Source organism: Paenibacillus sp. USHLN196, assembly GCF_037144955.1.
In the GTDB taxonomy this organism is placed as follows: domain Bacteria; phylum Bacillota; class Bacilli; order Paenibacillales; family Paenibacillaceae; genus Paenibacillus; species Paenibacillus xylanexedens_C.
The window spans coordinates 346,030-403,700 of sequence record NZ_JBBCYH010000006.1; the positions used below are offsets into that span (position 1 = coordinate 346,030).

The 57,671-nt window shown below is 47.7% G+C and carries 51 protein-coding genes (1 of these 51 running past the window's edge); 19 read left to right on the forward strand and 32 right to left on the reverse strand.

Annotated elements, in window-relative coordinates; all coding sequences use genetic code 11:
- Positions 1 to 136 precede the first annotated feature (136 nt).
- The 3 genes from WFI24_RS17225 to WFI24_RS17235 form a co-directional block, all read right to left on the reverse strand.
- A complete protein-coding gene (locus WFI24_RS17225; protein ID WP_336762719.1) occupies positions 137 to 604 on the reverse strand; it encodes an NUDIX domain-containing protein in 468 nt (155 codons plus the stop codon).
- Positions 605 to 750: 146 nt separating this feature from the next.
- Entirely contained in the window at positions 751 to 1,962 is a 1,212-nt protein-coding gene (locus WFI24_RS17230; protein WP_336762720.1) for a nitric oxide synthase oxygenase, read from the reverse strand.
- A 127-nt stretch (positions 1,963 to 2,089) separates the two neighbouring features.
- Positions 2,090 to 2,569: a Dps family protein gene (locus tag WFI24_RS17235; RefSeq protein WP_336762722.1), complete on the reverse strand. Its 480-nt coding sequence runs from the start codon at positions 2,567 to 2,569 to the stop codon at positions 2,090 to 2,092.
- 359 nt (positions 2,570 to 2,928) lie between these two features.
- On the opposite strand from WFI24_RS17235, the gene WFI24_RS17240 reads away from it, so the two are divergent.
- Positions 2,929 to 3,279: a cupin gene (locus tag WFI24_RS17240; protein ID WP_336762724.1), complete on the forward strand. Its 351-nt coding sequence runs from the start codon at positions 2,929 to 2,931 to the stop codon at positions 3,277 to 3,279.
- Between the two features lie 69 nt (positions 3,280 to 3,348).
- Here the strand turns inward: WFI24_RS17240 and WFI24_RS17245 are convergent, their stop codons facing one another.
- The 8 genes from WFI24_RS17245 to WFI24_RS17280 form a co-directional block, all read right to left on the reverse strand.
- Positions 3,349 to 4,086 carry an HAD family hydrolase gene (locus tag WFI24_RS17245; protein WP_336762725.1) on the reverse strand — a complete coding sequence of 246 codons (738 nt, stop codon included), beginning with the start codon at positions 4,084 to 4,086 and terminating at the stop codon, positions 3,349 to 3,351.
- Between the two features lie 227 nt (positions 4,087 to 4,313).
- Complete coding sequence (locus WFI24_RS17250; protein ID WP_336762726.1) at positions 4,314 to 6,056, reverse strand: adenine deaminase; 1,743 nt, start codon at positions 6,054 to 6,056, stop codon at positions 4,314 to 4,316.
- A gap of 174 nt (positions 6,057 to 6,230) precedes the next feature.
- A complete protein-coding gene (locus tag WFI24_RS17255) occupies positions 6,231 to 7,289 on the reverse strand; it encodes an ABC transporter ATP-binding protein (RefSeq protein ID WP_145324683.1) in 1,059 nt (352 codons plus the stop codon).
- An 18-nt stretch (positions 7,290 to 7,307) separates the two neighbouring features.
- Positions 7,308 to 8,099 (reverse strand): ABC transporter permease, encoded by a 792-nt coding sequence (locus tag WFI24_RS17260; RefSeq protein ID WP_145324685.1) that lies wholly within the window; start codon positions 8,097 to 8,099, stop codon positions 7,308 to 7,310.
- Positions 8,100 to 8,105: 6 nt separating this feature from the next.
- On the reverse strand, positions 8,106 to 8,927 hold the full coding sequence (locus WFI24_RS17265) for an ABC transporter permease (protein ID WP_036612869.1): 822 nt from the start codon (positions 8,925 to 8,927) through the stop codon (positions 8,106 to 8,108).
- A gap of 279 nt (positions 8,928 to 9,206) precedes the next feature.
- A complete protein-coding gene (locus WFI24_RS17270; RefSeq protein WP_336762732.1) occupies positions 9,207 to 10,145 on the reverse strand; it encodes a nucleoside hydrolase in 939 nt (312 codons plus the stop codon).
- A gap of 308 nt (positions 10,146 to 10,453) precedes the next feature.
- Entirely contained in the window at positions 10,454 to 11,524 is a 1,071-nt protein-coding gene (locus WFI24_RS17275) for an ABC transporter substrate-binding protein (RefSeq protein ID WP_336762925.1), read from the reverse strand.
- A 464-nt stretch (positions 11,525 to 11,988) separates the two neighbouring features.
- Positions 11,989 to 12,333, reverse strand: coding sequence for a Na-translocating system protein MpsC family protein (locus WFI24_RS17280; protein ID WP_017691786.1), 345 nt, complete (start codon positions 12,331 to 12,333; stop codon positions 11,989 to 11,991).
- Between the two features lie 375 nt (positions 12,334 to 12,708).
- On the opposite strand from WFI24_RS17280, the gene WFI24_RS17285 reads away from it, so the two are divergent.
- The 3 genes from WFI24_RS17285 to WFI24_RS17295 all read left to right on the forward strand — a co-directional run bounded on the left by WFI24_RS17285 (position 12,709) and on the right by WFI24_RS17295 (position 16,756).
- Positions 12,709 to 13,632: a zinc ribbon domain-containing protein gene (locus WFI24_RS17285; RefSeq protein ID WP_336762735.1), complete on the forward strand. Its 924-nt coding sequence runs from the start codon at positions 12,709 to 12,711 to the stop codon at positions 13,630 to 13,632.
- A gap of 454 nt (positions 13,633 to 14,086) precedes the next feature.
- The gene (locus WFI24_RS17290; RefSeq protein WP_336762737.1) at positions 14,087 to 14,833 is read left to right on the forward strand and encodes a DUF3105 domain-containing protein; all 747 of its coding nucleotides are present in this window, start codon (positions 14,087 to 14,089) and stop codon (positions 14,831 to 14,833) included.
- A 204-nt stretch (positions 14,834 to 15,037) separates the two neighbouring features.
- A complete protein-coding gene (locus tag WFI24_RS17295) occupies positions 15,038 to 16,756 on the forward strand; it encodes a methyl-accepting chemotaxis protein (RefSeq protein WP_336762739.1) in 1,719 nt (572 codons plus the stop codon).
- Positions 16,757 to 16,978: 222 nt separating this feature from the next.
- Here the strand turns inward: WFI24_RS17295 and WFI24_RS17300 are convergent, their stop codons facing one another.
- Together WFI24_RS17300 and WFI24_RS17305 are read right to left on the reverse strand one after the other, a co-directional pair.
- Complete coding sequence (locus tag WFI24_RS17300) at positions 16,979 to 17,932, reverse strand: nucleoside hydrolase (RefSeq protein ID WP_017691781.1); 954 nt, start codon at positions 17,930 to 17,932, stop codon at positions 16,979 to 16,981.
- A 268-nt stretch (positions 17,933 to 18,200) separates the two neighbouring features.
- A complete protein-coding gene (locus WFI24_RS17305; RefSeq protein WP_336762741.1) occupies positions 18,201 to 20,432 on the reverse strand; it encodes an MMPL family transporter in 2,232 nt (743 codons plus the stop codon).
- Positions 20,433 to 20,610: 178 nt separating this feature from the next.
- Between WFI24_RS17305 and WFI24_RS17310 the strand changes: the two genes are divergently transcribed.
- Positions 20,611 to 21,243, forward strand: a complete 633-nt coding sequence (locus WFI24_RS17310) for a TetR/AcrR family transcriptional regulator (RefSeq protein ID WP_145324701.1) — start codon at positions 20,611 to 20,613, stop codon at positions 21,241 to 21,243.
- A 2-nt stretch (positions 21,244 to 21,245) separates the two neighbouring features.
- Here the strand turns inward: WFI24_RS17310 and pdxR are convergent, their stop codons facing one another.
- Entirely contained in the window at positions 21,246 to 22,709 is a 1,464-nt protein-coding gene (pdxR, locus tag WFI24_RS17315; protein WP_336762743.1) for a MocR-like pyridoxine biosynthesis transcription factor PdxR, read from the reverse strand.
- Positions 22,710 to 22,866: 157 nt separating this feature from the next.
- Here pdxR and WFI24_RS17320 point away from each other — a divergent pair, with 157 nt between their 5' ends.
- Positions 22,867 to 23,457, forward strand: coding sequence for a GNAT family N-acetyltransferase (locus tag WFI24_RS17320; protein WP_336762745.1), 591 nt, complete (start codon positions 22,867 to 22,869; stop codon positions 23,455 to 23,457).
- 40 nt (positions 23,458 to 23,497) lie between these two features.
- Here the strand turns inward: WFI24_RS17320 and WFI24_RS17325 are convergent, their stop codons facing one another.
- Positions 23,498 to 24,394: a diacylglycerol/lipid kinase family protein gene (locus WFI24_RS17325; RefSeq protein ID WP_336762746.1), complete on the reverse strand. Its 897-nt coding sequence runs from the start codon at positions 24,392 to 24,394 to the stop codon at positions 23,498 to 23,500.
- Positions 24,395 to 24,904: 510 nt separating this feature from the next.
- Here WFI24_RS17325 and WFI24_RS17330 point away from each other — a divergent pair.
- Positions 24,905 to 25,495, forward strand: a complete 591-nt coding sequence (locus WFI24_RS17330) for a hypothetical protein (RefSeq protein ID WP_336762747.1) — start codon at positions 24,905 to 24,907, stop codon at positions 25,493 to 25,495.
- 103 nt (positions 25,496 to 25,598) lie between these two features.
- On the opposite strand, the gene WFI24_RS17335 is transcribed toward WFI24_RS17330, so the two are convergent.
- From WFI24_RS17335 to uxaC, 4 genes are all read right to left on the reverse strand, one after another.
- On the reverse strand, positions 25,599 to 27,479 hold the full coding sequence (locus WFI24_RS17335) for an ABC transporter ATP-binding protein (RefSeq protein WP_336762749.1): 1,881 nt from the start codon (positions 27,477 to 27,479) through the stop codon (positions 25,599 to 25,601).
- A complete protein-coding gene (locus WFI24_RS17340; RefSeq protein ID WP_336762751.1) occupies positions 27,476 to 29,203 on the reverse strand; it encodes an ABC transporter ATP-binding protein in 1,728 nt (575 codons plus the stop codon). Before WFI24_RS17340 ends, WFI24_RS17335 begins: the two co-directional genes overlap by 4 nt.
- Complete coding sequence (locus tag WFI24_RS17345; RefSeq protein WP_145324714.1) at positions 29,200 to 29,742, reverse strand: MarR family winged helix-turn-helix transcriptional regulator; 543 nt, start codon at positions 29,740 to 29,742, stop codon at positions 29,200 to 29,202. Before WFI24_RS17345 ends, WFI24_RS17340 begins: the two co-directional genes overlap by 4 nt.
- Before the next feature lie 298 nt (positions 29,743 to 30,040).
- The gene (gene uxaC, locus WFI24_RS17350) at positions 30,041 to 31,483 is read right to left on the reverse strand and encodes a glucuronate isomerase (protein ID WP_336762754.1); all 1,443 of its coding nucleotides are present in this window, start codon (positions 31,481 to 31,483) and stop codon (positions 30,041 to 30,043) included.
- A 203-nt stretch (positions 31,484 to 31,686) separates the two neighbouring features.
- Between uxaC and WFI24_RS17355 the strand changes: the two genes are divergently transcribed.
- Positions 31,687 to 32,430: an MBL fold metallo-hydrolase gene (locus WFI24_RS17355; protein ID WP_336762755.1), complete on the forward strand. Its 744-nt coding sequence runs from the start codon at positions 31,687 to 31,689 to the stop codon at positions 32,428 to 32,430.
- A 64-nt stretch (positions 32,431 to 32,494) separates the two neighbouring features.
- On the forward strand, positions 32,495 to 32,773 hold the full coding sequence (locus WFI24_RS17360) for a hypothetical protein (RefSeq protein ID WP_336762757.1): 279 nt from the start codon (positions 32,495 to 32,497) through the stop codon (positions 32,771 to 32,773).
- 78 nt (positions 32,774 to 32,851) lie between these two features.
- On the opposite strand, the gene WFI24_RS17365 is transcribed toward WFI24_RS17360, so the two are convergent.
- From WFI24_RS17365 to WFI24_RS17375, 3 genes are all read right to left on the reverse strand, one after another.
- A complete protein-coding gene (locus tag WFI24_RS17365) occupies positions 32,852 to 33,484 on the reverse strand; it encodes a hypothetical protein (protein ID WP_336762759.1) in 633 nt (210 codons plus the stop codon).
- 521 nt (positions 33,485 to 34,005) lie between these two features.
- On the reverse strand, positions 34,006 to 35,487 hold the full coding sequence (locus tag WFI24_RS17370) for an alpha-amylase (RefSeq protein ID WP_336762760.1): 1,482 nt from the start codon (positions 35,485 to 35,487) through the stop codon (positions 34,006 to 34,008).
- A gap of 177 nt (positions 35,488 to 35,664) precedes the next feature.
- Positions 35,665 to 37,977 (reverse strand): ATP-dependent DNA helicase, encoded by a 2,313-nt coding sequence (locus WFI24_RS17375; RefSeq protein WP_336762761.1) that lies wholly within the window; start codon positions 37,975 to 37,977, stop codon positions 35,665 to 35,667.
- 327 nt (positions 37,978 to 38,304) lie between these two features.
- Here WFI24_RS17375 and WFI24_RS17380 point away from each other — a divergent pair, with 327 nt between their 5' ends.
- Together WFI24_RS17380 and WFI24_RS17385 are read left to right on the forward strand one after the other, a co-directional pair.
- Positions 38,305 to 38,802: an antibiotic biosynthesis monooxygenase family protein gene (locus tag WFI24_RS17380; RefSeq protein WP_336762762.1), complete on the forward strand. Its 498-nt coding sequence runs from the start codon at positions 38,305 to 38,307 to the stop codon at positions 38,800 to 38,802.
- 229 nt (positions 38,803 to 39,031) lie between these two features.
- Positions 39,032 to 40,960, forward strand: coding sequence for an LTA synthase family protein (locus WFI24_RS17385; protein ID WP_442956235.1), 1,929 nt, complete (start codon positions 39,032 to 39,034; stop codon positions 40,958 to 40,960).
- Positions 40,961 to 41,181: 221 nt separating this feature from the next.
- On the opposite strand, the gene WFI24_RS17390 is transcribed toward WFI24_RS17385, so the two are convergent.
- The 4 genes from WFI24_RS17390 to cidR form a co-directional block, all read right to left on the reverse strand.
- On the reverse strand, positions 41,182 to 41,853 hold the full coding sequence (locus WFI24_RS17390) for a GNAT family N-acetyltransferase (RefSeq protein WP_336762765.1): 672 nt from the start codon (positions 41,851 to 41,853) through the stop codon (positions 41,182 to 41,184).
- A 46-nt stretch (positions 41,854 to 41,899) separates the two neighbouring features.
- Entirely contained in the window at positions 41,900 to 42,574 is a 675-nt protein-coding gene (locus tag WFI24_RS17395; protein WP_336762767.1) for a GNAT family N-acetyltransferase, read from the reverse strand.
- A 295-nt stretch (positions 42,575 to 42,869) separates the two neighbouring features.
- Positions 42,870 to 43,727 carry a carbon-nitrogen hydrolase family protein gene (locus WFI24_RS17400; RefSeq protein ID WP_336762769.1) on the reverse strand — a complete coding sequence of 286 codons (858 nt, stop codon included), beginning with the start codon at positions 43,725 to 43,727 and terminating at the stop codon, positions 42,870 to 42,872.
- 110 nt (positions 43,728 to 43,837) lie between these two features.
- Positions 43,838 to 44,722: a cidABC operon transcriptional activator CidR gene (cidR, locus tag WFI24_RS17405; protein WP_186327884.1), complete on the reverse strand. Its 885-nt coding sequence runs from the start codon at positions 44,720 to 44,722 to the stop codon at positions 43,838 to 43,840.
- Positions 44,723 to 44,877: 155 nt separating this feature from the next.
- On the opposite strand from cidR, the gene WFI24_RS17410 reads away from it, so the two are divergent.
- From WFI24_RS17410 to WFI24_RS17430, 5 genes are all read left to right on the forward strand, one after another.
- Positions 44,878 to 45,249 (forward strand): CidA/LrgA family protein, encoded by a 372-nt coding sequence (locus WFI24_RS17410; protein WP_145324724.1) that lies wholly within the window; start codon positions 44,878 to 44,880, stop codon positions 45,247 to 45,249.
- Positions 45,246 to 45,926 carry an LrgB family protein gene (locus WFI24_RS17415; protein WP_336762773.1) on the forward strand — a complete coding sequence of 227 codons (681 nt, stop codon included), beginning with the start codon at positions 45,246 to 45,248 and terminating at the stop codon, positions 45,924 to 45,926. The genes WFI24_RS17410 and WFI24_RS17415 overlap by 4 nt, the downstream gene beginning before the upstream one ends.
- Positions 45,927 to 46,032: 106 nt before the next feature.
- Positions 46,033 to 46,551, forward strand: coding sequence for an AbrB/MazE/SpoVT family DNA-binding domain-containing protein (locus WFI24_RS17420; RefSeq protein ID WP_336762775.1), 519 nt, complete (start codon positions 46,033 to 46,035; stop codon positions 46,549 to 46,551).
- 126 nt (positions 46,552 to 46,677) lie between these two features.
- Positions 46,678 to 47,373: a Crp/Fnr family transcriptional regulator gene (locus tag WFI24_RS17425; RefSeq protein WP_336762776.1), complete on the forward strand. Its 696-nt coding sequence runs from the start codon at positions 46,678 to 46,680 to the stop codon at positions 47,371 to 47,373.
- 76 nt (positions 47,374 to 47,449) lie between these two features.
- Positions 47,450 to 48,289 (forward strand): DNA alkylation repair protein, encoded by an 840-nt coding sequence (locus WFI24_RS17430; RefSeq protein WP_336762777.1) that lies wholly within the window; start codon positions 47,450 to 47,452, stop codon positions 48,287 to 48,289.
- Positions 48,290 to 48,416: 127 nt separating this feature from the next.
- On the opposite strand, the gene WFI24_RS17435 is transcribed toward WFI24_RS17430, so the two are convergent.
- Positions 48,417 to 48,797, reverse strand: a complete 381-nt coding sequence (locus WFI24_RS17435; protein ID WP_336762779.1) for a DoxX family protein — start codon at positions 48,795 to 48,797, stop codon at positions 48,417 to 48,419.
- A 422-nt stretch (positions 48,798 to 49,219) separates the two neighbouring features.
- On the opposite strand from WFI24_RS17435, the gene WFI24_RS17440 reads away from it, so the two are divergent.
- Positions 49,220 to 49,519: a winged helix-turn-helix transcriptional regulator gene (locus WFI24_RS17440; RefSeq protein ID WP_026081419.1), complete on the forward strand. Its 300-nt coding sequence runs from the start codon at positions 49,220 to 49,222 to the stop codon at positions 49,517 to 49,519.
- A 95-nt stretch (positions 49,520 to 49,614) separates the two neighbouring features.
- On the opposite strand, the gene WFI24_RS17445 is transcribed toward WFI24_RS17440, so the two are convergent.
- The 5 genes from WFI24_RS17445 to WFI24_RS17465 all read right to left on the reverse strand — a co-directional run bounded on the left by WFI24_RS17445 (position 49,615) and on the right by WFI24_RS17465 (position 55,791).
- The gene (locus tag WFI24_RS17445) at positions 49,615 to 50,619 is read right to left on the reverse strand and encodes a Gfo/Idh/MocA family protein (RefSeq protein WP_336762780.1); all 1,005 of its coding nucleotides are present in this window, start codon (positions 50,617 to 50,619) and stop codon (positions 49,615 to 49,617) included.
- Between the two features lie 49 nt (positions 50,620 to 50,668).
- A complete protein-coding gene (locus WFI24_RS17450; protein ID WP_336762781.1) occupies positions 50,669 to 52,345 on the reverse strand; it encodes a glycerol-3-phosphate dehydrogenase/oxidase in 1,677 nt (558 codons plus the stop codon).
- A 400-nt stretch (positions 52,346 to 52,745) separates the two neighbouring features.
- A complete protein-coding gene (glpK, locus tag WFI24_RS17455) occupies positions 52,746 to 54,233 on the reverse strand; it encodes a glycerol kinase GlpK (protein ID WP_336762783.1) in 1,488 nt (495 codons plus the stop codon).
- Positions 54,234 to 54,261: 28 nt separating this feature from the next.
- Complete coding sequence (locus WFI24_RS17460; protein ID WP_145324730.1) at positions 54,262 to 54,831, reverse strand: glycerol-3-phosphate responsive antiterminator; 570 nt, start codon at positions 54,829 to 54,831, stop codon at positions 54,262 to 54,264.
- 192 nt (positions 54,832 to 55,023) lie between these two features.
- On the reverse strand, positions 55,024 to 55,791 hold the full coding sequence (locus WFI24_RS17465; RefSeq protein ID WP_336762784.1) for a GTP cyclohydrolase II: 768 nt from the start codon (positions 55,789 to 55,791) through the stop codon (positions 55,024 to 55,026).
- Positions 55,792 to 56,114: 323 nt separating this feature from the next.
- Between WFI24_RS17465 and WFI24_RS17470 the strand changes: the two genes are divergently transcribed.
- Entirely contained in the window at positions 56,115 to 57,389 is a 1,275-nt protein-coding gene (locus WFI24_RS17470; protein WP_442956233.1) for an ABC transporter substrate-binding protein, read from the forward strand.
- Positions 57,390 to 57,517: 128 nt separating this feature from the next.
- Positions 57,518 to 57,671: the beginning of a carbohydrate ABC transporter permease gene (locus tag WFI24_RS17475; protein ID WP_091013252.1), read on the forward strand. It continues 713 nt past the right edge of the window; 154 of the gene's 867 nt are visible here — the first part of the coding sequence; its start codon is at positions 57,518 to 57,520; its stop codon lies beyond the right edge, outside the window.

Consider the following 57,671-nt stretch of genomic DNA (forward strand, 5'->3'; position numbering starts at 1 on the left):
CAGGCAAGTTAATGCCGATATAACGCTATTAAGGTTCGTTAATTTAACAGTTCCATAATAATCCGCCCTATAAGACACGCTCAGTTCGTTAGCTATACAACTCGTGAGAGAAACCATTTCGGTGGCAACCTCTCGATTATGTTTTTCCCAATAATGCTGCGATATGTTCTGCATTTTCTTGAATTTTTCTTTTTAAGTAAGGGTCCGTCCTGTCAGGTAATTCTGTCGGTTTGTAAAACTTTGCTTCAAGAACTTCAACTCCATCTGGCTTCAGTTCTCCCTCATATTCCGTGCAAATATAACCAATGACGACATTGTAGTATTCATGCCCATTTTTTAATTTCGTATGTAACTCTTTTCCTGAGAAGACGCCGTACAGATGAAGTTTCTTGATCTCTATCCCAATCTCTTCTTTAATCTCTCTTATTGCAGACTCTTCCACCGATTCGCCGAGCTCCATGAATCCACCCGGTACTCCCCAAGTGTCATCCATATGTCGAACCAACAGAATCTCACCTGTCTTATTCAAGATCAATATACTCGGTCTCACCAAAATAACAGGAGTATTGCCAACCAACCCTCGCAACGTTTCAATGTAACCCATGGATTATTCCCTCCCTATGTGAAGTCATACCTTATTATAAGCGTGTTATATATTTCCATATAGAGAAAGAATATTCTTCTTTTCTTCCTATTTTGAAGCCCTTCGTTTGGAAAAAATAATCGCAAAAAATAACCCGCCTACACAACTCAGTGTGCAAACGGGCATTTCATTGGTGCCTCTCCGGCCTGAGGCTGGTGATTCTCCACTTGTGCATTCTGCTGCTCGCTGCTTCGCGGCTCTGCGGCAGATGCCACGTCATCTTTCAGGGTATACGCCTGATCCTGACGGAAAAAGTTCGGCCTCACGATCTCATTGCGATAGGAGCTGTGGAAAATATGCGTTGTCGCCGGGGACACTGGCGGAATCAGCCACACCCAATCTCCGGTCAGCTCACGTCCAGCTTTCTCTTCTCGCTGTTCAAACATAGCAAATTGGGCGGCCGCCGTGTGGTGATCCACAATGCTCACGCCTGCTTTTTTGAACGAATGCAGCACAGCCACATTCAGTTCAACCAACGCACGATCCTTCCACAATGTTGTTTCACTCGACGTATTGAGTCCTAACGCTTCCGCCACCGCAGGCAGTTTGTTATACCGGAACGTGTCCGCCAGATTACGAGCGCCAATCTCGGTACCCATATACCAACCATTGAACGGCGCTGCCGGGTAGGACACACCGCCAATCTCCAGTCGCATATCGGCGATCATCGGCACACCGTACCAGCGCATGCCCAGATCGGCAATCTCCGCCCGCTCCGGGTGCTCAATGGCTACTTCAACAATCTCTTCCTCGGGCACAGCGTACCACTCGGGTTCTTGTCCTTTTGCCTGAATAATGAGTGGCAAGACATCATAGGAGCCACCTTCTCCCTGCCAGCCAAGTGACATCGCCGCCTTCGTCAGTTCCACCGAAGCAGGATCCCCAACAATGCCTTGCTCTGTCTCATATCCCGCATAACGAATAAGCTGATGATTCCAGAGTCGTATCGGAGTTCCATTCGGTCCATCCGGTGGAAGGATGGTGATCATCGGAATGACTTTGCCTCCGTTAGAAGCTACATGGATATGATTCAGCACAGCTTCTGCTGCCGTTCCTGCTGTATCGGCATGGCGTGCGTCCACGATTCGCATTTTATCCCAGAACAGCCGCCCGATGCAGCGGTTGCTGTTTCGCCAGGCCATTTTGCAACCCTGCTCCAATTCATCTGTGGTGTGCACATAGGTTCCCGTTACTTCGATTTCTCCCATAACGGCAACAAGCCGGGCCTGCGCGTCTTCACGCGAATGGCCCAGCTCTTCATAACATGTATATATAAACCGTTCAGCTTCTTCCTGCAATTTTTCCAGGTCTGACCGCATTGTTCATTCCACCATTCTGTACATCTTGAATGCCATCATTATACGGCAAGCACACCGGATTTGTAAGCGAACGGACACTTTGTTCACGGACTCTACATATCGTTGTCAGGATGTAGGGTGACTTTGTTTATTTGCCTAGAAATGCGTTTAACATCCAGACCTCTTTATCCAGTGCAGCGGTGAATCCAATCAGCATATCTTCCGTTGCGTTATCTTCTGCTTCTCCTGCTTCGTGAATACCTTGATGAATCACTTTCACCATCGTACGCAGATCAGCAACCACCGACTCTACCATACGCTCAGCGGACAACTGGCCTTGCGCCTCTTCAATCGGAGACAGACGCAGTTGTTCAGCCATGGTTGCTACCGGACGTCCACCAATAGCAAGCAAACGTTCAGCAACCTCATCCATATTCGCTGTAGCCAAGTTATACAGTTCTTCGAATTTGGCGTGTAATGTGAAGAAGTGAGGTCCTTGAACATACCAGTGGAAGTGATGCAGTTTCGTGTACAGTACGGACCAACCTGCGATCTGACGGTTCAGAACCTCTTGAAGTGCTGTGGTGTTGTTAGCAAAAGTATTGTTTGTAGTTTGGATTGTGCTCATGGAATTTATCCCCTCTCGAATATAAAAATAGAATTTGAATTTTAATATGGATTGCTTTGATTCGTTTCTTTTAATTTAGACTTAATCTAAATCTTATTTTAATTATAACACCACATATGCTGTTTGGGAAGGTTCTGAACTACTCTTTTAAATGAAGATTTCATGAAGCACAGCTTCATAGAAGCATTGGTACAGGAAATTAGAAAAAGATGATTGTTAGCAAATTGTTCCCAACCCATTAGAGCTATGATAAACTCGCCTGATTGGGTTTCCATCAATTTTATGGAATAGGATGATACCCATCATAAGGATAGTTACCGATGTAGGAAGTTAAATTAGTCACTATTGCGGAGGTAAACATGAGGATATTTCAATTTAAACAAGAGTCAGGTAAGAAGATTATCAAATTCGATTCTAATTTCGTTATGTCACGTATCACGCAGACCCATAAAGAAGCTCATATAGGATGTATGCACTTGGATAAAGATGGAGTAATAGGTTATCACCAAGCTATGGTTCCTCAACTCCTTTTAATAGTAAGCGGAGAGGGCTGGGTTAGAGGTAAAGCAAATGAATACATCAAAGTGCATTGTGGTGAAGCGGTTCTCTGGGATAAACATGAATGGCACGAAACTAAAACAGCAACTGGACTAATGGCAATTGTAATTGAAAGCGAAGAGTTAGACACCTCATCATTGATGCCTTTATAGAAGGTATAATATAAAAAGCAGACCTGCACCACGCTGGTAGCAGGTCTGCTCCTTTAAACATAATTCTCCTTAAACTCGGACGAGCTCAAAAGTGAGAATAGAACTGATTTCCTCATAGCTCCGTGCTACAAAATGAGGTTGATGATCGGACTCCGGCAATGCCTCCCGATGGTTGAACCAGATAACTTTCCATCCTGCATCCACTGCACCTACCACATCATTACGCCACGAGTCTCCGATGTAATAGCTGGAACGGGCATCTGTCCCGGACTGCTTACTCACATATTCAAACAACCTGCGATCTGGTTTCGCATAACCAGTTGTACCGGAGATGAAGATCAGATGCTCGTCCACGAGACTAAGCACATCCAATGCTTCAAGCTTACGCCGCTGATGTTCCCCTTCTCCATTGGTGATTAGACCGACAGTATGACCTTCTGCCTGAAGCCTTCTGATTAGCTCATATGCTCCTTCAAAAGGTACAATCTCAAATTGTCTGCTCAAATACTGTGCTTGCAGCTCTTCAGCTTGTCCCTGTTGTAAAGATATTCCAAACTCCTCCATCGTCAGCTCAAATCTACGACGACGCATTCGCTCCACGGCATCCGGTTCTGGTACAGCCGACAGATCTTCTTGAGCAGACAGCCAGTCACTATAATAACGAAAACGATGATAGGTCTCAGCATAAGGGAAATCATCCGGCAGGCCGAGAACGTCCTGCAACGCGCCACGAAGCGGCTGCAGGTGATCGTATAAGGTATCATCTACATCGAAAAATATGGTTTTAGCATTATTTATTTCATTCATAATGGTGTCTATCCTCCTGCTTTTGCTTCCAAACATTCTCTTCTTACTATATATGTATTCATTTGTCCCGTCCAAAAGAGGATTTTTTGCAGCCCTCTCTAGGATAAACCATAGCCAGAGACCTCTGTCTGGCAAAGAATCATTAAACAGTCATTCTTATACATAAAAAAACCCCATCTCACAACTCATGGTCATGAAATGGGGTGACGCTCTTTTTTTAATAAAATCTATTCTACAATCAACGATACAACTTTACCTGCATTCACATCAATCAAGCCATGGTCCGTAATCTTCAACGCGGGACTTACCGCAAGAGAATGGGTGCTGATCGACATGATCGGGTTGTAATGCACGTACCCAAGAGACAACATTGCTGCTCTCAGCTCCTTCACTTGATGGGACACCACTGCAAGTGGTTCTTCCGTCAAAATGCCACCTACGGGAAGTTCCAGATGGGACAGCACCTTGCCATCTTCCACCACGCAGAATCCACCCTGGCTCGAAATCACTGTGTTAGCTGCCAGTATCATATCTTCACGATTACGTCCTACAACCAGCAGGTTGTGATTGTCGTGTGAGTATGTCGTTGCAATAGCGCCGCGTTTGATGGTGTCTCCACCGATCAGACCATGTGCACGATTGCCGTTCACTCCATAACGTTCAAAGGTCGCGATTTGAGCATATCCACTTTCTTCCCACTGCAATTCGCCATCTGAGGACTGAACGGATGCAATATGCTCTTCCACAAAAGTAGAACCATCCTTGACCATCATGACACGGCATTGGTACTCCCCTTCACTGGCGAGACCAACCCCTGATCCACTGACTTTCGGATCTGACAATTGAATTGCAAAATCTGCTACGCCCAGCTTCTCCAACTGTACGCTCTTATAGAAGTGAGGTGGGAACTGCCCGGTTATGCGCTCCTGCTTATACGGTTCGTAATCGTCATAAGCTTTGCGGCCGTTTTTGTACACCTGATCAATAGAGAGATCATCCAAGTTGGATACCAACACATAATCGGCCACTTTGCCTGGGGCAACGCTGCCACGATCAGTCATTTTCATCCGGGAAGCAGGGGTAGATGTTGCTGCATAGATCGCGTCTTCCGGACGCATGCCCATCTGAATTGCTTTGCGTACGATATGATCCAGATGACCACGCTCCACCAGTGAATCCGGCATCACATCATCCGTAACAAAGCAGAAATGCTGCGCCACATCATGTTGAATCAGGTACTCCATGACTTCCGGGGTCATTGATTTCTCCTGAATTTCAATAAACATACCTGCCGCAATCCGCGCCTGCAATCCCTCAATGCTCTGATGGGTATGGTCGGAATCGATGCCTGCGTAGATCAGTCGATGCAGATCGAGTCCAAGCAGTTTCGGTGTATGACCTTCGATCACCAGATCGGGATAGTTTTTGCGGATATGCTGTAGAATCTGGTTCGTCTTGCATTCCGGATCACGGATGACATCGACATAATTCATGATCTCGCCCAGACAGATGATCTCGCCAGTGGCGAGCAGCACGTCCATATCTTCGATCTCGATCGAACCACCTGTTGTCTCCATCGGGGTTGCCGGAACGGAACTTGGGATCGCATAGAACATGTCCACTGTCGTCTCCCGACTCGCAGCCATCATCTCCTGAACACCCTCCAGCCCGAATACATTCGCCATCTCATGCGGTTCCGCTACAATGGATGTTACCCCGCAGCCAATCAGACCATGGGAAAAGGTTTCCGGTGTCACCATCGTGCTTTCGATATGCAGATGGATATCAATCAAGCCAGGAATCATGTATCTTCCTCGCGCATCGATGACTTCGTCTGCCTGAATCATCTCCGGTCCACCGGGTCCAACATATAGGAATCTGCCGTCGAGTACAGCAACGTTGTTCATTTCAAACCGTTTATAATAACTGTTATACACATGTACATTCACAATTAGTTGATCTGCACGCATGGGGCATAATCTCCTTCTTCACAAGCATTTCACCGCGATCCGGACTGGACAATGAACCTGCACTTTAATCTGATGCACTGCACTTGATTGCGTACCACTGCCTCGGCCGGAATCATCGCATGAAATGCCTTCTTTGCTGCTCTTATTTCTTCAAGCTACTCCCTACATTCACGACTACTCTACCAATACAAGCTTGTCCTGTGGGAAAATCAGGCTAACACGCTGCCCACTAAGGTACGGTGTTTCCATCTCCTGATTTGCTGTGAAATCACCTAGCTCCGTCTCGATTACATACTGATAGCTGCGTCCCAGATACGTACTGACTTTGATAATCCCCGGCAATGCATTCACCACATCCGCAGAGGTATCTCCACTAACGATCAGATCATCCGGGCGAATTGCACCTTTGCGTGCACCGGGACGTGCTGTTCCGGGATGCGCCGTTGCAGTAAACGTACGTCCACCTGCGCTCAGCGTAATCAATTCACCTGCATCACTACGCTCTGCGAATTCAATGAAATTATGGAACCCGATGAATCGTGCTACAAATTCCGTTGCGGGATATTTGAAAATGGTTTCCGGGCGGTCGAGCTGCTCAACCACACCTTTGTTCATAATCGCTACCTGATCCGAGATCGAGAAACACTCTTCCTGATCATGAGAGACATACAGTGTTGTAATGCCCAGCTCTTGCTGAATCCGGCGAATCTCCACCCGCATGTTGAGTCGCAGGTTGGCATCCAGGTTACTGAGTGGTTCGTCGAACAAGAGCAGGTCAGGTTCAATGACCAATGCGCGGGCAATCGCCACACGTTGACGCTGTCCACCGGACAGTTCTTGTGGAAAACGTTTCTCAAATCCATTCAGGTTAACGACTTCCAGGATTCGCATCACACGGGAAGAGATATCCTTGTCCTTCACCTTGCGCATCCGCAGGCCAAAAGCCACGTTGTCATAGACAGACAGATGTGGGAATAACGCATAACTCTGAAATACAAATCCGAAGTTCCGCTTGTTCGCTGGAACCTTCGTATAATCCTTGCCGCCGAACATAAACTTGCCCTGCGATGCTTCCAGGAATCCGGCGATGAGGCGCAGCGTAGTTGTTTTGCCGCAACCGCTCGGTCCGAGCAGGGAGAGCAGCTTACCTTTTTCCAGATCCAACTGAAAATCCTTCAGGATTGTCTGCTTATCGTATGCCACGGATACGTGGTCTAATGTCAGCAATGCCATAGCGTTCTGCGCCTCCAATTAACGTTTAGTAAAGTATGAAAATCCGCCCATGATCCGTTCGATCACGAACATTAAGAGTCCGGTGAGTACCATCAACAGCACGGAAATCGCTGCAATCGTTGGGTCAAAATAATTCTCGACATACGTCAGCATCTGAATCGGTAATGTGCTTACCCCTGGTCCGGTCATGAACACCGAGATGTCCACGTTGTTGAAGGACTCCAGGAAGGCAATCAGCACCGCCGCCAGAATACCGGAACGAATGTTAGGTAGTACGATCGTGAAGAACGTTCTTACGCGTCCCGCGCCGAGACTCAGCGCAGCTTCTTCCACTGCAAAGTCAAAGCTAGACAGACTCGATGCAATAACCCGAATGATAAATGGAAGCATGATAATCGTATGACCGATCAACAACCCGAGATACATCGGCAGATGGTAGATTACGATCAGGTATTTCATCAATGTAAAACCAAGCACGATTCCCGGAATCAGTACCGGGGACAGGAACAGTGCGTTCAGCACAGACTTGCCTTTGAAATCGTAACGACTGAGTGCATATGCAGCCGGAACTCCGAGCACCAGTGCCAACAGGTTCCCCAGCAGGGAAATGATGATGGACGTCTGGAATGTGCGGAGGAAACCGCCTGTGTTGAAAATATTCTCGTACCAGCGGAAGGAGAAACCTTCCGGCGGAAATTTGAGTACCGTTCCCGGTTCAAACGAAGTGACCGATATGATCAGAAGCGGGCCCAGCAGAAAGATAAAGACCAGCAGACTGAACAGGCCCAGCCCGATATGTTTCTCCCGCATATGTGTCTACCCCTTCGGATTTAAAGTTTTGGCCATTTTATTCATGACACCGACCACGACAAATGTAATCACAATCATAATCGCGGCAACAACCGAGGCCAGATACCAGTCGTTGAGGGTCATGGCGTTCTGATACAGGAACGTAGCAATTACACGCTGTTTTCCTCCAAGGAGGGCAGGTGTGGTATACGCCGTGAGGCTTCCGACAAAGACAAGCACGGCTCCGATCACAAGTCCTGGCACAGCCAGTGGGAACACGACCCGGCGGAATGCCGTAATGCGTGATGCACCCAGACTTTGTGCTGCTTTGAGCAGGTCACCGTCAATGTTCTCCAGCACGCCCACCAGAGAGATAATCATCAAAGGCAGGAACAGGTGCGTCAGACCGATCATCATCGCTGCCGGTGTGTACAGAATATCCAGCGGCTTGTCCACGATGCCCAGGCCAACAAGGGTGTTATTGATCAACCCTTTGCGTCCAAGGATAATCATCCAGCTGAACGAGCGCACGACTGGGCTCGTGAGCAGCGGGAATATCGCCAGTGCCAGCAAAATGCCTTTGCGGCGGGGCGCTTTCTGCGAGATATAATAAGCTGTCGGAAATCCGAGCACCACACAGACGATGGTGGTGACCACGCTAACTTGCAGCGTCGTAAGCAATATTTTCAAAAAGTATGGGTCTCTGAAAAAATGCATGTATCCTTCAAACGTGAAGGAGTTTTCTTGGAAAAACGTCGACCCGATCGTCAGGACAATCGGAATGATCATAAATGCCGCCAAAAACACGAATCCCGGCAGCAATAGCCAGTAGATTACTGATTTCTTCATCGCGATACTCCTGACTTGTAAAATGGTTTTATTCACACGTTTCACTGGCGCACATTTCAAAAATAAACGTCCATGTTTATCGCACCAGCCGTTCCGGTTACGAATCGTTCTTACGATCGCTGTTATCCTTGGATTTTCTTGATCTCCTTCTTAGTAGAAGGAAAAATCCAAGGATAAAGGCGAACGCTTCGCTTCTTCAGAATCGATTTCGTCCCCTACACTACCAGCGAATTAGGTGGGTTGATTTTAGACTGAACTCCAATGCCGTGAAGTTCATAACTACGCGTTTAACGCGTTGATAAACAGTTCAAGGAAGCCTTCCGCGTCTACAGTTTCGCAGACGAGCGTGTTGGGTTGCTCACCCAAACGGTTTTGGAAGTCGCATACCATCTGACCATCGCACAGGCGGCTGGCGGTTTCGACATCGACGTAATACGATTTGCGTCCTACCAGTTCCGGGGCAAGGGCTACACCCACGGCTAGTGGGTCATGTAAAGCACAAGCGCGGACGCCGTTCATTTGTTCATAACGGTTGATATAAATCTCTGTGCTTTGAGCGACGTATGCACGTATTACAGGATCTGTGAGGCGCTCAATCGTTGCTTCATTCAGCAATGTTTGACGCGTCACATCCAGTCCGACCTGAGTAAGCTTCTCGATGCCTGCGTGCAGTACGATGCGAGCTGCCTCCGGATCAGCGTAGGTGTTGTACTCGGCAGTCGGTGTAATATTGCCATGTCCGCGAACAACACCACCCATGAAGATGACTTCCTTCAATAAAGAAGGCAGTTCAGGACACTTCATCAACGCGAGGGCCAAGTTCGTTAAGGGTGCGGTCATGATTAATGTCAGTTCGCCCGGATACTGCTTGGCTTGCTCCACGATAAAGTCTGGCGCAAAACCTTCCTCGGCTTTCTTAGACACGGCCGGATCAGGCAGTGCACCGCCCAGTCCGTCCTGTCCATGTACCCGGTGTTCATAATGCGACTTGCGAGTGAGGGGTCCAACTGCTCCGGCAATGACCGGGATCGTTGGTGCACCCGCGAGTTCAAGAATTTTGCATGTATTCTCTGTTGCCTGCTGGAGTGATACGTTCCCACAGACTGTGGTGATGCCGAGAATGTCCAATTTCCGGCTTTTGACGGCCAGCAAAATTGCCAGTGCATCGTCAATCCCCGTGTCCACGTCCAGAATGATGCGATTTTGCGCTTCACTCATCCGTTCTCAACTCCTATGCGGTGATATGGTTGCTTGCTGCAAATGATATAAGTTCAACTAAAGAATATTTACACTTACCACTCCGATGACAGAATAACATTCCGATCGCTGTTATCCCCAGATTTTTTTCATTCCCTTCTTCAAAGGGGAAATCCGGGGATAGCGTATGCTTCCGAAGCAGCTTTCTGTCAGAAAGCTTTTAGGCGAACGCTTCGCTTCTTCACATTATTTCTGTCCTCTCCGTTCTCGTGTAAAAAGTTTAGTTGAACCTATATAGATCAAAGATAACTTTTAAGAAATTCGGTTGTTTATTGTGCAATCTCACGGTTCCAGCGATCTGTCCAGCCTTTAACCTGTTGATTCACGAATTCCATATCCAGCTTGTTCAGCTTCTCAACAACTTCAGCGCCATATGTTACACCTTCTGCTTCTTCAGCAGTCAGTTCAACCTTCGTGTTTACCGGGGAATCGACTTTGGCTTTAGCAGATTTCGCTTGTACATCTTGGCTGAGCTGCCAGTTGATGAACTCTTCAGCCAGCTCTTTGTTTTTGCTACCCTTCACGACATTGATCGTGTTCATCACTGCATATGCACCTTCGCTAGGTGTAACAAACTTCGCATTAGGCACGGCTGCTTTCAGGTCTTTGAAATACATTTCCATGATCGGTCCGCCAGCAATCTCTTCTTGGGAGAACATGTTCACGAATTCGGACGTTTGGCTATAGAATTTCACCACATTGCCGCTCAGTTTTTTCAGTTCAGCAAATGCCGCATCTTCATTAAACGTATCGTTTCCGGCTACACGGGAAGCTGCATCCACAACCATCGGGCCTGCCGTTGCCGTAATATTCGGGATGGTCAGGTTCCCCTCGAACGCCGGGTCCCACAGGTCACTCCATGAAGTCACTTCTTTGGAAACGAGGTCAGGGTTATAAGCGATTCCGAGCTGTCCAACCGTGTAGGCCGGGCCATAATCTTCACCAAGTGGTGCTTTGGCAATATCATAAATGTCATTTACATTTGGGATTTTGGAACGATCGATTTTCTCAAACAAACCTTCATCGATACCTTGTTGCGCATAGTAGTCAGACAGGTAGATGACATCGACATTTGATGTACCTTGACGAATTTTGTTCAGACGTTCAGCGTTATTGCCGACTTCGAGCACGATGTCTATATTATGTTCTTTTTCAAAGGGACCAAATACTGATTCATTGAAGAAATCTTCCGAGAAGCCCCAAGTGGAGATAACCAATTTGTTAGCTGCTGTTCCCCCACTGCCTGATCCGCCTGTTGCATCCTCTGTACTGCTGCCACAACCTGCAAGTAATACCGATGTCATTGCCACTGCTGCCAAACCGCTAATCCACTTTTTCATCATGATCCTTATTCCCCCTGATATGTGTGATTTAACAACCCAACCATTAAGTTGAACTAGCTTACATGCTCTGCTAAGCATTTACACATAACGGAGAGGACAGAAATAACCTGAAGAAGCGAAGCGTGCGCCTTTATCACCGGATTTCACCTTTTAAAGGATCAAAAAATCTGGGGATAACAGCGATCGGAAGGTTGTTCTGTCATCGAGTGCCCGTGTAAATTACGTTAGTTGAGTGTGTATAGTTCGACTTAAAAAACAAAAAGAAAAGCGCTCTTGTATAAACAAGAACACTTTTCTTCGTAAACAAAGGAAAGCGACACCCGCTGCCGGTACATCATCGGTTTCTGCTTCAGAATCAATCCAAAGACAGACGCCATCATATGAAATTGTACGGAACCTGATCATGAATCCGGTTAACAACCCCCGTAAGCATCAACAAGAATCAATCCTGCCGATCCATCCTAGGCCTGTTCCAGGATCACATTTGTGATCGCCCACTGAGTGGACGCATCATAATCCCGCAATATAGCTTCAATTGGCAAACCCATGTGTTGCTCGAGCTTCTCCCGGAATTTCTTCTTATATAAAACAGACATGCGGAAGTCCACTTCCAGCTTTAAGCCGGGGGCCTCCCCTTCCAGGGCGTCAGAGCGCGGTGAACGTCGGTGCTTCGCGTAGAAGGTAACAATATTCTGGTCAATGGTCACTCTCAGGAGAGTGGTGCCAAATCCGAACAGTTCCTTCGAAATTTCGTTATAATACTGGCACATCTTCTTCTTGCTCTCATTGCTGTCCAGTAGTTCCATGAACTCACCCACATCTCTTACTACCGTACATTCGACGTGTTAACACGATTGATTATACATAAATATACGATCATAGGCAACCCAAAAGATATAGTTAACATGATAATAACACATAAAAGCGAACGATGAGGCATTAACTGCCGAAAACAATTCGTCTTGTACCACAGTGAAGTTTACATTAATATGCCTGCAGGTCAGTCCTATACTATTGTTACTTCTAAACTCCGTTTTAATACACAGGATTCGAGTCTTCGTTTCAACTTTCCCTATAGCGGTATTAATTCCTGCGAAACATAGACAAACTTCGTCATCAACCGTTAAAATGAGACACAATGTTTACATGTTTTTATTTTCTAGAAATTGGAGGCTTATACCATGAAATGCCCAGTATGTAATCATGAAAATGGAGATGCCCATTTTTGCGAGAGGTGCGGCTCTAATCTAACGCAAACGCAAACAACCTCTTCGCCCACTTCTGTACCGAATCCGGAACCTGCTGCTTCTTCCGAACCCAAATACACCCGTTGGTCCAGTACGCAGGCCACATCTTCCCAGGCACCCGCTCCATCCAACACACCATCCGTCTCAACTCAGAAGCAACACTCAACAGAATCAGCAAACACCAATGACCATGCTTCAGCAGGAGACAACAGCTCCAATCAATGGAATAATATCGTGCAGAATGAGAAAGTTCAGCAAGCCAAAGAAGTAAGTAAACAGTATCTATCCTATTTTCTCAGCGTATTGGCCCGTCCCTATCAAACGATGAAAACTGTTGGTGACCAGCATTCAATTAACGGATGGCTGACGATGGCGCTGATTGCAGTCTTATCTTCTACATACTTCTTAATTACCTTTAGTCGCATAGGCATGGACGGCTTGTTCATTGGTGGATTTTTAAGGCCGCTGTTGTTCACCGCCATTATCCTGATTGCCTCGATTGCACTGATGTACGCTATTCTGAAGATTGAAAAAATAACCTTCCGTCCCAAAACACTGGTTGCCCAGTTCGGTACATTGCTTGTTCCTGCTGTCGTATCCCTTGTTCTGGCGAATCTGTTTATTATCATCTCGTATTCCATCGCGATCTCATTGCTTGCTGTCTCGTATATCATTATCTTTGTTGCTCTGAACTCGGTGCTGTTCCAATATCCACTGAATCGCACCCAAGCAGCCATCGATAGCATGTACAGCGTGTTGATCGCCAATGTGGTCGTGTTCTTTATTCTGTATCGATTGTTGGGTGAGATTGTTATTGGGCTGATTGGCCTAATGCTTTCACCGTTTGGTCGTCTGTGAATTATATAAATTGAACTAAAGATTATTTACAATTGTTACTTCGATGACAGAACAACCTTCCGATCGCTGTTATCTCCAGATTTTTTTTAATTCACTTTTTGCAAAGTGAAAATCTGGCGATAAAGGCAAACGCTCCGCTTCTTCAGGTTCTTTCTGTCCTCTACGTTTTCGTGTAAATGATTATTCCAATAGATATAAATTTTCCTGACTCTTTTGATTTATATTAAGGCGCTCCCTGCTCACTCGGGGAACGTCTTTTTTGGTTTTCTAAGGCAGCATTGCGCTGGGTATGTATCATGCACTATAATGTGTAGTGCAACAGGTATGTTCTTATTTACGTAATAACATGAATCTAGCAACTCCCGTTACGTAATGAGAAGGTTCACCATTGCCACTCACACTACATTGTGTAGTGTAATGATCCCATTTTACAAAGAAAGCAGAGGAACTCTCTATGGACATGACTCATATGAATCATATGCAAATGGAGCACGAGGCAGGTACATCCTATCTATGGCTTATCGTTGGTGCAATCGTGTTGCTGTTCTCCATCGCCGCCTATATCTGGGCATCACGCACACAAGGCAAGATCCTGAGTCACATGAAAAAGAAAGAACGGGCCGACATCCAGAAGAAAAGTCGTTCCCTTCGGCTGGTTGCACATGCATTGATGGCTGTGTCGATTATTACGTTTGGCCTTTTCTTCCTACAAGGTGCAGGGACAAAATATGATGTGGCCGATCTGGCGTCCAACGCGACCATCGATGTGACCGATGATAAATATTATGGGGCAGACCATACAGAGGAACCAATCCAGTATGAAATGACAATCCCAACATCAGGTCCGCATAACCCGCATGATATCAAGTTTGGATTTTACACCGACTTCCCTGGCTATAATTACCTTGTTCACAATCTGGAGCATGGGGATATCATTATCTATTATCGTGAGAACGCAAGCGAGGATTTGAAAGAACATCTGAAATACCTTGCCAAATTCCGCGAAGCTGGAGCAGGTATTCTGGCTGTCCCCAACAAGGATATTCCCGAAGGCAGTGAAGTCGTCGTGACGGCATGGACCAAAACGATGAAGCTCGACCAATTCGATGATGCCAAAGTGGGTTCTTTTATCCATAAATATATTAATCAGGGACCTGAAAAGATTCCTGCCTCCATTCGCCAAGGCGGAGGAACGATGTAACGACTTATCGTTTCAAACGAAATTAGCTCCCGAATCAAATTGATCCGGGAGCTAATTCTTTATCGCCTGGATGCCGATATTTCAAGAGTAGAAATGCGAACATTGAAATACATATACATACGAAACAAAGAAGAACGTACAGCACCAAAGTAAAGAGAAAACGAGATGATTCATCCAACAGATCAAGGGGGAGCACTTTTACCAATGAATAGTTTGTTTATGCGAATCTTTTTATTTTTTTCCTGTCTGATGCTGGCCGCAGGTGCGGTTCTGGGCATTACCATGTACCGTTCATCGGCCCAGCTGGTCGAGCAATCCATGGGGATGCAGGCACAGGCTGTGGCTGAACGGGCAGCAGCATTAATTGACACCTCTCTGTACGCACCACTCAGTACAGGGCAGGATGAAACAGCGTATTACGGCACATTGCGTGAGCAGCTCAGCCAGCTGCGTGAGGCCAATGGACTCAAGTATCTGTACACACTCGGTACACGCGAAGAAAATGGAACAAATACATATTTCTATGTAGTGGATGGGGCTGCTGCCGATGTGGCAGAGGATGACTTCTCCCCTTACGGCTCCGAAGAAGAGACGCATTATGACGGAATGCTTCAGGCTTTTGAACAGAATGAACCTATGCGAGGCGAACTCACACAGGATGAATATGGAGCCACCATTACAGCGTATGTGCCGATCCAAGGGGCTGACGGAAATGTGCTGGGCCTGGTCGGTGCAGATCTGGACTCCACTGCGGTCTATGAACTGATGTCCCGCAACCGTATGACCATGATCTGGACAGCCTTGGCTATTGTGCTGCTCAGTGTCTTGTTGGTGTATGGATTCGCCCACTACTTAACCCGTCCATTGGTGAAACTCAAGAAATTGATTGCCCAAGTCGGAAAAGGTGATCTGACGGTCAACGTTGAACTTAGCCGCAAGGACGAAGTGGGACAGCTCGCTTCCGAGTTCAAACATCTGGTCACAGGTACCCGGGATGTCATGACGGGCATCCGTCAAAGCTCCGATTCTCTGTTACAAGCTGCAGAAGGAGTATCCAAACATTCGCAGGCGACTGCAGAAGCCAGTCAGCGTATTGCCGAGCATACGAATCATACGGCCAGTGGCGCTGCCGAGCAAGTGGCTCGTGCGGGCGAAGTTACGGTAGCCATGGAAGAGATTACACGCAGCATGCAGCATATTGCGAATTCTTCCTCCATGGTCGCGGATGTCTCACAGGAAACAACCAATAACGCAGTTCAAGGTCAAGCCAACATCAACACAGCCATTGAAAGTATGGACAAAATTCATCAGGCAAATGTGCAGATGGTGGCCTCCACCTCCCAGCTGGAGCAGTACTCGGGTAAAATCGAATCGGTGGCACACCTGATGAAAGGTATTGCTTCACAGACCAATCTGCTTGCGCTTAATGCAAGTATTGAAGCGGCTCGTGCAGGAGAGTATGGCAGCGGATTTGCTGTAGTTGCCTCCGAAGTTCGCAAGCTTGCAGGGGAATCGGAGCAATCGTCCCAGCATGTAACCGAATTGATCACCGAGATGACACGCCAGACTGCCTTGTTGTCGGAACATATGTCAGCCAGCACATCTGCCGTACAGTCTGGTCTTGCTGTCGTTCAGGAGGCAGGCCGTTCGTTCACCTCCATTCATACCGGGATTGAAACGATGAATGAACGGCTGCATGAAGTATCTGCAGCATCCGAGCAGCTGTCTGCCAGTGCAGAAGAAGTGTCCGCTTCTGTGGAGGACATGGAACATATCTCGCGTGAATCCTCTTCGAGCATCCAGAAGGTATCGCACGCTACCGGTAGCCAGCTGCAATCCATGGATGAAATGAGTGCATCTGCCGAATCTCTGCGGGTATTGTCCAGTGAGCTGAACGGGTTGATTGGTCGATTTATAATATAGCGGGCAGCTAGATTACCATATAGATTGAACTAAAGAATATTCACACTTACCACTTCGATGACAGAACAACCTTCCGATTGCTGTTATCAACCTATATAAATCAGCCCACAACCAAAAAGCCGCACGGCAGGGACGGGATCATGGGGTTCAACCCCATATCCAGACCACTGCCTGCGGCTTTATTTTTGTACCTTTAATGTTGGCGCCCTAAGGCTGCCTGAATTAATAGCGCTGCGGAGCAGCTTTTTTACCCAAATCCGTCATGTACGTAAAGAACGCTTCCGGATCGGTATCATACACCAGTTGTACTGGACGTCCGTCTGCTTGCTCCACCGTGCGGCCCTGACTAGGACCATCCGGGATGACAATACAGTTCACGGTTTTCTTCTTCACGATGTCCTCGCGTCCAACGGAAGCCGTTGTCAGCACATCCCACAGATAGTATGTGGAATTCGTCTCACTGTACACCAGTGGCGGACATCCTGCGTAACAGTTCCCCAGGAAATCAACGCCTTCGAAGCGGCGCTCTGCTGCCCAGCGGTTACGAACGGCTGGAGTCAGAGGTACTTTGTTCGTGCTTTCCAGTGCAACCAGATCGATCTGGATGCCGCTCTGCCACACACGATAAGCCGCTTCCGGGTCCCAGAATACGTTCCATTCAGCTGTGCCGTCATGCTCTGGCTCTTCTACGTTACCACGCTCGAATGTGCCACCCATCCATACCAGCTTGTCGATTTTCTCTTCAATGTCTGGTGCTTCGTCGAGTGCACGCGCAAGGTCCGTCAGTGGGCCTGTGAACAGAAGCAGCGTTTTGCCTTCGGTATTGCGTACTTTCTCGATCAGATGCTGATGAGCCGGAACGGCAGAGAGTGGTGCTTCCATTTTGCCGGACTCGTTCAGTACAGGAAGTGCATCTACATAAAAGGAATGCAGTCTCCACGCCGCAGGAAATGGATTTTTCCCTCTGGAGTTGGATTTGGATACCTCTACGGAATATGTACCGAAACGATCGATAATTTTACGGCTGGCATCTGTTGCTGGCTCCAGATATCCGTCTGCCGGAATGACCGATACGCCGGTTACATGTACATTGTCCATTTGCAGAAGCATGAACAGCGATACGAGGTCATCCACGCCGCCGTCATGGTTAAAATACACATTAAGTTGGTTCGTCATGCTTGCTTTCATCCTTCCCCTGGTTGTCCCATTGATGTTGATCATCCGTCTGCCCAAGGCCGACGCTCTCTCTATTATGTCCCATAACCCTTGGCTACGTAAACCTTCCCCATGCGAAGAAAACAAGGATCACGCCTCATCCTGCGGATATTTTACAGTTCCACCATTCCATCTCAGGAGGAGACACAGCTCTACTCTCATTGTTATAAAAATAAAGAAATGGACAGCAGGCTTGAAGCCCCGCCGTCCATCTCACCCCATCCATGCATTACATAGACTGGTTCTGTTTCTCCTCATTCTTTTCGGCAATCGGCACATACTTGCCTGGCCAGAAGGCCCATTTCCCCAGCAATGTGGTGATAGCCGGTACCATGAACGGACGAACCAGGAAGGTATCCAACATCACACCAACGGCTGTGATTATACCAAACTGCACCAACACCTGAATTGGCAATGTAGCAAGTACCGCAAATGTTCCTGCCAAGATCAGACCTGCAGATGTAATAACCGAACTTGTCTCGCCAACACCTTCTCTAATCGCTTGACGAAGCGGCATCGTTTTGCGTTTCTGCCAGATGCTAGAGATCATGAAGATGTTGTAGTCTTCACCCAGTGCCACGAGGAATACGAAGGAATACAGCGGAATCGCTCCCTGAATGGCATCTGCGCCAAGTCCGTAGTGAATGATGATCCACCCCAGACCCAATGCAGAGAAGTACGATAGAACGACTGTCGCGATCAGGTACGCTGTGGCTACGATTGAACGCAAGTACAACAGTAGTAACAATGTAATCATGCCAATGACTACCGGAATAATGATCTTGGCATCGCGTTCTCCCGTCACTTCAATGTCATACTGTTCAGCCGTCTGACCATCGATCCAGACCTGACTGTCCACATTAGCTACACCAGCATCTTGAAGCGCCTGTTCGGCAGTAGCCCGCAAATCCGGGATATGCTGCATTGCTTCCATGGAATATGGATTCAGATTGAATTCCACATCAAAGGCGGTAATGTTGGCATTCTCGGCGCCCTGCTGGGCATCGCCTACTTTGCTAATGTAATCCAGCGATTCGAGACGCTGCTTCAGATCAGTTTCTTTGCCTTCGGCATCAACGATCACTTTCACTGGAGCCAGCTCACCTTGGGAGAACTGTTCACCAATGACCGTGAAACCTTCGCGGGAAGGCACATCCTCCGGGAAGGAAGACAACAGATCATAGGTGAATTTAACCTGAGTAGAGAATACAGCCAGTCCACCTAGCAATACCAACGTAATTGCAAGAACGGTCCATGGCTTCGTTACTACAACACGGCCAATCCAGCTTTCCTTGATTTTGCGTGGAGCGGGGGCCGGTTTGCCTTTTTTCTTCGCACGTTCCACTTCCATCTCATGTGTACGCGGTACGAATGGATAGAATGAACCCCGACCGAAGATCGCAAGGAGCGCCGGAACCAGCGTCAGACTTGCAATAAACATAATAAAGATGGACAGACTGAATGGTACGGCAAAGCGATGATATGCACCGTATTCAGCCAACAACAGCACGAGCAGTGCTGCAACGACCGTGAATCCACTCATGGCAATAGCGCCAGATGATCCGGTGATTGCCTGGAAGATGGCTTTCTTTTTGTCCGGCTCATGATAGAGAATTTGGCGGTATCTGGAGATCATGAACAGACAGTAATCCGTACCTGCTCCGAATAACAATACCGTCATGATCGAGATCGACTGTGCGTCTACCGTAATCCAGCCTTGATCCGCCATGAATCCGAGAATGGGGCTTGTCACCATATACGCGAATCCAACCGCAATAATCGGGATAATTGCCAATACCGGCGAGCGATAGATCAACAGCAACAGTACTAATACCAGTACAACCGTAGCGATCAGCAAGGATACATCGGCGGAGGAGAACAGTCCGCTCGCATCAATGGATATTCCTACAGGCCCTGTTACACGGGCAATCAGTGTATTGGTATCATCTATGGCTACATCGAACGGGTTTGCCCCGAAGATGTCTTGTGTTTTTTGCTCAAGTGCTTCAATAGCTTCCTTCAATTGTTCCGAATCGGCACCTTCATTGAAGAAAAGTGGCATAACCAAGGTACTTCCGTCTTCCGAAAGCTGGCCTTTCAATGCCTGTGGTGGCAATTGATAGAGTGGCACAACGGACTGCTGTTGTTCTACCGGATCTTGATCCAGTCGCTCCGTTAATGCCTGAATGTTCTCAATCTGCTCATCCGTCAGACCGCCGGCTTGACGCCATACGATCAGTGCGGGCAGTCCTTCACCACCAGGGAATTCCTTCTCGGCAAGTGCAGCTGCCTGAACCGATGGTTTGGATTCACTCAGATCCTGTGCGTTATTGGTTTCACGATCACCTACAGCAGGCCATACCATGCCAAGTACAACGGCGATAATGATCCATACCAACAGCGTAATCCATTTGCTTCGTTTGCCGGCTACCCAGCGGCCGTAACCCGAATCTTCCTGCATTGTCTCTTCATCTCCCTATTCTGTTTCTATGAAGCCCTAATATATATGATGGTGTAGTAATGAACCATGGGTCATAGTATAATCGAGTTAATTATATATACCGGAAGGTTAATTTTGCAATGCCTAATTTTGTGAACACGTCTGACAAGCAATTAAATACGTAAAGAGGTATGTACCTATGAGCAAAAAAACAAACATTCCCCGTTCACCGGGTAGACCCAAAGCAGGTGTGGATCAAGCATCTGTCCAAACCAACATATTGATGACCGCATCACGTCTGTTTATGGAATACGGGTATGAACCCGTCTCTCTTCAGCAGATCGCTTCGTTATGTAATGTGACCAAAGCATCGATCTATTACCACTTCTCCAGCAAAGCCGAGCTGTTCACCGTTGCCATTACCCGCATGATGGCGATGGGCATGCAGCAGACTTCTCTTCGTCTGGATGAACCCGGTCCATTGCAAGAACGTCTGGTTAAGGTTGCCGAAGCGAAGATGCAGCTCTCCCATATTGAAACGGAGACCATGATGCGAGAAGCCGAGAAACATCTGGACCCGGAGCAACTCGCTCAGATTCGGGAAGCAGAGGTTCGCATCTTTGAAGTACTAGCCACCCATTTTCAGAAGGAGATGGACAACGGTTATTTCCGGGCCGCAAGTCCCATGCTGCTTGCCCATGCATTTACTTCACTGCTGATGCTCGCGAACCGCGAAGATGTGCGCAACATGAATGGCGGCAGCATAGAAGAACTTGCACAGGAACTTGTTGCCCTGTTTCTGGATGGAGCTGTTAGGCGGAACGAATGCTGATGCTAGCTCCAGATTTTAGCCAATGCGGCAATACCCGGGTCAATGCGTTCCGGTTCTATTCCGGCAAAACCGATAATGAACTCTCTTTTGCCATCTACTGGTCCGCTCCCGTTTGCCCACAAATATTCTGTTGAACTGATCTGTATGCCTGCATTCATCGCTAAAGAAACCAATTCGTTAGCTGTTTGCTGGGATGCAATCCGCAGCACCAGATGAAATCCCGAGTGCTGACCCTGTATTTCAGTTCGATCCCCGAAATGCAGCTGAATGGCCTGAACGATCAGGTCATGTTTTCGTTTGTAGACATTACGCATTTTACGGATATGCTTGCCCAGTTCCCCTTCACGCATGAACATCTCCAATGTTCGCTGATGGAGCCGGGAAGCTGATTGTTCGAACAGAATGGACTTGTACATTTCGCGAAAATCATCCATTAATTCTCTCGGAAGTACCATGTAGTGTATACAAAGAGCAGGTGCGAGGACCTGCGAGAACCCACCCATATAGATCACGCGGCTTCCTTCGCGCAGCCCCTGCATGGAAGGGATTGGCCTCCCATAATAGCGGAACTCCCCATCGTAATCGTCCTCGATGATATATGCCTTTGTTCGTTCCGCCCAATCCAGCAACGCCAATCTGCGGGTAATCGGCATGGTCACACCTAGTGGAAATTGGTGAGAGGGCGACACACCCGCCAATTTCACCCCGGCCTGTTCCAGCTCCGTCAAGTTTATGCCATCAGGTTCCAGAGAGATCGGGACAACCTGATAACCATAATTGCGGAATGTGCCAGGTAACAGTCGGTATCCAGGATTCTCTACACCGATGGAATGCATTGATCCTCCCTTGTGAAGCAGGGTCTGTGCTAATAGAGACATTAGCAGATGCTGTTCAGCACCCACAACAATCTGCTCTGGAGAACAGCTGACTCCCCTGAACTGCGCAAGATAGACAGCAATTTCACATCGTAGCCCCCATTCTCCCTGAGGGTCCCCATAGAACAATAGCTCCTCCGCTTCTTCCCGCCATACCCGATTAACATATTGGTGCCACTTGGCAAGTGGGAACAGGCTGAAATCATTGCGTGACATATGAAAATCATATTGTACTTCTCTAGCAGGGCGTATGGCCTGCTGTTCTGACCATGTCGTTCGAGCCTCGGGAGCTTTCCCGGCTGTCTGTGGGTCTGTCTTCCCGATCTGCATGGCATGATAGCTGTCTACCAAGGCACGAACACGATAGCCGCGTCGTGGCTGACTGTATACATATCCTTCGGCGATCAACTGTTGATAGGCCCACTCCACAGGAGTGGTGCTTACCCCAAGCATCTCGGCAAGCTTTCGCACCGAAGGCAATCGGCTATGCTCAGCCAATGCCCCGTGAATGATTTCCCTTTTGATATGATCCGAGAGCTGTACATAGATTGGCGCACTATCGTTCTCATCCAACTTTGGCAATTGAATCACACTGCTGCACCTCATCTGTCCTGTAAAAAGAATTAAAACTGTATATTTGGAAGTATACAGTATTGAGATATACTCATGTCATCATCATTATGTAACGCCACTCGAAGAGGCAGGGCAAACTCAATCTGTCCCGCTTTGAACTATAGGAGGAAACAATATGCCCCAACCAAAATCATCCCAACGTATCCCCCGTCTGCTAGAAACGCAGCGCATATACCTGCGTCCTTTCGAGATTACAGATGTGGATGTTTATTTCCCTGGTTTGTTTGACACCGAGATGCGCAGGCTGACGGGAACACAGAACAGTTTCACTCGCACTCAGGTTGAACGTTATGTTGAAAACGCCGCTCAGGATGACTCCAGACTCATGTTGCTTATTGCTTTACAGGAAAATGATCAGATCATTGGAGATGTCGTCCTGATGGACATGCATGCCAAGAATCGCAGTGCACACATACGGATTGCCATCGATCAGGCGGAGCATCAAGGCAAAGGCTACGGCAGCGAAGCATTGCTGCTTATGCTGGACTACGGCTTCGGCATCTGTAACCTGCATCGAGTCGAGCTTGAGGTTTACGCCTTCAACGAGCGAGCCATTCGCACGTATGAGAAACTCGGATTTCAACGCGAGGGTGTGAAGCGGGACGCTTTGTACTACAATCACCAATATCATGATTCCATACAGATGAGCTTACTGGAAGATGAGTTCCGGCAACGTCATATGGATGATCAGGCAGGGAATAATTAAGTTCCCAACCTGCCAAAATCAAACCAAAAAACCGGGGAATTTAGTACCCTTCCCCGGTTAGAAACTTCAAATGACCCGTCAGTACCGATAGCTCGGCGGGTGTCTTCATGTATAACTCGCCATCCATATCGGCTGACATCAGTTCATCCGTCTTCAATTTGAGCGTAGATGCCTTGAAGTAGGAGATACTTCCATTCTGAGGTTTCCATTCTCCTTCCGGCTTGTGCGATAGTATCTCTCGCAGCAGCGGAATGCCTGTCTCATGAATAATGAGCACGTCCAGCTCACCATCCTGCAACGCATCCGGTGCAAAAGGTAATGCATTGGTTCCCAGGAAACGGCCATTGGCTGCATAAATCATCACAGCTTCGCCCTCCATCTCTTTCCCATCCGCCTCCAGTTGATAAGGAAACGGCTCTGTATGACTAATCGTCTGTAACGTGCTGATGAAGTAACTGAGCTTCCCCAACGCGCCTTTCAGATTCTCATTAATATTCTGCGATGCATCACTGATTAAGCCTATGCCAAAAAAGTTCGTGAACACCCGATCATTCGCGCGTCCAATATCAATGGACACCGCACGACCCGCCAGTATTTCTTGTGCCGCCGTCTCTGCATCCGGTGAAATACCGAGCGAACGCGCAAAGTCATTACAGGTGCCCCCAGGTAATATGCCAATCAACGGAGGATGTTGCAGATCTGCCAGTCCATTCACGCATTCATGCACCGTACCATCCCCGCCCAGGATAAACACCACATCGAATTGTTCACCGCGTTCAAGGCACAACTTCTCTCCTTCACCCGGTTCATCCGTACGCACAATAACGAGTTCGTGGACAGCGGGAGCCAGCACGCCAGCTACAAGACCAACGGTATTCTCACGATTGGCCTTGCCCGAATGATGATGATGAATTAACAACGCTTTGTTAAACTCCATCCTTCTCTTCCTCCATTCCGATGCTTGTTAACCTTTACCCACAAAGGTTGAAGCCGTAAACAAGCCTTTCGCCAAGTACTCATCATGATCCAGAATAGGTTCCCCACTCAGGTATGCATCCTAATCGTCATTCATTCGTAATAGCTATATAAGTTCAACTAAAGAATATTCACACTTGCCACTCCGATGACAGAATAACCTTCCGATCGCTGTTATCCCCAGATTTTTCTGATTTACTTTTACAAAGGTGAAAATCTGGTGATAAAGGCGAACGCTTCGCTTCTTCAGGTTATTTCTGTCCTCTACGTTCTCGTGTGAATGTATAATTAAACTTAAATAGATAACCCGTTTATCTAACTAACCAATTCCTTTTTTAACCAGAATGTATGCATGAGAAAAATGGTTTCTCCACACCTTATGTCATAAGGCCGCAAATTTTGCTGGTGAGAACCCATTCAAAACGAGTCAAAACGGTTATATCTATACCATATACGAATGGAGGGATTCCCTATGATTCCGGCAACGTTGGAACAATTGGAGCAAGTTCGCAAGGAATGCCGCACCATGGTTCGCAAAAGAGCTACTGCTTCCGCAGGTACAACACTCGTTCCACTGCCCGGTACAGACGTACTGGCTGATGTGGGGATGCTGATGCAGCTGTTGCCTGCCATTAACAATAAATTCGGATTATCGCAAAAACAGCTGGACGGAATGGACCCCGAGACCAAATCCATGATCTATGGATTCGTGATGTCCATCGGTAGTAAAGTCATTGGCCGCATGGTAACCAAGGAGTTGGTCGTACAGGTTCTGAAAAGAGTCGGGATACGCGTTGCCACCAAATCGGTCGCCAAATTTGTTCCATTTGCAGGACAAGGGCTGGCTGCCGCACTCAGCTTCACAGCCATGCGCTATGTAGGTAACAAACATGTCGATGACTGCTATGAAGTCGTCAAACGCATGATTGAGCAGCGCGAGTTGATCCCGGGTGAGCCTGCTCCATCTGCACTGGAGGAAGCTACCGATGATACTAAGGTGGAAGTGAAGTCACTTTCCAGTAATGCCGCAGATGTATCTGCTAAAGAGTCCCATGAGGAGTAATTAAATACTGCATATCATAGCGACGATGCTCAAAATACATGACAAATAGCCGGGAACCCTTAGAGGGTACTCCCGGCTATTCTTGTTAATTTCAATCTAGGGATCAAATCGCCTGCGGCTGTTGCTCCGTAAACTGACTGTTGTACAGATCCGCATAGAAGCCCTGACTTGCCATCAGTTCATCATGATTGCCTTGTTCAATCACGTTACCATGATCCATCACCAGGATCAGATCGGCGCCGCGAATGGTGGACAACCGGTGTGCAATGACAAAGCTCGTGCGATCCTTCATCAGATCATTCATCGCTTTCTGAATAAATACTTCAGTCCGTGTATCAACGCTACTCGTCGCTTCATCCAGAATCAGAATCGCCGGGTTCGCCAGAATTGCTCTCGCAATCGTAAGCAACTGCTTCTGTCCTTGGGAAATGTTCGATGCCTCTTCATTCAGCACCGTATCATATCCATCAGGCAGTGTACGAATGAAGTGGTCCGCATGGGCTGCATCAGCCGCCTTGAAGACGTCCTCTTCCGTTGCGCCTTCTCGTCCATAAGCGATATTGTCACGAATCGTTCCGTTGAACAACCAGGTATCCTGAAGCACCATTCCGAACAGGCTTCGCAGCTTACCGCGTTCCATATCCTGAATATTGACACCATCAATCGTAATCTGACCATCCTGAATTTCGTAGAAACGCATCAATAGGTTGATCAGGGTTGTTTTACCGGCACCTGTTGGTCCAACAATAGCTACCGTCTGCCCTGGTTTCACATCAATGTTCATGTTGCGAATGAGCAGCTCATTCTCTTTATATCCAAAATTAACACCTTGGAACGCAACTGCGCCTTTAGGCTGCTGTAGTTGCACGGGTTGTTTGGACTCCGGAACTTCTTCCTCTTCATCCAGCAACTCGAATACCCGCTCTGCTGAAGCAATCGTCGATTGGATGATATTGGAGATGTTCGCGATCTGGTTAATCGGTTGTGTGAATTGACGGGAGTACTGTGTGAAGGCCAAAATATCCCCGATGGAGATGGCTCCACGTGTAACGAAGATCCCCCCGACCACACAGATCAGTACATAACCCAGGTTACCAACAAAGCTCATGAGCGGCATAATGATACCCGAGATAAACTGGGCTTTCCAGCCGGATTCATACAACTCCTCATTAACCTTCTCGAATTGCTGTACCGATTCTTCTTCGCGTCCAAATGCTTTGACGACTTTGTGCCCTGTGTACATCTCTTCGACATGACCATTCAATTCACCAAGCGATTTCTGTTGACCCGCAAAGTGTTTTTGCGAACGGGATGCAACCAGCATAACCACAACCACACTGAGTGGCAGCGTCAAAATGGTGATCAGGGTCATCCACGGACTAATCGTCAGCATCATGATAATTACACCGACAATGGTTACTACGGACGTAATGAATTGCGCCAAACTTTGCTGAAGCGTATTACTAATGTTGTCCACGTCATTCGTGGCACGGCTGAGAGTCTCCCCATGGGTGCGGGAATCAAAATACTTCAGTGGCAACCGTCCTACCTTCTCGCTAATCTGCTCACGCATGTCATATACAACCCGTTGGGCCACACCGGCCATCAGGTATTGTTGTAGATACATAAATGCCGCACTGAACAGATAGAGCCCGACAAGCAGGTACAACACTTTGATCAATGCCGGAAAATCAATCCCTGCTCCCTGCACACCCTGAAGGATGGCAATCGCGCCTTGACTGAGAATATCTGTACCTTCCGCCATGACCTTCGGACTGATGATGCTAAATACGGTACTTAGAATAGCTGCAATCAGCACACCCAACAGTCGATAACGGTGAGGCTGAAGATATTGAATTAAGCGACGCAGTGTGCCTTTGAAATCTTTCGCTTTCTCGGCGGGAGGTCGCATGCCCATTCCGGGACCAGGTCCCGGTCCGCCAGAAGCACGGGGTGCCTTGTGTTTCTCTGTACGTTCACTCATGCGATCTCCTCCTCAGTCAGCTGGGAGGATACAATCTCGCGATACACTTCATTGTGCTCCAGCAGCTCTTTATGTGTTCCTGAACCGACAATTCGTCCTTCATCCATGACCAGAATGCGATCTGCATCCATAACTGTACTTACACGCTGAGCCACGATGAGCACAGCCGCCTCTGTCGTTTCAGATTTCAGTGCAGCACGAAGACGGGAATCTGTTTTGAAATCAAGGGCCGAGAAACTGTCGTCAAAGATATAGACTTCCGGACGACGAACGAGTGCGCGAGCGATGGACAAACGCTGTTTTTGCCCACCAGACACATTACTACCCCCTTGAGAGATGAGGCTGTCATATCCGTCTTTCATCTCGGAGATGAAATTCTCCGCCTGCGCCGTCCGAGCTGCATGAACAATCTCTTCCATCGTGGCATCATCTTTACCGTGACGGATATTTTCTGTAATCGTTCCGGTGAAGAGAACTGCCTTTTGCGGTACAAAACCAATTTTCCCGCGCAAATCCTCCTGACGAAGATCACGCACATCCGTTCCATTTACTCGCACACTGCCCTCCGTTACATCATAGAAACGCGGAATGAGGCTGAGCAATGTGGATTTTCCTGAACCGGTACCCCCGATAATCGCTGTGGTCTCACCTGGGCGAGCTGTGAATGAAATGTTGGATAATGCAGGATTCTCCGCACCTGGGTAACGGAAAGTCACATTATCGAACTCAATTGTACCTTGCAGTGCTTTCATGGCATGAGGCTGGTCTGGATTGCTAAGATCAGGTTGCATATCAAGCACTTCGTTGATCCGTTCTGCCGAAGCGGATGCTCTCGGGATCATGACAAAAATAATGGAAACCATAATGAGGGAGAACATAATCTGCATGGCGTACTGAATAAATGCAATCAGTGAGCCAATATCCATATTTCCGCTGTCGATCCGTTGTCCTCCAAAGTACAGGATGGCGATCATGGAGAAGTTCATCACAAGCATCATGACAGGCATCAAAGTCGCCATAAGCACATTTACTTTAATGGACACATCTCTCAGATCTGAATTGGCTCCATTAAAACGGGCACGCTCATGTTTCCCGCGATTAAATGAACGAACCACGCGAATTCCTGTTAACTGTTCACGAAGAACCAAGTTGAGACGGTCCAGTTTTTTCTGAATGGTTTTGAACAAAGGTAAACCTTTGGCCCCAATCAACGCAATGGCGCCACCCAACACAGGAAGCACAACCAGGAAGATGGTAGATAATTTGGCATCCTGGGATACCGCCATGAAGATACCCCCGATACACATAAGCGGAGCCATAATCATCATGCGCAGCATCATTGTAAGTACGTTCTGCACCTGTGTAATATCATTCGTCGTACGTGTAATCAGTGAAGCTGTTCCCATCTTATCGAACTCCTGCAGCGAAAAGTTCTCCACGTGGCGGAATACTCTGCTACGCAGTTGTTTGGCAAACCCACCCGCTGTGCGGGATGAGAGGTAACTGGCAATCACCGAACATGCTGTTCCAGCAATCGCAATGACCAGCATCCAACCGCCAATCTGCCAGATGTACGGGATGTCTCCTTTAATAATGCCGTGATTCACGATGTCCGCCATTAACGTAGGCAGGTACAGTTCAGCCAAAGACTGTAACATGATCAGACCCAGAATGAAGATAATGGGTACTTTGTAAGGCTTCAACATGCGAAACAGTTTCATCATGGCGTATCATCTCCTTGTGTCGAATCATCCTTTTGCAGGGAGGGCAGTGTATCGAAAAAGGTGTATACCTTCGTCAATAGCTCAGCCAGCTGAGTGCTGTCTTCTTCTCCCAGGTGTTTAACGAGTTTGTTGAATATCTCCATGCGCTCTTCATGAGCAGCCCGAATGATTTCACGGCCTGCTTCAGTAATCGTGATGCGGACAGCGCGTCGATCCTCCGGGTCCATTGTCCGCTTGACCAACCCCTCATCTTCAAGACCCCGAATAACCGGTGTAATGGTGGGTGACTTCACTCGTAGTAAAGCACTAATCTCGGATACTTTCATCCCGGGATGATTGGACTGGATGGTGTCATTGAAATTAGGCGGATTGTCCTGCCAGTTCAATTGTTCTCCCGGATGCATCCCATGGAGCAAACAACCCAGAACCATAATTTCATTGTGATTGCGCCCATGAGGTTTATGTTGCCTCCATTTGCCTTTGTTGAACTGCATGATGGAGTATAAAAGCTTCTGAGCGACTGGATCTATACCAGTCATAATGGGTCCCTCCTTGTTTCTTTATCATTCCATAGACATCCAATATCATAGGACATCTATTAAATAGTATTGCAATTAAATAGATGTACAATTAATTAGGTCTACTAAGTATATTATCGTGAGAAACAAAAGTCAAACCACTAAAATCAACCCATATTGTTTGAAGACTTGCGTTTTATAATCATAAAAAAACTCCCATCCTATACTCCGATTGAAGATGACCGGAGTATAGGATGGGAGCACTTTATATTTAGAAATAGCACTCTCTTAATGCAGTACTAGGTGCGCTGGATAAGCATCAGGACTGCGAGGCAGAGACCGTTTTGAGCGCTGAGGCAAACGGGAAGTATTCCTTCGCATTATTGTAGGCGATGCCTTGAACGATCTGACCGAGCAGTTCCATATCCTGCGGTGCTTCGCCCTGTTCAGCCCATTCACCAATAAGATTGCAGACCAGACGACGGAAATACTCATGCCGCGTGTAGGACAGGAAGCTGCGTGAATCAGTCAACATGCCGACAAAGCGGCTGAGCAGACCCACATTTGCCAGGGCTTTCATCTGGGCTAACATGCCATCCTTCGTATCATTGAACCACCAGGCGGCACCAAGCTGAATTTTACCCGGAATGCCTCCGCCCTGGAAGCTGCCGATAATCGCCGCGAGCACTTCGTTGTCCCTTGGATTCAGGGAATACAGAATCGTTTTGGGCAGTGCTTGCTGTTGTTCCAACGCATCGAGCAAACCAATCATTGCCGATGACAGTGGCGTATCATTGACCGCATCGTAACCGGTATCCGGCCCAAGCTTTGCAAACATCCGTGTGTTGTTGTTACGGGCTGCATTGATATGGAACTGCATCACCCAGCCCCGATCTGCATACAGTTTGCCAAGGAACGTCAGTGTTACCGTCTTGTACTTGTCCTCTTCCTCACGAGTTACCTTCTGACCCGCAAGTGCCTTGGCAAAGATGGCACCCGCTTCTTCGCGTGTAGCCACGCCATAAGGGACATAATCAAGTGCATGGTCAGAGACTCTGCCGCCTACAGAATGGAAGAATTCCACTCGGGACTCTAGCGCAGCAAGGAATGATTCATAATCGGAAATCGCTGTACCAGATGCCTGTGATAGCTTACCCACCCATTCGGTGAACGTATCTCGATTCAATTCCAACCCTTTATCCGGGCGGAAAGAAGGCAATACCGCTGTATCGAAACCTTCGATCTCCTGAATCTTCAGATGATACTCCAGAGAATCCGTTGGATCATCTGTTGTGCAGACCACGGTCACATTGGATTTGGTAATCAGATCACGTGCACCGAATCCGTCACTGTTCAGCTTGGCATTTACTTTCTCCCAAATGGCTGGTGCGCTTGTCTCATTCAGTACTTCGTACACGCCGAAGTATCGTTGTAATTCCAGATGTGACCACGCGTACAGCGGATTACCAATCATCATGGGTACCGTTTTGGCGTAAGCCAGGAAACGATCGTAATCCGTCACCCCTTCACCACCGGTTATATATTGCTCTTCAATTCCGTTCGCGCGCATGAGCCGCCATTTGTAGTGATCACCGTATAACCAGGCCTCTGTAAGATTGCCGAAGGTCTTGTTCTCGTAGATCTCCTGAGGACTGAGGTGGCAATGATAGTCAATAATCGGCATGTCTTTGGCATAATCCTCATATAACTTGATCGCCGTTTCATTGTGCAGCAAAAATTGTTCATCCAAGAAAGATTTCATTCGCCTCGCACGCTCCCTTTAGGTGAGTTTACGTTCATATGGGTTCACTTCCCATCTTTACGCTACACTGTTTAACCCCAAAGTTCAATATAAAATGATAGCGTTATCAAAAAAGGTTGATTTAGGCATACATCCTTAAACAAGGTATACTGTTTTTAACGTAAGAATGCTGATCTGAAGATGACACAAGGAGATGAAATGCAATGAAAACCACATTTCTCGGCACAGGAGACATGTTCAGCGTGGAGCAGCACCACAATAGTATGCTGGCTGAATTTGGAGGAACGCATCTGGTCATTGATTTTCCGGAATCGAATGCTAAAGCGCTTAAGGAATACGGTTTTCCAATGACCGATATTCACAACGTCTTTATTACCCATCTGCATGAGGATCATATTAACGGTGTACAGATGCTCGGATACTACTCCCAGATTGTCGGCGATCGCAAACCCCGTCTGTTCATCCACGAACAATTGGTAGAGCCGCTGTGGAGCATTCTATCTCCGGGTATGCGCTACACAACCGATGGTGAACGTACCATGGACGATTACTATGATGTAGTTCCCTTGCCAGATGGAGGCACATTCCAACTGGGCGGCGTGACGTTTGAGACCTTTCGGACACAACACGTGCCAGGTATGGTCAGTAACGGACTGCTCGCCAAGCCTTATTTCTATTACAGTGCAGACAGTACGCTTGATCAGGAACGGGTGGAACAGGTCGCCTCTGATGTGCAGCTGATTTTCCATGAATGTCATATGCATGATCTGGTGATCAAGTCACACACCTCACTGAAAGATCTGGAACAACTGCCTGCCGAAGTGAGACAGAAAACCGTGTTAATGCATTATCATGATGAATATGCTGATGCGGGCAGACGGGAACAGTTCAACCGCGAGCATGATCTGCGAATGGTTGGCACGCTGGAATCATTTGAACTGGAGTAGGTAAACAGAGAGAGGGCATTGGATATTATCGTATTCGATCTATATTCTAATGGAGGTCATTGCTATGGAATATCGAATTGAACAAGGTTACTTTCTGATATATTCTCCTGCAAGAAGCACCAGTAGTGGAGACATCATGGTTGTTAATTTGTTGGACAGACCCTTTAAAGATAGAATTGAATTCCTTGTTAATAGCAAAAACTATGAGTGCACTACACACAATGAATACTTAAGCTTTGAGCCAACATCTCATCATAAGCCTGAAAAGCCTGGAGCATTTTCAATGGAACGAAGTGAGTTCAATCGAATGTGGGATACGATGAATCAGTATTTTGAAAAGTAATAACCTTATCATGCCTTTAAATGAACCGGCAGCGTCTACTCAGATTTCTAACTTGGAACTGGCGAGTGCTGCCTTTTTCTATATTTTTTTCTCCCATGACTTCATATACTCAATCGTCCTCGGAGACGGCTCGGCCTGAATATAAACATACTCTTCCTTTCGCTGATCATTCGGCCCATAGGAAATTTTGATATACATATCCACATAACTCTGGACAAAATTACTGTTGATCTCTACCTTTGGTTTTAACATATAACTCCTGCTCAAACTCAAGCCAAGCGGTTCCTTATTCGGCTCCAGACTTGCCTCGTATGTATTGCTTACATTAGAATGGATCAGTTCTGCGGCATCGATTCGATTCATCATGTTGGGATGAAGGGTGAAGGACTGAATAACATTGGACATGGGGACCCGAATCTCATTCAACATAATCTCATACGTAATCCGGTCAACTCCAGATTCATGACTCACATCCACCGTTGCGGTCAAAGTATACTCATCTGGCAAATGCTCCTGAAACGATTTCGGGTTCTTCGTAACCCGTTGATTCAAATCTCTTCGCTCCGAATTAAACGTATAGTCATCGGTTCGCTTCGGTTCACCCGCTGGCCCCTGGTTTGGTCCCAAACTGCAAGCCCCCAGACACATGGCTATTACAAATAGATACATGACCAACGAAAAAAAGAGGTGCATCTTTCTTTTAAGGCTCATGCCATCCCTCCTCTTCTCGAATTCTCTATCAAAAGTATCTGTCAAATGATTTCTCAACGCTCCATATTTGGATTATTGTACCATGTATTTTAATATGAAACTGAACTGATTCCTTTTTCATTTCATGTTTAACATGCACTAATGTTCCCATTGCGTATGGTGAGCATTAACCCACATTAAGCTAACGAATCTGAGAGGCCTTATTTGGTTGAAATCCGAGTGTCAAATATTCTAATGAATCTCAGACACGCTAATCAGGTGATGTTGCTCCAATTGGCGCTATTTAAATCACTTTTATGAGCAATAAGAGTTCTGAGATTCGTTAGAATTCCAATAACGCCAATTCAATGGAAATAAGACGCGCTGGGTTCGTTAGGATAGAGTTTTAGTTATACATAGTGAAATGCAAAAAACCACCTGAACATAGGAGTACTAGCTCACCTGTTCAGATGGTTTAACGATCTGCATACTGTTTTCATATCAATCGGTGTACCTTTTCTTATAATGTCTGGCATATGCCGTTACTCAGCGTCAGAACAGTCCTCATTCTGCTCTGGAAGAGCCCATACTGAGACGCCTCCACCGCATACATGGAAAGTAGCCCAGCCGTCTTCTTCAATGGTAATCTGATCCTCACAGTTATGGGTCAGATCTACCCAGACTTCACCAGCACGGTGCTCACCGATGAACATTCTTTTCTCACCGTCATCCCCGTTAGAGATAACTACCGCACAACCGGAGCCTTCGATTTCCTCTACGCCACGACGCACCCAGCCAATCGTATTCGCGTGATCGAAGTAATCTTCTTGCTCTCCATACGCCTTGTTGCAACGGGCAGATAGCAGAATGTCCAGAATTTCTTTTTTGCCCTCCACAGGTTCAGGTCCACCAATACCATAATAATCGCCGTAAAACACAACCGGATAACCATCTCGACGTAATAACGTCAAGGCATAGGCGCTCGGCTTAAACCAGTCTCCGATCCATGATTCCAATGCTTCATGAGGTTGGGAGTCGTGGTTATCTACAAAAGTTACCGCATGGGTAGGATGGGTCTGAACCAAGGTGTCATCAAAAATTTTGGAGAGATCAAAGTTTCTGCCTGCAAGTGAAGCTTCATGCAATTTGTAGTGAAGAGACACATCAAACAGATCGATCTGATAGTCTACCGTATCGAGGAATTCACGACATGCATCCAGGTTCGAATTCCAGAACTCGCCTACGATGTAGAAATCCTGACCGCGTTTGCGGATCATCTCTGCTGCGAATTCCTTAATGAATTCATGGTTGATATGCTTGATGGCATCAAGTCGGAAACCACCACACTGGAGGGTATCAATAAGCCATTTCCCCCAGTCGATCATCTCACGCCTTACATCTGGGTGGTTATAATCTATATTGGCGAACATCAGATAGTCATAGTTGCCAAACTCATCATCGACATTCTCATTCCATTTTTTGTTCTCTCCTGCGATGCGGAATACACCTGTTCGTTCTTCCCTGGCATCAAAGTCCGTGCCATTGAAGTGTTCGGAGTTCCATTTAAAAGAGGAGTATTGATCCCCGCGACCTGGAAATGTGAATTTGGTCCAGCCCTCAATCTCGAACGGTTTGGAAATTTCCTTCGTCCGATCATTCGGATCAACCTCAATCACTTTGAAGACTTCCGTCTCATCTGCTCCGGCCTTGTGGTTCATGACCAGATCCACATAGACGGCAATGCCGTTCTTCTGACACTCAGCAATGGCCTCTATCAGTTCCTGCTTGGTGCCATATTTGGTACGCACGGTACCCTTTTGGTCAAATTCACCCAAATCATACAGATCATATACACCATAACCTGTATCCTCAGCTGATACGGCTTTGGTCACAGGAGGCACCCATACCGTATCAATGCCTTTGGCTTTCAATTCCGGGGCCATTTCAGCCAGTCGCTTCCAATGATCTCCGTCTGCAGCCAGGTGCCATTCAAAAAACTGCATCATGGTATGATTTCTCTTCATTACAAACCGACCTCCTTGATTGCTTTCGAAGCGGACCGCGGAATGGATAGGGTATTCGCCGTTGTTCGTTCGTTGCTAACCAAGTTATAACCCTTTCACCCTACCCTTCAATCATGTAAAAGAGACAAAATCGAAAAATAAATGTTACATCAGTCATTTTTCATCATGGTTCGTTCATCAAATTCGCTTATAATCCTGCCACTCCTCGGGCAGCATGGAACGATAGGGTTCCTGCGTGAACCGATCGTCAACCAACACCAGCACGCCCCTGTCTTCTTCCGTTCGGATCAGCCTTCCACCTGCCTGCAGCACCTTGTTCATACCGGGGAAAATATAAGCATAATTGAACCCGTTGCGGCCTGTACGGTCATAATAATCACGAAGCACATTGTTCTCCAGGCCAATCTGCGGCAGCCCCGCACCTACCACAACGACGCCATTCAATCGGTCTCCCGGGAGGTCGACACCTTCCGAGAATACGCCACCCATGACGGCAAATACCAATCGTGTCCGTTCAGGGTTCGGCTGGAATCCATCCAAAAACTGCTCCCGTTCCAGTTCGTTCATGCCCTGCTTCTGTATGACCGTATCCGCTTCATTCGGAAGCTGTGCATAGGTTTCATAGATCTCTCGCATATAAGGGTAAGAAGGGAAGAACACCATCAGATTACTGTGCGGCCATTCGGCCACCAGCTGTTGCAGCATCTCCGCAATGGGTCGCCGGGATTGCTCCCGGTCCTTATATCGCACAGATAAGGGTAGAAGCCTTACATCCAGTTGTTCGCGCTGAAATGGCGAAGGAATCTGCAATGTATAATCCTCTTCCTCTGCACCCAGCATATCCCGATAATAGCGAAGAGGTGACAAGGTTGCCGAGAAATGAATGAGTGAGCGGAATCCTTTGGCCGTCTGACGAAGCAGCACAGAGGGATCGAGACAGAACAACTTCACTCTCACTTCACTCCGCACACATTCGGCATATGTGATGAAACGTTCATCATACAACTTGGCAATCCGCAGGAAATTCTGTGCCGTGAAGTAGGCATCGAGCAGCAACTGATCCGTCTCTGCATTCCCCGAACCACCTTCGACCAGGCATTGCTCTGCAACCATAACAAAAGGCTCCAGCAGTTCAATCAGTTCCTCCGGTGCCTCCTGCTGTATGATCTTCCCCTCATCTCCACCATTTTTGCGAAGGGTAATCAGATACTTATCGATGGCTCCAGTGTAGTCAACAATGGCTTTGGCAGCCGACACACTGCTGTTCAGCGGCTGGAACTCCCTTTTCACATCCAGGAATACCGCTTTCTCCAGCTCTGCGGAAAACATCGTTCGGCCACGATCGACCAGATTATGTGCCTCGTCCACCAATAACACCGTCTTGCGCTTCTGCTCCTCCAGCATTCGTTTCAGAGAGATACGCGGATCAAAAATATAGTTATAATCGCAGATGACCGCATCGGCAGCATATGCCGCATCCAGTGAAAACTCAAACGGACACACCCGATGTTTGCGTGCATACTGCTCGATGACCGGACGTGTCATTAATGTCTCATGTTCCAGCATATCCAGCACGGCCCCGTTAATACGGTCATAATATCCTTCGCACATGCCGCATTGTCCCGTATCACAAGCTTCCTCTTCTTTAAAACAGATCTTGTCCTTCGCGGTCAGACTGATCACATGCATCTTCAATCCTTCCGATTGCATCCGGGCAAAAGCTTCTTCTGCCGCCACCCGTGTCGTCGTCCTCGCGGTCAGATAGAACAATCGGCTGGCCTCACCTTCGCCAATCGCTTTGACCGTGGGAAACAGTACGGACATCGTTTTACCAATGCCTGTTGGTGCTTTAGCCATCAATCCCTGGCCTTCACGAATGGTCTTGTATACGGCACCGGCCAGCTTCCGCTGTCCCTCCCGGTATTTGCGAAAAGGAAACGGCAGCTCTCGCACACTGACATCACGCTCTTCTTCATATGCAGCGATCATCTCTGCATATGGCGCATAACCGGCAATCACTCCTGCCGCAAACTGTTCCAGTTCCTGTCGCTCTGCCATTCGGCGGAACCGTCTTTCTTCATGGGTTACCGAATGCACATACGTCAACTGAACTTGCATGCGTGGTTCATCCTGCTGAACGGCGTACATGTAGGCATACATCATGGCCTGCGCCCAATGCACGGGTAGTCCGTCACCCAGGTCGTCCAGATTGCCCGCAGTGGATTTGATCTCATCCACCGTTAACTGACCCTCCAACCGGATCAGGCCATCACATCGCCCTTCCACCACATAGGTCAGATCGCCATGTTGAATTTCAGCTTCGAGTACGATCTCTTTCAGATCTTCTTCGGTGTATCCCTTCTGTACCCGCTGATGGATTCGAGTCCCCTCCTGCATCGATGCATTGGTACGAAACCCTGGACGTATGCTGCCACTGCGGTACACATACTCCACCAAAGGTCTAACCGATATCCGAATTGTTGTTGTCATACGATCACCCGTTCTGTTTGTAGTGACTATACTTTATCATGAAAAGACATGCTCAAACCAGTTGATCCGCCGATTGGACTCACCGATTCCCATATGCTATGTTGAGGTATATAAGTTGAACTAGTTAATGTTACACTTACCACTCCGATGACAGAACAACCTTCCGATCGCTGTTATCCCCAGATTTTTTTGATCCCCTCTTAATGGGGAAAATCCGGGGATAAAGGCGCACACTTCGCTTCTTCAGGTTATTTCTGTCCTCTGCGTTCTCGTGTAAACGTATAGTTTAACTTACATGAATTGTATTTATATAAGGAGGCAGCTTCTATGTATATCTATTTGGTTCCTTCACCGATTCCGGATGCACTTGCTGCATACCCGCATCTAACTTTGCGAAGCGAGGAGCAGGTGCGACTGGCTATTGAATCCGCAGAACGTCTGATGAATATTGAGTCTGATGATAAAATAGCCGCATATGAGGCTTTCGATGCCGCAGGTTCCTGGACTGGCGGGGGTTATGCTGTTTTGAATAATATTCCCGTCACAGAGGATGGTCGTAACGACTTCGAAGAACGGTTCAAGAACCGTGCCCGCAAAGTTGAAGACGAGCCTGGTTTTGTCGGTATTCGTGTGCTTCGTCCACTCAAGGATGACACGTATGTTGTACTTACACTCTGGCAGTCCGAGGAACATTTCAAAGGTTGGCAGGAATCGCAAGCATATAGTCAGGCTCACCGAAACCGCAGTACAAGCGAAGGCCTGACCGCACAGAAGCCCACCATGTTCCCCAGACCTTCTTACGTTACAACGTACACTATAGAATAACTATTGGGTTATATCCGGCTTTCATTAGAGTAACCCGTGACTGCCACACCTCTTCCAGCAGGGAAGAGGTTTTTTGTTGTCGATTCATGGCGGCTTTCATTTTTTGACATGGACATGCTCAGATAGGATAATACTTGTTAAATGAAACTTCGGAAGGGAAGGCGGTACCTTGTCACGCAGTTCACTCACCCGGTTTCTAAGCGGACCGTTTATATTCTTTACCATTATCATGATGATCAAAAGTTCACTGGCCTGGATTGTTATCTTCGATGACATCCCTGTCTGGAAACCACTGCTGACCGAATTGCCGCTCATCTGGATCGGCTTCTGTCTGATTGAGTGGTTTGCTGCCAAACGACGCATGTGGATATACCTTGCCGTGAATCTGCTGCTCTCAGGGATTTTCTTTGCAGCCATCATGTACTACAAATACTATGGCGTAATCGTTAACTATCACGCACTGGCACAGGTGAATCAGGTGACCTCTGTCAAGAGCAGCATGTTTTCTTTGCTGGACCCCTATTATTTGTTTATTTTTGCAGACGTTCTGATTATTGGGGGGATACTCATTCGTCGTCGGATCAAACACGGGAGTACAGAGCGCCCGAACCGGATTCCGCTCGAACGGCGTGCCAGAAGACGTGTTGCTTCGGTCATTCTGACCCTGTCCATGATTCTGTGCATGCTCAACATCTATCCCAATCGGGCCAGCATGAGTGAGATTACACAAGCAGAACAGATGGGCATTCTCGGTTATGAAGCCTATACTATTCTGGATCGACCCGATGAACTTGTGCCTATCGCACACATTGATCAGGCTGACATTGACCAGTTGAAGCAAACGACCGAACTTCCTGTGATTGTGGAGCGGGGGGCAGCGAGCGGACGTAACGTGATTATGCTCCAGTTGGAGTCATTTCAGAACTTCCTGATTGGATTAGAGGTAGATGGACAGGAGATCACGCCCAACCTGAACCAACTGGCTAGACAGAGTCTGTATTTTCCAAACTTCTATCAGCAAGTGGGACAGGGAAATACCTCGGATGCAGAATTTGTGGTGAATACATCGTTTTACACCCCGCCGAACGGGGCAGCAACAACTGTATATGCAGATAAAGCCCTGCCGAGCCTGCCCAAGTTGATGTCTGCAAACGGGTATCAGACAGCCACTTTCCATACGAATGATGTTCGTTTCTGGAATCGGGATCAGCTATACCTGGCACTTGGATTCGACCAGTATTATGATATCGATTATTTCGGCACACAGGACTCCATTGCCTTTTCGGCTTCGGATGAGATTCTGTATTCCAAAACACTGGATAAGCTGGAATCCATGCAGTCTTCGGGTGATCCCTTCTATGCCCATATCATCTCCATGTCAGCCCACCACCCGTACACGCTGCCTGATAACAAGGTCAAGCTGACGTTGCCTGAGCGTTACAAAGATACGTTGCCCGGCAATTATCTGATATCCCAGCATTATGCTGATCAGGCGGTTGGACAGTTAATTGCGGGATTGAAGGAACGGGGATTATGGGAAAACAGTCTGTTCGTCTTGTATGGGGATCACCTCGGACTTCCCATCTATTCACTGGATGGGGATGACAAAGTCCTTATGAAAGAGTTGTATGGTCGGGAATATACATCAGCAGATATGATTAACATTCCGCTCATTATCTCGGCTCCGGGCGTTACCCCGGGCGTACAACAGGAACAGATCGGAGGCCAAGTGGACATTCTGCCAACGATTGCCGGACTCACCGGAGTATCGCTAGATGACCAATTACACTTTGGACAGGATTTGCTGCATGAAGGCGGGAATCTGCTACCTGAACGCTATTACCTTCCTTCCGGGTCGGTGCTGAACGATGCTTCTCTCTTCATTCCAGCGACCGGATATGGTGACGGAACGCATTATTCCCTAGCTGATGCGGGCAGGCAGGATGCAAGGCAGAAACAGACGGACATCCCTTCAGAAGAGACACCGAAGAATTCGGGAGAAAAGGGATCTCCAACAATAGCCACTTCCACTTCTAATAAAAGTGAGGTTTCCTCTTCGCGGTTTATCACGAAGGAACAATATGATCGCGCATTGGATCTTGTACACTTGTCCAACAGTTATTTGAGCCAGTTACCGGATCGAAAGGACACGAAATAAAAATTAAGCGTTAACGCACGGTTAACAGGCTTTATTAACAATGCACCAATCATTTAATATCTATATTTTTAGCAATCATTTTATATCGAAATCCAATAAACTTGTAAAACCGGAAAAGCCCATTAAACAGAACCGACCACGGTCTACTTAATGGGCTTTTATTCGTTTAATTGTTGCTCAGGACATCACAACGAAATTGTCTGTGTCAGCCCTGCTCCCGCTTACAGCGGCAGTAGCGCAACGGTCTTGCGAGCAGTCAATTGCTCTACCATGGCAAGCCATTCCTGCGGTTTGTTCGGTAGCACTGCATAATATCGATTCAGGAAATCAGCCACCAGGCTGGCTGGCAGTTCACCGAGCGAATCATCGCCTGGCATGAAGCACAGATCCAGTCCGCCAACCGCTTCACCATCTCCTTGCCAGGATGGATGAACATACGGGAAGTCCAGACGCTGGTATCCCAGATGAGACAATACTTCGCGACGTACATACGGGTCCATTGGCTTGATGCCGCCGAACTCGTGATCCTGACTCAGATAAGGATTATAGATTTCGGCAAACATGCCGAACAATTCTTTCCCATTTGCCGCAGCCAGCTTCTGCAGATCACGCTTGCGGTGATTCGCCAGGAAACTGCCGATCCCCAGACCTTCGCGCCCAATAATCGTGAAGTCCGTCATGGCAACGTTCCAGTCCTCGTAATAACGGTACTCTGTCGCCCCAACAACTTGTCCTTCATATACAGCCACGAACACTCGAATACCCGGATCTTCCAACGGTTCTGCCCACAGGGGGAAGTCCAGCACTTCTTCCCGCGGGAAAATCTCCTGCATCAGCTTGTGCATTTGGGCAAATAGTGGATCATGAATGGATGTAATACGCGTGAATTCCATGGATAAATGCCTCCTCAATCGATGATATATTTCATTGGATATTTCGTTATTTGAATGGATTCCGCCACTCCATCAGGGCAGCATAGTTGCAGGACTCCTCATCATCCAAATAGTCTGCAGTTACTCCTACTGGCATACGGCCACAACGTAGCAGGAACGATATCACCGGATCACGCTTCTCTCCTGCAGCCACCTGGTCCATATATTCCTGCGCAGACAATTGATCTGCAACCAGATGATAACCCGGCATTCTACCAGCACCTAATAACCGATCCATCCCCTGTGCAATGACAAGGTGGTACATCGCCTGCATCATAAGCTGAGCCAGTCCCCACTTGCGGTACTTGGGACGAACACAGAGATCGACAATATACAACGTGTTGCCATCCGGCTGGTGGTTACGAATATAGCCGTCATCTGTGACTTCGGCCCAGGTATGGCTTCCTGGATGTGCAGGGTCCCATTGCATCCGTAGTGAAGTCATTGATCCGGCTAATTCTCCATCTACTTCAATACAGATGGCGCCCTCTGGATAATGCCCTACATGACTGTTGAGCTGCTCGTGACTCCAGAGCAGCTCTTCCGGATAAGGTGGAGGGAAACTCTCCGCCTGAATACGAGTCAGTTCCTCAAAGTCGGCTGCTACATAATTGCGGACGACGGCCTTTACCCTTTTGCCACTTCGCTCAGGGTCGGTGATCAGCATTTCTTTGCTATACATGTTGCCGGGTCGCCCCTTTCCACTGACAAATGAATTTCCTGCTCTGCTCCGTTCAGTTTTAATTACGTGTTCAAAAAGGTCGGTTTTCAGTACCGAGAAGATGGGATGAAGCTAGAAATGGAGTAGCGGAGCGTAGGGAAGACTACGTGAGCAACCAAAATGTTTCCTTCGGAAACATACTTCGTAAGCCTCCCGCTTATTTCGGCTGAATTCCATATTCGATGCTGATGATGCCACTGGGCATCCATCGTAATCAAAAGCGGACTTTTTGAACAACCTCTATAAACGTTGCTGCCTACTCCCAATCGGTATATAGATCAGTACGGCGGTCACGCCAAGTCGTTACCGATCCACGTTCGCGCACCTCATACAATAAGTCCAGATCCAGATCGGCCGTTACAATCATATCGTTGTTAATCTCACCCTCGGCCAGAATGCCACGTGGCGGGAACGGGATATCATTCGGCGTAATAATTGCAGCCTGTCCATAGTTGGCACGCATGAAATCAACTGTTGGCAGATTACCCACCGTTCCGGTTAACACAACATACACCTGATTCTCTACCGCGCGGGCATGACTCGTATAGCGTACACGATAGAAACCGTGGCGATCGTCCGTACAGGAAGGACAGAAAATTACGTCTGCACCTTTGGCTTTGGCCATCCGCACAATCTCCGGAAATTCAATGTCGTAACAGGTCAGCATGGCAATGCGGCCTTTATCCGTATCAAATACTTCAAGGCCATTCCCCGGAGCCATATTCCATTCCTGGACTTCGGTCGGTGTAATGTGAATCTTGTCCTGGCGCGCGATGCGACCATCCGGGTAGAACATGTGGGCTGTATTATACAGTTTCCCTTCACGGCGAATGACGTGGGTTCCCCCGATTAGGTGCATGCCGTACTTGGCAGCAAGTGATGTGAATAGTTGTTCATATTGCTCCGTAAAGTTCGGCAGATCCTCAATCGTCAGTGCATGGCCTTGTTTGTCCCCAATGGACATTAACTGCGTTGTGAAAAATTCCGGAAACAGTACGAATTCGGTTCCGTATTCGCTTGCTGTCCGTATGTAATGCTCAGCCTGAGCGGCGAACTGCTCAAATGAGCTGATTGTGTGCAATTGATATTGTACAGCGGATACTCGCAGTTTCATGTTCGTACACCTCCACCATGATTATGCTTCCATTGTAACAACGATCCGGGGTCAACAAAAGAGTATTTACACGGAGCACTACAATGACAGAATCAACTTCGATCGCTTCCTTATTCACCCAGCATCGACTGTGTGAATCCGATCCACTCTCTCGTGGCAAAAGACAGATAGCGGTCCTTCCGCCAGATCATGCCGAGTTGCCATGGAATCACAGGCTCCGTTACGGGGATAATACTCACACGCATATGATCCACCTCACGACAGATGGTCTCCGGTAGCAAGGCTACTCCCAGATTGGCGGCAACCATCGCACTGAGCAGATCCCACTGGGAACTCTCATACACCACCCGGGGCTGGAATCCGGCCTCCTGACAGGCCACAATAATCCGGTCATGCAGCGCAAAATCCTCCCGAAACAATACAAAGGCGTCGTTTTCCAGTTCATGCAGCGCAACCGACTCTTTCTCCGCAAGTGGATGTGAAGGATGCACGAGCAGGTTCAGCTTTTCTTTCACAAACACAAAATGATCCAACAGCTCATCCACGGTTGGCAGTACTGCAACGCCAATATCCAGTGCACCGCTGATCACATCAGCCTCCACTTTTTTGGCCCCATCCTCAAATAGCTGAATAGTCACCTGCGGGTAAGCCTTGTGAAATTCGCCAATGATCATGGGGAAAAAGCTGGACCCTACCATCGGCGGCAGACCGATCCGCAGGTGGCCTTTCTTCAAGTTCATCAGATCATCCAGCTCGGATGACAGATTGCGGAACGATTTTTCAATCTCCAGTGCCTGCCGAAAAAACACATGACCTGCATCCGTTAGTTCCACTTTCTTACCATAACGGTCCAACAACGTGATACCCAACTCCTCTTCAAGACTCTTGACGGTCTTGCTGATGGTAGGCTGGGTGATATACAGAACTTCAGCGGCTTTTGTGAAGCTCTGTTGCCTGGCGACTTCCAGAAAGTATTGCAAATGGCGGATATCCACCTGTTGGTTCCCACCTCTCATAGATAAATGGAATAGTAAACATTCTTAATATGCATTTTACTCATGAAAGAATGCCATGTAAAATTTGCGTTATCAAGTGATTCATTTTCATAACAACTCAAACGATTACGTTGATTATACAAGGAGGGATTAAAGTGAAAAAATGGGGCCTTGGTATTGCACAGGTTGCGCTCTTAATGGTTTTTTCACTGATTATGGACCTGCTGGCCCGTACTCTCCATCTTCCTGTACCGGGTTCGATACTCGGTATGGTTGTGTTATTCATTCTGCTTCAGACCCGTGTCGTGAAGTTGCGCTGGATTGAAGTTGGAGCTGCCTGGCTACTCGGTGAACTATTGTTATTTTTTATTCCGTCAGCCGTTGGCATTATGAACTATATGCCCATGCTGGAGCATGACGGTCTACAAATTTTATTCATCGTACTGCTTAGTACATTTCTGGTCATGTCCTGTACAGGACTGGTGGCTACACGAATTGCGAAACGAAAGGAGCGTCACACCGGATGATTGGATTCCTCTGCCTGTTGTTAACCGTCGGTATATACGGAGTTGCCAAACGAATGTATCGCAATCTGCCGAAAGTTTATCTGTCTCCGCTGCTCATTACGCCACTGCTTGTCGTAGGCATATTGCTCGCAACGGGAACGGATTATACCACGTATAGCAGCGGCGGCAAATGGCTGAGCCTACTGCTTCAACCGGCCACCGTGGCTTTTGCCGTACCACTGTATACCTTCTTCCATGTACTCAAAAAACATATTTCCGAGATCGTCTTCAGTGTCATGACTGGCTCAGTGGTTGCCGTGCTTTCTTCTGCCCTGCTCGCCAAATGGTTGCAACTGGATTCCGGGCTAATCCATAGCTTAATCCCGCGCTCCATCACAACGCCAATTGCCATGAACGTATCAGCAACAATCGGGGGAATTCCCGCAGTGACAGCGGTTTTTGTCATTATGACCGGTCTGCTCGGAGTAATTATGGGTCCTACTATTGTTAAGATGCTGCACATCGATGGCGAGATTGCACGAGGCACACTGTTTGGAACCGGTGCCCATGGCACAGGGACATCCAAAGCATTTGAACTGAGTTCCCTGACGGGTACCATCTCCAGTATCTCCATGGTGCTGGCCGCATTGTTCACTTTAGCCGTTGCGCCCATCCTTTCCAAACTTATTTTCCCATAATAGATGGAATAATCCCACTTTTTTGAAATATTATTGTTGTATTAAAGCCCTTTCTTCCTTACAATAAGGACAGGTTTTTAATTGTGAATATTGCGGGGGAGATGCGATGAAAAGAACCGGAATGAAGAGATCTCTGGACCGTCTTGGACGAATTGTCCTTCCCAAAGAAATGCGGGATACGATGGAAATCCATATCGGCGATCCGCTTGAGTTTTTCATTGAAGGGAAAGAGTTGATTTTGAGAAAGTACAAATCAACATTGTGTATTTTTTGCGGTGATGTGGATACGGAAATGTATTTCAAAGAGCAATTCATCTGCCGGACTTGTGCAATTCAATTAAAACACCCGGATGACTCTCCCGACTGGTTCGTACCTCAGAACAAACAGGCTCCTGCACCCGTGGAGCGTCCTGCTACCAAATCCGCCTCAGTCTCACCTCCCGCTAGGGAAGAAGGGACCACTGCTGATAACCAAGAATACCCGGACCTGCGACCAAAGACGGCACGCATGCTGCAACAGATGAAAGAAATTGTTGAACAGAATCCCGGTTTGGCTCAACAGCAAATTGCGGAAAAGCTTGGCATTAGCCAAGGACGCGTCTCTCAATTAAAAAAGTTACTATAATAAGAATGGTATTCGATCATTTATAGTCAGAAGACCTTCCGATCAGGAAGTCCCGCTGCAAGAGAACCCGTTGTTTTTCGTGGGTTCTTCTTTTTTTATATCCATATAGCAAGGGAAAGGAGAGCCATGGATAACATCCTGTATTTATCACAATTCGACCTCATGTCCTCCTTATCAGAGGCAGACCTGATTGAAATGGATCGTATGACTTCCATAACGACCATGCCCAAAAACAGACAGATCCAGACACCGGATACGTTTACAGAGCGTTTCTACTTTGTGAAAAGGGGGATGGTTCGCTTATATACATTGAACCCGGAGGGCAAGCAGTTTACTCTTGATATTTTGAAGGAAGGTAACGTGTTTGGAGAAATGAACGGAATCTCATTGGGAACACGTGCCGTCTATATCGAAACGATGGAGGAGTGCGACATTTGCCTGATGGACAAGCCACGTTTCGAGCAGTTTCTGATTGAACATCCACGGTTTATGATGAGACTAATGAACGTACTAGGCGAGCGGATGAAGCGAATGAGTGAGTTGACACAATCGCTCGCGCTAGGGAACCTGCATGAAAAGGTGATACATACTCTCTTCCGGCTGGCTGAACAGATGGGATGGATTGAAGAGAGTGAGTACTGCCGGATTCAACTCACGCTTACCCATCAGGAGATTGCCTGGATGGTGGGAGCCACGCGGGAATCAGTTACGGTTGCCATGAAAGAGCTATCGAGAGCAGGCCGTATTCGTACCGGATTCAAATCAGTAGCCCTTCATCGTAACGAACTCGCTACCCTCCGCAATATTACTGCCCAGTTGTAAGATGCCTTACATCCCCATTCTCCAGCAAGTTGTATTGTTAACTCATCATGTTATACAACCAAGGAGGAGTATACCGTTGGATGCTAAATCAGATCTATTTATCCCTGAAGACGTTCTTCTTCGCAAAGGTGCCCGTAAAGCCACGGAAATCCCGGAGCATATCCGCAATTTACTACAAGCAGGACACATTGAATCGGTTAATTTGACCGAATGGCTGGCAGTTGATCATGTTTTCCTTTTTCAGAAGGTTACCCATGAATGGGGGTTGGGTATCGAAACCCAAGCTATCACTGAGCAGTTAAAACAGATGAACGAGCTGCGGATCATGAAAATCATCCCGACCATAAGTATGCAATGGCTTAATCTGTTGAAGGTTCTAACAATCAATGAACGAACGAAACTCTTTCGTTCCATTGCTGAGCATCGTTCAGACAGTGTTCGCTGTTGGGCGGCTTATATCATAGGGCAGGATTCCCGTCTGAACCTTACTGAAAAGTTGGAGCATATACGGCCTTTTGCAACAGATCATCACTTTGGTGTAAGAGAAATTGCATGGATGGCTGTACGGGAGTCCATCTCTGCCGAATTATCCGTAGGCTTGCAACATTTAATTCCATGGAGTGTTGACCCTGATCCACTGATCCGTCGCTTTGCCATAGAATCAATCAGACCTCGTGGCGTCTGGGCGAAACATATTCAGGAACTAAAAGAAAATCCGGAGATAGCCCTTCCCTTGCTGGACGCGGTGAAATCCGATGCCCATAAGTATGTACAGGATTCGGTAAGCAACTGGCTGAACGATGCCAGCAAGACCAGCCCGGAGTGGGTGCGACAGATCTGTGCCACTTGGATTCAGCAGTCGGATACCAAGCATACGCAGCGAATCGTCACACGAGCCAAGCGAAGTCTTTCATAAAAAGATGACCACCGCTCATTGGCAGTGGTCATCTTCTGTATAAGCATCCACGTATTGTATTCCTCTATTGGAGGGGATACCCTCTCCCTCGGTTAAATAGCACTACAATATAACCCTCATCTTTCCTTTATGCCTGAATGGCATCCATATGTCCTTCTTCTTCCTCTTCCAATCTGCGCATGCCCACAACCAGGACAATAATGTTCGCTACCAACAACACAGCCGGGAACGGAACAGCAGCATATTGTGCATAGATCAGATGACTTCCCACAGCCCCAATCAGAATGAATGTCAGTATGCCAGAAGCCAGGATGCGAGTCCGTGGAATCAGCAGTCCTACTGCACTAAGCAACTCCACAGCACCCAGCAGATACATGGTCCATGTTGGATAAGAGAAACTTTCGAAGGTCTGAATCATCATGTCTGCTCCACTGATCTTGTTAAACCCAGTCATGACGAATACACCTGCTAGCACAACCAGAAAAATATAACCCAAAATCTTGTTCATATGTATATCCTCCTAAAGTGAATGGAATGTTCCCACTATGTAATGATTATTTTTGTGATAAATAGTAAAAAAGAATCTATGTAAAAGTTCCCCGAAGGTAACTCTGTTTTCATCTGTTTAGCTAGGTTTACTTTCGAAATAGTACATGTGTATATTATACGTATTATTTATCACCAACTTACTTTTATGAAGTTAGTATACAATGATAAGATAATTTCTTCAAGTAATTTTTCGCTGTATGATGTATAATACATACAAAAGGTATGTTACAGTATATTTTGTAGTGACCGTCATTAAATTGAATGTTCTACCATTCTTAGCGCGGCAGAAACCATGTCTTTCATATACATCAGTGAAAAAAATAATCATGAATCGAGGTGAACACGCTGAAGCTGAAAAAAGTAAAAGCACCAAGTCCCTGTATGATCACTCAGGCCATAGACATTATTGGCAAGAAGTGGGTACTGTTAATTATGTACCAACTGTTATCCGGACCGAAGCGGTTTACGGAACTTGAAGCAGAGATGGCCATCAGTGGACGACTTTTATCGGAGCGATTGAAGGAAATGGAGACAGAAGGTATCGTAACCCGGCACATGTTTCCCGAGATTCCTCCTCGTGTAGAGTATGAGTTAACACCCAAAGGCAGAGCCATTGAACCTGTCATTGATCAGATCTACAGCTGGTCTTCCGACTGGTTGAAACAGCAGAAATCCGAGTAATATGAATTCCTGTCCCATTCATATCTACGCAACACAAATACGCCTGAATCAGGTTGATCTGCGGATCAATCCCCGATTCAGGCGTATTTATATTTTTAATGAGAGAGATGTTTTGAAGGCTGAAGCTGTACCGGTAGACCGGAATCTGCCGATGCCAGCGCCGCCGTTGTAATCTCCTGTGTACGGCAGGCATCCGCATAATCGGACAGAATTCGTGAACGGTCTCCCGTACGCAGGGCGTGAATGAATGCTTCATTCTCACGCTCATATGGATTATGTCCTGACGGAATCTCCAGGCCTGCCATTGAATGTGTTGCGGCACTTGGCAGAAGCAAACGTTCCGGCGTCCAATCCCACACCCCTGCATCCGTGTAAAACTGCAGCCCTGCACCGCCCTCTCCGTCTGGCAACAGGCATGTATTGGCGATGCTTGCAATCGCTCCACTTTCCAGCTTGAGCGTTACATTCGCTACATCGGCAACCGTAACATGCTCATGCTTCTCATGCATGCTTCGCTGAGCTGCTACGGCGTACACCTCCGTAACTTCTCCTGCACAATACCGAAGCAAGTCTACGATATGTGTGGTCTGCTCCACGAACTGTCCACCTGAACCATCCTGGCGCCGCCACCAGGCAACCCCTGGCATTCCGCCCATCCAGCGGCCGAGTGCCATGCCAACCGTCTGTTCTTTCATGGCCTGTTGCAATACTTGAGCAGCCTCCTGATAACGGAAATGGTAGCCGACAGAGGTTAACAATCCGCTCTTCTGTACCTGATCCAACACCTGACGCGGAACGTCCATTCCAGTACTCAGCGGCTTCTCAACCAGGAATGGAATTCCGCGACGATTCAACTCCGACTCAATCGATCCGTGAGACATCGGAGGCACACAGATATACACCGCATCCAGCTTCTCACCATCCAGCATATGTTCAAGTTCACCGTAACCAACAGCATCATAGACGGAGGCCATAGCCTCTGCCTTTTCCAACGTTGTTCCGCAGACACTCGCAACACGAACACCTTCCATTCGTGCGAGAATATCTGCATGTACCTTACTGAACCAGCCTGTTCCAATGATTCCGATCTGTAATGTCATGGATGTTATCCCCTCTCTGTGTTACACGCTTACATGTTCCATTCGACTTTCAGTAGCGAAATCCTGCCTCAGTTTTGCCGGATGCTTCCAACAACAGCTGATCCAGTTCCTGTGTATGCATAACCACTTGCTCTTCAGACCAGTTCAAACGCCCGGCCATATAGGAGATAACTGCTGCCTTATAACGACGGACCTCAGCAATACGGAAAAATAGATCTCCTGTTCTTCGTACCAAAAAGTCAGACGGGGTTACTGCCATCTCTTCTTCAATCGCATAACGTAACATCAGCAGTAGCTCCTGTGACAGGCCCTGAAGCTCCGCCTTGGTGCGCGGATCAGGCATTCGCTCATACAGTGCCTCCACATTGGAACCGTACGTGCGGACCAGCCGCTCCGCAGCAGGTCTAGCAAGCCCCAAGGCAACACCATCCTTGATCTTGCGCTCTGCATACGATGCGAATCCAGTCGAACCTCCCACGTCCCCGCCGGATATGGGCATCTTCTTCGTTACGCAAGGGCCTATGGAATGTCCGTGCTCCTGCTCCATCTGGCGCGCGACCAGATCAACAACCATCTCAGCCATTTTGCGGTATCCGGTTAATTTGCCTCCGGCAATGGTAATCAGATTGGAATCGGATACCCAGACTTCGTCTTTACGTGAAATTTCGGAAGGATTCTTGCCTTCCTCGTGAATTAATGGACGTACACCCGCCCAACCGGACTCCACATCCTCGATACCAATCCGTACATCTGGAAACATGCCGTTGACTGCATCAATCACATATTCGCGGTCCGAGTCGGAGATTAGCGGATGTGCAGGATCGTCCTGATATACAGTGTCGGTTGTCCCCACATAGGTTTTGCCATCACGGGGGACAGCAAACACCATTCGACCATCTGGCGTATCAAAATAGACCGCCTGTCTTAGCGGGAATCGTTCACCATCGAAGACCAAATGAATACCTTTGGTCATCTGTAGTGTTTTCCCTTGGCGTGAACCATCCAATTCCCGCAGCCCATCCACCCAGGGACCAGAAGCGTTGATCACCTTGCTCGCTTTCAGCGTATAGGTCTGACCATCGATCTGATCCATAGCTCGAATACCTGCAATCTTGCCATTCTCCTTCAGAAAACCTGTTGCCTTCACATAGTTCACTGCCTGTGCCCCGCGTTTGACAGCTTCTTTCATGACTTCAATGGTAAGCCTGGCATCATCTGTCCGGTACTCCACATAGAGCCCACCACCCAACAGCCCCTGTTTGCGCAGCAAAGGTTCAATATCCGACACTGCCCCGGCGTTCAACATTTGGCGCCGTTCACTGCGCTTCACCCTGGCGAGCCGATCATATACCATCAGACCAATGGATGTGCTGAAGCGACCGAACGTACCTGCCGTATAGATTGGTAGCAACATCGGTTCCGGTGTTGTCACATGCGGCCCATTCTCGTACACTACAGCCCGCTCCCGTCCTACCTCCGCGACCATCTTCACTTCATATTGCTTCAAATAACGCAAACCGCCATGGACCAATTTGGTCGAACGACTGGATGTCCCTGCTGCAAAATCCTGCATTTCTACAAGCGCTGTCTTCAATCCACGGGAAGCCGCATCCAATGCAATCCCTGCACCTGTAATCCCGCCGCCAATAATCAATATGTCAAAATGTGCATTCGCCATGCTTTGCAAATATTCGGTCCGTTGTGCTGACGAGAACGTTTCTGCCATCCTTGAACCTCCCATTGATTTCCTTAATGTTTCCGTAAAAAAACAAAAAAAGGACCACGTCATTCGCTCAGCAATTGCTGAGCGGCACGTGGTCCCTCCCGATCTCCAGACATCATTTTTTAACTTGTGCCTTTATCCTATCACAGATTTTTGACGGCGTGAAGTCCTGAAATGACACATTATTCAAAAAAAATTCAAAAAGTTGTTCTGCCAAAGGATGGAATTTCAAATGAATCCACTAACCTTGTTTTTTTCCTTATAGTGGGTATATATTTTGCTCCCTCCAGGAAGAATAACCCTGTAAATCATGCATCATTTTCCACCAGTAAATATCATTTATAACATATGTTTAGTTAAAAAGTACAAATACCCACACCAAGAGATATTCATTTCATTCCTTTTATTTAAAAGCCATTGCTGCATTCACTGCACGCTTCCAGCCTGTATACAGTTCTGTCCGTTGTTCCTCAGCCATAACTGGATGGAAGACACGCTCCGTATTCTCATGATCGGCCAATTCATCCGCGTTCGACCAATACCCCACCGCCAGACCTGCCAGATAAGCCGCACCCAATGCAGTCGTTTCGTTCACTGTAGGGCGTTCGACAGGAATGCCCAGAATATCACTCTGGAATTGCATCAGGAAATCATTAGCCGCCGCCCCGCCATCGACACGCAGAGCATGCACGGGAATACCCGAGTCGGATTCCATCGCCTCCAGTACATCTTTGGTCTGATACGCCAATGCTTCCAGTGTAGCGCGGATAAAGTGTTCCTTCGTCGTGCCCCGGGTCAGGCCAAACACTGCACCCTTGACCTCACTATCCCAATACGGACTGCCCAGTCCCACAAATGCAGGTACCATATACACGCCATCTGTCGAAGGCACGCGTGAGGCGTAGTCCTCACTATCTTTTGAAGAGCGAAGCATTCTTAATCCGTCACGCAGCCACTGAACCGCTGAGCCTGCAACAAAAATACTGCCTTCAAGCGCATACTCAACCTTGCCATTTATCCCCCAGGCAATGGTCGTAATCAGTCCGTGATCCGATTGTACCGGGTTCTCTCCTGTATTCATGAGCATGAAACAACCGGTACCATATGTATTTTTCATACTGCCCTTGGTATAACAACCCTGACCAAACATCGCAGCCTGCTGATCTCCTGCGGCCCCCGCAATCGGAATCCGATGACCGAAGAAATGATAGTCTGTTGTGTGTGCATACACCTCGGATGAACCTCGCACCTCTGGCAGCATGACCTTAGGAATGTCGAGAATACCCAACAATTCGTCATCCCATTGCAGATCATAGATGTTATACATCAGGGTACGTGAAGCATTGGATATATCCGTGACGTGTGTGCCCCCGCTTAGTTTCCAGATCAGCCAGCTATCAATCGTGCCAAACAACAGTTCACCCTTCTCTGCCCGCTCTCGGGCACCAGGGATATGATCCAGAATCCATTTCACCTTCGTTCCCGAGAAGTAGGGATCTATCAATAATCCTGTTTTGCGGCGAAAAAGGTCCCCGAGTCCCTGTGTCTTCAAATCTTCACAGATGTCTGCGGTCTGTCTGGACTGCCATACCACTGCATTATAGATGGGTCTGCCTGTTTCTTTGTCCCATACCACAACGGTTTCCCGCTGATTCGTAATTCCAATCCCGGCAATCTGGACTGGTTTGATTCCGCTCTCTGCCAGACATGAAGCCATCACGGCAAGAATGGAACTCCAGATTTCGTTGGCATTCTGCTCTACCCAGCCCGGCTCGGGGAAATATTGTGGAAATTCCTGCTGAGCAATGTACACAATCTCTCCGCCGTGGTTAAACAGAATGGCCCGGGAGCTCGTCGTCCCCTGATCCAGAGCCAATATATATTTTTCCATACAGACAACCTCCTGTTGTGGGTTCTTTTTAAGGTGTAAGCGATTTCTCAAAGTGTCGGATCAGCTCTGCATTGGAAGTGGTCACTGCCGTTGCTCCGACGCCAAGCGCAAGTTCAACCTCTTCCGGTGAGCGGATCAGTCCCCCCGCAATAATAGGGATACCTGTACGTACAGATACTTCCGCAATAATATGCGGAATGACGCCAGGTAGTACTTCAATATAATCCGGTTGGGTTTTAGCCAGCAGCAGATAACTTTTCTCCAGTGCATGGGTGTCCAGCAGAAAAATACGTTGTATGGCTGTAATTCCCTTCTGCTTCGCCTTCTGGATTACACTTGCCCTTGTAGAGATCAGTCCTGCCGGGCGAATGTGCTGACACAGATACTCTGCCGCATACTCATCGTTCTTCAATCCCTGTACCAGATCTGCATGCAAAAGTATCTTTTTGTCATACCGTCGCGCCTCGTCCATTACACTCTGAAGCTGTGCAATATGAGTTTCCAGCATCACCCCATAGGTATAAGGGCCTTCAATCATCGCCTCAAACTGCTTCATGCTCTTCGCAGCCGGCAATATACGTTGTCCCTCAAATGGCACCTTGGTTCCTCCCGCATTCATCAGATGCCTATATTGTATAATCCGTGCCGTGTGAACGGCAAGCCATTCCGTGAATCAGGAAGATCTGAACGCTATGCTGTTATCCATACCAAAAAGCCGCTACTGTACTTCTCCATAACGGAGAGTACAACAACGGCTAATCATCTATTCGTATACGTCTATAAATAATGATTAAGCCTGTGCATGCGGAAGCAGCGTCTCTGCCCCAGCCCAGCCATCACTTTCTGCCAAGTGACCGGAACGATTCACTTTCGTTTGCAGATACTTCTCGTTAAAAGCAGAACGATCTCCCCATAGTGGCACACGTCCACCCACATTCAATCCCGCTTCCTGCAAGGCAGCCAGCTTCCGTGGATTGTTGGTGATCAGTGTAACCGGTGCAGAGCGAAGCGCACGCAATACGGCAATCGCATCGTCATAATTGCGGGCATCGTCCGTGAATCCGAGCTGCAAGTTCGCATCCACCGTATCCAGACCTTCTTCTTGCAAAATGTACGCCATCGCTTTGCTGAACAGACCAATGCCACGTCCTTCATGGTTGGCAAGGTAGAACAGTGCGCCCGCTCCGTGAGCGGCAATCATCTTCATGGATTGCTCCAATTGGAAGCCGCAATCACAACGTTTGCTGCCAAAGATGTCGCCTGTATGACAGATGCTATGCATCCGAATCAGCGCTTCTTGTGCGTTGGCAAAGTCACCATACACCAGAACACTGGATTGTTGACGCTCTGCCAGTTCAGCCTCAGCAAGGGATTCAATCAGCTCCCCGCTCTCCATCGCTTTGTCTGACTTCATCCAGCTGTACCACTGGAATGTCTTGGTCTCTCCATCGAGGTTTACCGGAAGCTTAATCGGACCTACAAGGTATATAAAATCTTTTCCACTCGGAAAAGTCTGAATTTTGGGGGCAAGCAGTTGAATAATATGTGAATTGATCATTGTCGTTCCTCCTGTTTAGGCCAACTTGTATGTTGATTGATTCGCATCCAGAGCGAAAATGGATCACTTGGATATTATATAGTACGTATCTATATTATTCTCATCATCATTAGTTACTTTATGTAAGTTAGTTTAGAATAAAAATTATAAAGTGTCAAGTAACTTTTATTTTTAAAGTAACTACTAAAATTATGTTACGCAACGGACACAAATATGTGTTTCATTTCAGGAATATTGGGTATGAGTTTATAAACTGCTCATACACTAATGTTGTAGTCCAAAGCACTTCATGCCTCGAACTTAACGATGAGGGGGTTATGCACATGATCCGCCGGAAAAGAACATGCTGGACAGCCATACTGATGGTCTGCGTCCTGCTCATAAGCGGATGCTCCATCTGGCCCGGACAGGACGATTCAGCGAACAACAAAAAGGTAACGCTTACATTATGGTACTGGAACCGTTCCATCGATGATAAGTTGATTGCCAGGGCTAAGGAAAAGTTCCCCAATATTGAACTGACAGCTCAGAAAATCGGCGGTGATTTCAAAGCAAAGCTCAAAACAACACTCGCTGCACGCTCAGGTGAACCAGACATTGTGGCATTGAACGACTGGATCATGGAGCTATTCCCCAGTGAGGATCGTTTCTATAATCTGTATGATCTCGGCGCAGGAGATATTGAAGACCAATATCTGCCGTGGAAATGGAAGCAAGGCGTTACGCCAAGTGGACAGATGATCGGGTTCCCGATGGATACGGGACCAACAGCCCTCTTCTACCGAGAAGATCTGTTCAAGGAAGCCGGATTGCCATCTGATCCCGAGGACGTTACACGCCAGATTAACAGCTGGGATGCATATGCAGCTGCCGGAGAACAGATCAAGGAGAAATTCGGAGGCAAGGTATATCTGACCGACAATATTGCAACCGTTTACAACCAAGTCATATCGCAGTCTGCGGAGCGCTATTTCCGGCCGGACGGGTCCTTTATCGGCATGGATTCCCCTATTGTGGGCAAGAGCTGGGATACGGCCGTTGCTTTCAAAGAGAAGGGACTGCTAGCCAATGCAGATGGCTGGACTCCGGGCTGGAACGCCGCGATGAATAATGGCGAAATCGCCTCTTTCGTAGGTGCTGTCTGGATGAAACAAGTTCTTCAGGAAGCCGCTCCAGATACATCCGGAAAGTGGCGGGTCGCTCGGGCACCAGGGGGAGATGGTAATAACGGGGGATCATTCCTGTCCATCCTGAAGTCGAGTGAACATCCTCAGGAAGCCTTTGAACTGGTTCGCTGGCTGCAAAGTCCCGAAAATCAACTGGAGCAATATCAGACATTGAACCTGTTCCCTTCTGCACCAGGTGTATTTGATGATCCTGCCATGAAAGAAAAAGAACCTTTCTTCGGCGGACAGGCGACAGGGCCTGTATTTGCCGAATCGGCACAGGAGGTGCCGGATGCTTTCTTTGGCGAACGATACCCATCCGTACACAACATTATCACCCGAAGGCTGAATGATGTCGCGAAGCAAAATGCCGATCCTCAGCAGGTCTGGACGGATACGGTGCACCGCGTCGAGCGGGAATTACAGCGTTAACCTGAAGAACGTGTGGTTTCGTTATCCGCAAAGGAGGAATTCATATGGCTGTAACTGAACCTCGTCTTACTCCCGATCCCGGAAATGCAAGACCTGATCTGGATCGGCAGAAGTCACTGTGGTCCAGGATGTGGGAGCATCGTGCACTTTATGTTGCGATATCGCCGTTTTATATTCTGTTTGCGGTATTTGGCCTGTTCCCGATCGGGTTCTCACTCTATCTAGCTTTTCATAAATGGGATGGCATCGGTGTCATGACGTACAACGGGTTCAACAATTTCA

Excerpts from the sequence above, each read along its gene's own strand:
- WFI24_RS17225 (WP_336762719.1), bottom strand. The coding sequence starts at position 604 with ATGGGTTACATTGAAACGTTGCGAGGGTTGGTTGGCAATACTCCTGTT.
- WFI24_RS17230 (WP_336762720.1), bottom strand. The coding sequence starts at position 1,962 with ATGCGGTCAGACCTGGAAAAATTGCAGGAAGAAGCTGAACGGTTTATA.
- WFI24_RS17235 (WP_336762722.1), bottom strand. The coding sequence starts at position 2,569 with ATGAGCACAATCCAAACTACAAACAATACTTTTGCTAACAACACCACA.
- WFI24_RS17240 (WP_336762724.1), top strand. The coding sequence starts at position 2,929 with ATGAGGATATTTCAATTTAAACAAGAGTCAGGTAAGAAGATTATCAAA.
- WFI24_RS17245 (WP_336762725.1), bottom strand. The coding sequence starts at position 4,086 with ATGAATGAAATAAATAATGCTAAAACCATATTTTTCGATGTAGATGAT.
- WFI24_RS17250 (WP_336762726.1), bottom strand. The coding sequence starts at position 6,056 with ATGCGTGCAGATCAACTAATTGTGAATGTACATGTGTATAACAGTTAT.
- WFI24_RS17255 (WP_145324683.1), bottom strand. The coding sequence starts at position 7,289 with ATGGCATTGCTGACATTAGACCACGTATCCGTGGCATACGATAAGCAG.
- WFI24_RS17260 (WP_145324685.1), bottom strand. The coding sequence starts at position 8,099 with ATGCGGGAGAAACATATCGGGCTGGGCCTGTTCAGTCTGCTGGTCTTT.
- WFI24_RS17265 (WP_036612869.1), bottom strand. The coding sequence starts at position 8,927 with ATGAAGAAATCAGTAATCTACTGGCTATTGCTGCCGGGATTCGTGTTT.
- WFI24_RS17270 (WP_336762732.1), bottom strand. The coding sequence starts at position 10,145 with ATGAGTGAAGCGCAAAATCGCATCATTCTGGACGTGGACACGGGGATT.
- WFI24_RS17275 (WP_336762925.1), bottom strand. The coding sequence starts at position 11,524 with ATGAAAAAGTGGATTAGCGGTTTGGCAGCAGTGGCAATGACATCGGTA.
- WFI24_RS17280 (WP_017691786.1), bottom strand. The coding sequence starts at position 12,333 with ATGGAACTACTGGACAGCAATGAGAGCAAGAAGAAGATGTGCCAGTAT.
- WFI24_RS17285 (WP_336762735.1), top strand. The coding sequence starts at position 12,709 with ATGAAATGCCCAGTATGTAATCATGAAAATGGAGATGCCCATTTTTGC.
- WFI24_RS17290 (WP_336762737.1), top strand. The coding sequence starts at position 14,087 with ATGGACATGACTCATATGAATCATATGCAAATGGAGCACGAGGCAGGT.
- WFI24_RS17295 (WP_336762739.1), top strand. The coding sequence starts at position 15,038 with ATGAATAGTTTGTTTATGCGAATCTTTTTATTTTTTTCCTGTCTGATG.
- WFI24_RS17300 (WP_017691781.1), bottom strand. The coding sequence starts at position 17,932 with ATGACGAACCAACTTAATGTGTATTTTAACCATGACGGCGGCGTGGAT.
- WFI24_RS17305 (WP_336762741.1), bottom strand. The coding sequence starts at position 20,432 with ATGCAGGAAGATTCGGGTTACGGCCGCTGGGTAGCCGGCAAACGAAGC.
- WFI24_RS17310 (WP_145324701.1), top strand. The coding sequence starts at position 20,611 with ATGAGCAAAAAAACAAACATTCCCCGTTCACCGGGTAGACCCAAAGCA.
- WFI24_RS17320 (WP_336762745.1), top strand. The coding sequence starts at position 22,867 with ATGCCCCAACCAAAATCATCCCAACGTATCCCCCGTCTGCTAGAAACG.
- WFI24_RS17325 (WP_336762746.1), bottom strand. The coding sequence starts at position 24,394 with ATGGAGTTTAACAAAGCGTTGTTAATTCATCATCATCATTCGGGCAAG.
- WFI24_RS17330 (WP_336762747.1), top strand. The coding sequence starts at position 24,905 with ATGATTCCGGCAACGTTGGAACAATTGGAGCAAGTTCGCAAGGAATGC.
- WFI24_RS17335 (WP_336762749.1), bottom strand. The coding sequence starts at position 27,479 with ATGAGTGAACGTACAGAGAAACACAAGGCACCCCGTGCTTCTGGCGGA.
- WFI24_RS17340 (WP_336762751.1), bottom strand. The coding sequence starts at position 29,203 with ATGATGAAACTGTTTCGCATGTTGAAGCCTTACAAAGTACCCATTATC.
- WFI24_RS17345 (WP_145324714.1), bottom strand. The coding sequence starts at position 29,742 with ATGACTGGTATAGATCCAGTCGCTCAGAAGCTTTTATACTCCATCATG.
- uxaC (WP_336762754.1), bottom strand. The coding sequence starts at position 31,483 with ATGAAATCTTTCTTGGATGAACAATTTTTGCTGCACAATGAAACGGCG.
- WFI24_RS17355 (WP_336762755.1), top strand. The coding sequence starts at position 31,687 with ATGAAAACCACATTTCTCGGCACAGGAGACATGTTCAGCGTGGAGCAG.
- WFI24_RS17360 (WP_336762757.1), top strand. The coding sequence starts at position 32,495 with ATGGAATATCGAATTGAACAAGGTTACTTTCTGATATATTCTCCTGCA.
- WFI24_RS17365 (WP_336762759.1), bottom strand. The coding sequence starts at position 33,484 with ATGAGCCTTAAAAGAAAGATGCACCTCTTTTTTTCGTTGGTCATGTAT.
- WFI24_RS17370 (WP_336762760.1), bottom strand. The coding sequence starts at position 35,487 with ATGAAGAGAAATCATACCATGATGCAGTTTTTTGAATGGCACCTGGCT.
- WFI24_RS17375 (WP_336762761.1), bottom strand. The coding sequence starts at position 37,977 with ATGACAACAACAATTCGGATATCGGTTAGACCTTTGGTGGAGTATGTG.
- WFI24_RS17380 (WP_336762762.1), top strand. The coding sequence starts at position 38,305 with ATGTATATCTATTTGGTTCCTTCACCGATTCCGGATGCACTTGCTGCA.
- WFI24_RS17385 (WP_442956235.1), top strand. The coding sequence starts at position 39,032 with ATGATGATCAAAAGTTCACTGGCCTGGATTGTTATCTTCGATGACATC.
- WFI24_RS17390 (WP_336762765.1), bottom strand. The coding sequence starts at position 41,853 with ATGGAATTCACGCGTATTACATCCATTCATGATCCACTATTTGCCCAA.
- WFI24_RS17395 (WP_336762767.1), bottom strand. The coding sequence starts at position 42,574 with ATGTATAGCAAAGAAATGCTGATCACCGACCCTGAGCGAAGTGGCAAA.
- WFI24_RS17400 (WP_336762769.1), bottom strand. The coding sequence starts at position 43,727 with ATGAAACTGCGAGTATCCGCTGTACAATATCAATTGCACACAATCAGC.
- WFI24_RS17415 (WP_336762773.1), top strand. The coding sequence starts at position 45,246 with ATGATTGGATTCCTCTGCCTGTTGTTAACCGTCGGTATATACGGAGTT.
- WFI24_RS17420 (WP_336762775.1), top strand. The coding sequence starts at position 46,033 with ATGAAAAGAACCGGAATGAAGAGATCTCTGGACCGTCTTGGACGAATT.
- WFI24_RS17425 (WP_336762776.1), top strand. The coding sequence starts at position 46,678 with ATGGATAACATCCTGTATTTATCACAATTCGACCTCATGTCCTCCTTA.
- WFI24_RS17435 (WP_336762779.1), bottom strand. The coding sequence starts at position 48,797 with ATGAACAAGATTTTGGGTTATATTTTTCTGGTTGTGCTAGCAGGTGTA.
- WFI24_RS17440 (WP_026081419.1), top strand. The coding sequence starts at position 49,220 with ATGATCACTCAGGCCATAGACATTATTGGCAAGAAGTGGGTACTGTTA.
- WFI24_RS17445 (WP_336762780.1), bottom strand. The coding sequence starts at position 50,619 with ATGACATTACAGATCGGAATCATTGGAACAGGCTGGTTCAGTAAGGTA.
- WFI24_RS17450 (WP_336762781.1), bottom strand. The coding sequence starts at position 52,345 with ATGGCAGAAACGTTCTCGTCAGCACAACGGACCGAATATTTGCAAAGC.
- glpK (WP_336762783.1), bottom strand. The coding sequence starts at position 54,233 with ATGGAAAAATATATATTGGCTCTGGATCAGGGGACGACGAGCTCCCGG.
- WFI24_RS17465 (WP_336762784.1), bottom strand. The coding sequence starts at position 55,791 with ATGATCAATTCACATATTATTCAACTGCTTGCCCCCAAAATTCAGACT.
- WFI24_RS17470 (WP_442956233.1), top strand. The coding sequence starts at position 56,115 with ATGATCCGCCGGAAAAGAACATGCTGGACAGCCATACTGATGGTCTGC.